52 protein-coding genes, 1 tRNA gene and 1 pseudogene (1 of these 54 only partly in view) are annotated in these 55,461 nt (G+C 70.1%); 27 read left to right on the plus strand and 27 right to left on the minus strand.

Features of this window, described 5'->3' with window-relative positions; all coding sequences use genetic code 11:
- Nucleotides 1-418 (minus strand): hypothetical protein (locus tag TSO221_RS03530; RefSeq protein ID WP_109117099.1); only part of this gene is annotated, 418 nt, incomplete at its 3' end.
- 273 nt (nt 419-691) lie between these two features.
- Here TSO221_RS03530 and TSO221_RS03535 point away from each other — a divergent pair.
- Nucleotides 692-1,426 carry an SPOR domain-containing protein gene (locus TSO221_RS03535; protein ID WP_109117100.1) on the plus strand — a complete coding sequence of 245 codons (735 nt, stop codon included), beginning with the start codon at nt 692-694 and terminating at the stop codon, nt 1,424-1,426.
- A gap of 25 nt (nt 1,427-1,451) precedes the next feature.
- Here TSO221_RS03535 and TSO221_RS03540 read toward each other — a convergent pair whose 3' ends face one another.
- The 7 genes from TSO221_RS03540 to TSO221_RS03575 form a co-directional block, all read right to left on the minus strand.
- Nucleotides 1,452-1,904, minus strand: a complete 453-nt coding sequence (locus TSO221_RS03540) for a hypothetical protein (RefSeq protein ID WP_109117101.1) — start codon at nt 1,902-1,904, stop codon at nt 1,452-1,454.
- A 32-nt stretch (nt 1,905-1,936) separates the two neighbouring features.
- On the minus strand, nt 1,937-2,290 hold the full coding sequence (locus TSO221_RS03545) for a hypothetical protein (RefSeq protein ID WP_146208696.1): 354 nt from the start codon (nt 2,288-2,290) through the stop codon (nt 1,937-1,939).
- Nucleotides 2,291-2,424: 134 nt separating this feature from the next.
- Entirely contained in the window at nt 2,425-2,958 is a 534-nt protein-coding gene (locus TSO221_RS03550; protein WP_109117103.1) for a DUF4402 domain-containing protein, read from the minus strand.
- A 269-nt stretch (nt 2,959-3,227) separates the two neighbouring features.
- Nucleotides 3,228-6,728, minus strand: a complete 3,501-nt coding sequence (locus tag TSO221_RS03555) for a tetratricopeptide repeat protein (RefSeq protein WP_109117104.1) — start codon at nt 6,726-6,728, stop codon at nt 3,228-3,230.
- The gene (locus TSO221_RS03560; protein WP_146208697.1) at nt 6,725-10,120 is read right to left on the minus strand and encodes a hypothetical protein; all 3,396 of its coding nucleotides are present in this window, start codon (nt 10,118-10,120) and stop codon (nt 6,725-6,727) included. Before TSO221_RS03560 ends, TSO221_RS03555 begins: the two co-directional genes overlap by 4 nt.
- A gap of 477 nt (nt 10,121-10,597) precedes the next feature.
- Complete coding sequence (locus TSO221_RS03570) at nt 10,598-11,203, minus strand: hypothetical protein (protein ID WP_109117107.1); 606 nt, start codon at nt 11,201-11,203, stop codon at nt 10,598-10,600.
- A gap of 205 nt (nt 11,204-11,408) precedes the next feature.
- Nucleotides 11,409-11,501: transfer RNA gene (locus TSO221_RS03575), tRNA-Ser, on the minus strand.
- 253 nt (nt 11,502-11,754) lie between these two features.
- On the opposite strand from TSO221_RS03575, the gene TSO221_RS03580 reads away from it, so the two are divergent.
- Nucleotides 11,755-11,991 carry a hypothetical protein gene (locus TSO221_RS03580; protein ID WP_109117108.1) on the plus strand — a complete coding sequence of 79 codons (237 nt, stop codon included), beginning with the start codon at nt 11,755-11,757 and terminating at the stop codon, nt 11,989-11,991.
- Nucleotides 11,992-12,240: 249 nt separating this feature from the next.
- On the opposite strand, the gene TSO221_RS34840 is transcribed toward TSO221_RS03580, so the two are convergent.
- Entirely contained in the window at nt 12,241-12,525 is a 285-nt protein-coding gene (locus TSO221_RS34840; RefSeq protein ID WP_146208698.1) for a hypothetical protein, read from the minus strand.
- Nucleotides 12,526-12,562: 37 nt separating this feature from the next.
- On the opposite strand from TSO221_RS34840, the gene TSO221_RS03585 reads away from it, so the two are divergent.
- Entirely contained in the window at nt 12,563-13,219 is a 657-nt protein-coding gene (locus tag TSO221_RS03585; RefSeq protein ID WP_146208699.1) for a hypothetical protein, read from the plus strand.
- A gap of 14 nt (nt 13,220-13,233) precedes the next feature.
- Here the strand turns inward: TSO221_RS03585 and TSO221_RS03590 are convergent, their stop codons facing one another.
- From TSO221_RS03590 to gatC, 4 genes are all read right to left on the minus strand, one after another.
- Nucleotides 13,234-15,321: a PAS domain S-box protein gene (locus TSO221_RS03590; RefSeq protein WP_247877900.1), complete on the minus strand. Its 2,088-nt coding sequence runs from the start codon at nt 15,319-15,321 to the stop codon at nt 13,234-13,236.
- A gap of 199 nt (nt 15,322-15,520) precedes the next feature.
- Entirely contained in the window at nt 15,521-16,975 is a 1,455-nt protein-coding gene (gene gatB, locus TSO221_RS03595) for an Asp-tRNA(Asn)/Glu-tRNA(Gln) amidotransferase subunit GatB (RefSeq protein ID WP_109117110.1), read from the minus strand.
- 20 nt (nt 16,976-16,995) lie between these two features.
- Nucleotides 16,996-18,477: an Asp-tRNA(Asn)/Glu-tRNA(Gln) amidotransferase subunit GatA gene (gene gatA, locus TSO221_RS03600; protein WP_109117111.1), complete on the minus strand. Its 1,482-nt coding sequence runs from the start codon at nt 18,475-18,477 to the stop codon at nt 16,996-16,998.
- 1 nt (nt 18,478) lies between these two features.
- Complete coding sequence (gatC, locus tag TSO221_RS03605) at nt 18,479-18,766, minus strand: Asp-tRNA(Asn)/Glu-tRNA(Gln) amidotransferase subunit GatC (protein ID WP_109117112.1); 288 nt, start codon at nt 18,764-18,766, stop codon at nt 18,479-18,481.
- A gap of 261 nt (nt 18,767-19,027) precedes the next feature.
- On the opposite strand from gatC, the gene TSO221_RS03610 reads away from it, so the two are divergent.
- Together TSO221_RS03610 and TSO221_RS03615 are read left to right on the plus strand one after the other, a co-directional pair.
- Nucleotides 19,028-19,804 (plus strand): hypothetical protein, encoded by a 777-nt coding sequence (locus tag TSO221_RS03610; RefSeq protein WP_146208700.1) that lies wholly within the window; start codon nt 19,028-19,030, stop codon nt 19,802-19,804.
- A gap of 11 nt (nt 19,805-19,815) precedes the next feature.
- Nucleotides 19,816-20,409, plus strand: coding sequence for a hypothetical protein (locus tag TSO221_RS03615; RefSeq protein WP_146208701.1), 594 nt, complete (start codon nt 19,816-19,818; stop codon nt 20,407-20,409).
- Nucleotides 20,410-20,415: 6 nt separating this feature from the next.
- On the opposite strand, the gene TSO221_RS03620 is transcribed toward TSO221_RS03615, so the two are convergent.
- Nucleotides 20,416-21,003 (minus strand): hypothetical protein, encoded by a 588-nt coding sequence (locus TSO221_RS03620; RefSeq protein WP_109117115.1) that lies wholly within the window; start codon nt 21,001-21,003, stop codon nt 20,416-20,418.
- 147 nt (nt 21,004-21,150) lie between these two features.
- On the opposite strand from TSO221_RS03620, the gene ruvX reads away from it, so the two are divergent.
- Both ruvX and TSO221_RS03630 read left to right on the plus strand, forming a co-directional pair.
- The gene (gene ruvX / locus TSO221_RS03625) at nt 21,151-21,696 is read left to right on the plus strand and encodes a Holliday junction resolvase RuvX (RefSeq protein WP_109117116.1); all 546 of its coding nucleotides are present in this window, start codon (nt 21,151-21,153) and stop codon (nt 21,694-21,696) included.
- A gap of 6 nt (nt 21,697-21,702) precedes the next feature.
- Nucleotides 21,703-22,620 (plus strand): AEC family transporter, encoded by a 918-nt coding sequence (locus tag TSO221_RS03630; protein WP_109117117.1) that lies wholly within the window; start codon nt 21,703-21,705, stop codon nt 22,618-22,620.
- Between the two features lie 8 nt (nt 22,621-22,628).
- Here TSO221_RS03630 and TSO221_RS03635 read toward each other — a convergent pair whose 3' ends face one another.
- Entirely contained in the window at nt 22,629-23,063 is a 435-nt protein-coding gene (locus TSO221_RS03635) for a GFA family protein (RefSeq protein WP_109117118.1), read from the minus strand.
- Nucleotides 23,064-23,068: 5 nt separating this feature from the next.
- Nucleotides 23,069-23,302, minus strand: a complete 234-nt coding sequence (locus TSO221_RS03640; protein WP_109117119.1) for a DUF1127 domain-containing protein — start codon at nt 23,300-23,302, stop codon at nt 23,069-23,071.
- A 133-nt stretch (nt 23,303-23,435) separates the two neighbouring features.
- Between TSO221_RS03640 and TSO221_RS03645 the strand changes: the two genes are divergently transcribed.
- A complete protein-coding gene (locus tag TSO221_RS03645) occupies nt 23,436-24,344 on the plus strand; it encodes a transcriptional regulator GcvA (protein ID WP_109117120.1) in 909 nt (302 codons plus the stop codon).
- Nucleotides 24,345-24,356: 12 nt separating this feature from the next.
- Here TSO221_RS03645 and TSO221_RS03650 read toward each other — a convergent pair whose 3' ends face one another.
- Nucleotides 24,357-24,779: a hypothetical protein gene (locus tag TSO221_RS03650; protein ID WP_109117121.1), complete on the minus strand. Its 423-nt coding sequence runs from the start codon at nt 24,777-24,779 to the stop codon at nt 24,357-24,359.
- Between the two features lie 157 nt (nt 24,780-24,936).
- Between TSO221_RS03650 and TSO221_RS03655 the strand changes: the two genes are divergently transcribed.
- The 6 genes and pseudogenes from TSO221_RS03655 (at nt 24,937) to TSO221_RS03675 (ending at nt 29,287) form a co-directional block, all read left to right on the plus strand.
- Nucleotides 24,937-25,890: an aspartate carbamoyltransferase catalytic subunit gene (locus TSO221_RS03655; RefSeq protein ID WP_109117122.1), complete on the plus strand. Its 954-nt coding sequence runs from the start codon at nt 24,937-24,939 to the stop codon at nt 25,888-25,890.
- 1 nt (nt 25,891) lies between these two features.
- Nucleotides 25,892-27,184: a dihydroorotase gene (gene pyrC / locus TSO221_RS03660; RefSeq protein ID WP_109117123.1), complete on the plus strand. Its 1,293-nt coding sequence runs from the start codon at nt 25,892-25,894 to the stop codon at nt 27,182-27,184.
- Nucleotides 27,185-27,188: 4 nt separating this feature from the next.
- Nucleotides 27,189-27,785: a glycerol-3-phosphate 1-O-acyltransferase PlsY gene (gene plsY, locus TSO221_RS03665; RefSeq protein WP_109117124.1), complete on the plus strand. Its 597-nt coding sequence runs from the start codon at nt 27,189-27,191 to the stop codon at nt 27,783-27,785.
- A gap of 29 nt (nt 27,786-27,814) precedes the next feature.
- A pseudogene (locus TSO221_RS36950) lies at nt 27,815-27,892 on the plus strand (ParB N-terminal domain-containing protein); the annotation flags it as partial.
- A gap of 198 nt (nt 27,893-28,090) precedes the next feature.
- Nucleotides 28,091-28,219 (plus strand): hypothetical protein, encoded by a 129-nt coding sequence (locus TSO221_RS36765; protein ID WP_282187706.1) that lies wholly within the window; start codon nt 28,091-28,093, stop codon nt 28,217-28,219.
- A gap of 210 nt (nt 28,220-28,429) precedes the next feature.
- Nucleotides 28,430-29,287 carry a TIR domain-containing protein gene (locus TSO221_RS03675; RefSeq protein WP_109117125.1) on the plus strand — a complete coding sequence of 286 codons (858 nt, stop codon included), beginning with the start codon at nt 28,430-28,432 and terminating at the stop codon, nt 29,285-29,287.
- A 6-nt stretch (nt 29,288-29,293) separates the two neighbouring features.
- On the opposite strand, the gene TSO221_RS03680 is transcribed toward TSO221_RS03675, so the two are convergent.
- Complete coding sequence (locus tag TSO221_RS03680) at nt 29,294-30,787, minus strand: pentapeptide repeat-containing protein (RefSeq protein ID WP_109117126.1); 1,494 nt, start codon at nt 30,785-30,787, stop codon at nt 29,294-29,296.
- A gap of 198 nt (nt 30,788-30,985) precedes the next feature.
- On the opposite strand from TSO221_RS03680, the gene TSO221_RS03685 reads away from it, so the two are divergent.
- Both TSO221_RS03685 and TSO221_RS03690 read left to right on the plus strand, forming a co-directional pair.
- Nucleotides 30,986-32,536 (plus strand): hypothetical protein, encoded by a 1,551-nt coding sequence (locus tag TSO221_RS03685; protein ID WP_109117127.1) that lies wholly within the window; start codon nt 30,986-30,988, stop codon nt 32,534-32,536.
- A 21-nt stretch (nt 32,537-32,557) separates the two neighbouring features.
- Complete coding sequence (locus tag TSO221_RS03690) at nt 32,558-34,225, plus strand: bacteriohemerythrin (RefSeq protein ID WP_109117128.1); 1,668 nt, start codon at nt 32,558-32,560, stop codon at nt 34,223-34,225.
- A gap of 163 nt (nt 34,226-34,388) precedes the next feature.
- On the opposite strand, the gene TSO221_RS03695 is transcribed toward TSO221_RS03690, so the two are convergent.
- From TSO221_RS03695 to tpiA, 3 genes are all read right to left on the minus strand, one after another.
- Nucleotides 34,389-36,017: a CTP synthase gene (locus TSO221_RS03695; protein ID WP_109117129.1), complete on the minus strand. Its 1,629-nt coding sequence runs from the start codon at nt 36,015-36,017 to the stop codon at nt 34,389-34,391.
- Between the two features lie 127 nt (nt 36,018-36,144).
- Entirely contained in the window at nt 36,145-36,468 is a 324-nt protein-coding gene (gene secG / locus TSO221_RS03700) for a preprotein translocase subunit SecG (protein WP_109117130.1), read from the minus strand.
- A 117-nt stretch (nt 36,469-36,585) separates the two neighbouring features.
- Nucleotides 36,586-37,341: a triose-phosphate isomerase gene (gene tpiA / locus TSO221_RS03705; protein WP_109117131.1), complete on the minus strand. Its 756-nt coding sequence runs from the start codon at nt 37,339-37,341 to the stop codon at nt 36,586-36,588.
- Between the two features lie 179 nt (nt 37,342-37,520).
- Here tpiA and TSO221_RS03710 point away from each other — a divergent pair, with 179 nt between their 5' ends.
- Genes TSO221_RS03710 through TSO221_RS03720 form a run of 3 tightly spaced genes read left to right on the plus strand, consistent with a single transcriptional unit; the run spans nt 37,521 to nt 41,731 of the window.
- Nucleotides 37,521-39,404, plus strand: a complete 1,884-nt coding sequence (locus TSO221_RS03710) for a peptidylprolyl isomerase (protein ID WP_109117132.1) — start codon at nt 37,521-37,523, stop codon at nt 39,402-39,404.
- 27 nt (nt 39,405-39,431) lie between these two features.
- On the plus strand, nt 39,432-40,940 hold the full coding sequence (gene trpE / locus TSO221_RS03715) for an anthranilate synthase component I (RefSeq protein ID WP_109117133.1): 1,509 nt from the start codon (nt 39,432-39,434) through the stop codon (nt 40,938-40,940).
- The gene (locus TSO221_RS03720) at nt 40,937-41,731 is read left to right on the plus strand and encodes a hypothetical protein (RefSeq protein ID WP_109117134.1); all 795 of its coding nucleotides are present in this window, start codon (nt 40,937-40,939) and stop codon (nt 41,729-41,731) included. Before trpE ends, TSO221_RS03720 begins: the two co-directional genes overlap by 4 nt.
- Here the strand turns inward: TSO221_RS03720 and TSO221_RS03725 are convergent.
- The 3 genes from TSO221_RS03725 to TSO221_RS03735 all read right to left on the minus strand — a co-directional run bounded on the left by TSO221_RS03725 (nt 41,713) and on the right by TSO221_RS03735 (nt 43,668).
- The gene (locus TSO221_RS03725; protein ID WP_109117135.1) at nt 41,713-42,174 is read right to left on the minus strand and encodes a ferritin family protein; all 462 of its coding nucleotides are present in this window, start codon (nt 42,172-42,174) and stop codon (nt 41,713-41,715) included. The two genes, TSO221_RS03720 and TSO221_RS03725, sit on opposite strands and share 19 nt — an antisense overlap.
- 258 nt (nt 42,175-42,432) lie before the next feature.
- The gene (locus tag TSO221_RS03730; protein WP_109117136.1) at nt 42,433-42,636 is read right to left on the minus strand and encodes a heavy-metal-associated domain-containing protein; all 204 of its coding nucleotides are present in this window, start codon (nt 42,634-42,636) and stop codon (nt 42,433-42,435) included.
- Between the two features lie 21 nt (nt 42,637-42,657).
- A complete protein-coding gene (locus TSO221_RS03735) occupies nt 42,658-43,668 on the minus strand; it encodes a divergent polysaccharide deacetylase family protein (protein WP_109117137.1) in 1,011 nt (336 codons plus the stop codon).
- A gap of 140 nt (nt 43,669-43,808) precedes the next feature.
- On the opposite strand from TSO221_RS03735, the gene TSO221_RS03740 reads away from it, so the two are divergent.
- The 6 genes from TSO221_RS03740 to lexA all read left to right on the plus strand — a co-directional run bounded on the left by TSO221_RS03740 (nt 43,809) and on the right by lexA (nt 48,769).
- Nucleotides 43,809-44,399, plus strand: coding sequence for an aminodeoxychorismate/anthranilate synthase component II (locus tag TSO221_RS03740; RefSeq protein ID WP_109117138.1), 591 nt, complete (start codon nt 43,809-43,811; stop codon nt 44,397-44,399).
- Complete coding sequence (gene trpD, locus TSO221_RS03745; protein ID WP_109117139.1) at nt 44,396-45,439, plus strand: anthranilate phosphoribosyltransferase; 1,044 nt, start codon at nt 44,396-44,398, stop codon at nt 45,437-45,439. Before TSO221_RS03740 ends, trpD begins: the two co-directional genes overlap by 4 nt.
- The gene (trpC, locus tag TSO221_RS03750; RefSeq protein ID WP_109117140.1) at nt 45,436-46,242 is read left to right on the plus strand and encodes an indole-3-glycerol phosphate synthase TrpC; all 807 of its coding nucleotides are present in this window, start codon (nt 45,436-45,438) and stop codon (nt 46,240-46,242) included. Before trpD ends, trpC begins: the two co-directional genes overlap by 4 nt.
- A gap of 12 nt (nt 46,243-46,254) precedes the next feature.
- Entirely contained in the window at nt 46,255-46,737 is a 483-nt protein-coding gene (gene moaC, locus TSO221_RS03755; protein ID WP_109117141.1) for a cyclic pyranopterin monophosphate synthase MoaC, read from the plus strand.
- Nucleotides 46,734-47,951 carry a gephyrin-like molybdotransferase Glp gene (gene glp, locus TSO221_RS03760; RefSeq protein ID WP_109117142.1) on the plus strand — a complete coding sequence of 406 codons (1,218 nt, stop codon included), beginning with the start codon at nt 46,734-46,736 and terminating at the stop codon, nt 47,949-47,951. Before moaC ends, glp begins: the two co-directional genes overlap by 4 nt.
- A gap of 107 nt (nt 47,952-48,058) precedes the next feature.
- Entirely contained in the window at nt 48,059-48,769 is a 711-nt protein-coding gene (gene lexA, locus TSO221_RS03765; protein WP_109117143.1) for a transcriptional repressor LexA, read from the plus strand.
- Here the strand turns inward: lexA and TSO221_RS03770 are convergent.
- Nucleotides 48,766-50,904 carry a ComEC/Rec2 family competence protein gene (locus tag TSO221_RS03770; protein WP_146208702.1) on the minus strand — a complete coding sequence of 713 codons (2,139 nt, stop codon included), beginning with the start codon at nt 50,902-50,904 and terminating at the stop codon, nt 48,766-48,768. The two genes, lexA and TSO221_RS03770, sit on opposite strands and share 4 nt — an antisense overlap.
- 105 nt (nt 50,905-51,009) lie before the next feature.
- Between TSO221_RS03770 and gltX the strand changes: the two genes are divergently transcribed.
- Both gltX and gltA read left to right on the plus strand, forming a co-directional pair.
- Nucleotides 51,010-52,422, plus strand: coding sequence for a glutamate--tRNA ligase (gltX, locus tag TSO221_RS03775; protein WP_109117145.1), 1,413 nt, complete (start codon nt 51,010-51,012; stop codon nt 52,420-52,422).
- 93 nt (nt 52,423-52,515) lie between these two features.
- Nucleotides 52,516-53,820: a citrate synthase gene (gene gltA / locus TSO221_RS03780; RefSeq protein WP_109117146.1), complete on the plus strand. Its 1,305-nt coding sequence runs from the start codon at nt 52,516-52,518 to the stop codon at nt 53,818-53,820.
- A 216-nt stretch (nt 53,821-54,036) separates the two neighbouring features.
- Here the strand turns inward: gltA and TSO221_RS03785 are convergent, their stop codons facing one another.
- Both TSO221_RS03785 and TSO221_RS03790 read right to left on the minus strand, forming a co-directional pair.
- Nucleotides 54,037-54,645, minus strand: coding sequence for a glutathione S-transferase family protein (locus tag TSO221_RS03785; protein ID WP_109117147.1), 609 nt, complete (start codon nt 54,643-54,645; stop codon nt 54,037-54,039).
- A 75-nt stretch (nt 54,646-54,720) separates the two neighbouring features.
- Nucleotides 54,721-55,461, minus strand: the 3' portion of a protein-coding gene (locus TSO221_RS03790; protein ID WP_158283983.1) for a LysR substrate-binding domain-containing protein. It continues 162 nt past the right edge of the window; the window shows 741 of its 903 coding nt (coding positions 163-903); its start codon lies beyond the right edge, outside the window; the stop codon is at nt 54,721-54,723.

The following is a 55,461-nucleotide window of genomic DNA, read 5'->3' on the forward strand; positions in this document are numbered from 1 at the left end:
CGAAGTTGCCGATGCCGGCGGAGAGGTTCTGCACGTTGGCGAGGTTCGGGCCACCGAAGGGCGTGCGGCCACCCGAGCGCTGGAGCACCGTCGCGCCCTGCGCCGCCGTGTTGCCGATGCCCGCCGCGGTGTTGGAGACGTTCGCCATCGAGCCGCCGGGGAACAGTCCGCCGGAGCGCTGGCCGACGAACACGCCCTGGCTGGCGCTGTTGCCGATCCCGGCCGCGGTGTTCGCCACGTTGGCAACATTCGGGCCGCCGAACAGGCCGCCGCCACGCTGCATGGTGGTGACGTTCTGGGTGGCGACGTTGCCGATGCCGGCGGCGGTGTTCGACACGTTCGACACGTTCTGCGCCATGGCCGGCGCCGACAGCAGGGCGAGGGTGGCGAAGCCGGCGAGCAGGGAGGAGCGGATCATGGTGCGGTCTCCTGGATGGGGCCGGCGCTGCGGGGCCGGCGCGTTGTCTCGATGACCGGACCCTACCGAACCCCGCCCCGGCCCGATGTGAGCCGAGCCACACAGCGATGCACTTCCCCGCACGCCTTTCGACCGTCACGGCATGCGCGATTCGCCGCACCACGGCCGCCGTGATCTGCACAGGACGCCTCGGGAACGTGGATTGCCTGCGGCCGCGATGCCCATTAATCTCCCAGGGCAATGCCCCCTCCCGCAGCCCACCGGCGCCATCCCATGGCCAGCTTCCTCCTTCGATCAGGCCTGCTTCTGGCGCTGGTGCCAACGGCGCTGGCCGGTTGCCAGACGACGTCGCAGCAATCGGCGGCGTCCGGCGACGTGAACGCACGCATCGCCGCGCTGGAAAGCGAGCTGGCCGCCCTGCGCAAGGAGTTCGCAGACAGCAAGCCGGCCATCGACCGCCTCGTGCAGGTCGAGGGCGACATGCGCATCCTGGTGGACCGGCTGTCGCAGATGGCGGAGGTTGATTTGTCGGCCAAGCCGGCCGAGCCTGCCCCCCGCCCGGCCGCTGCGCCGGTCCAGGCACCGGCGCCGGTTGCCGCTCCAGCCGGCGAGCCGGCCCCGGCCGCCCCCGCGCCGCCGAAGCACACGCCGACCGCCGGCCCGCAGGTGGCGGCGACGCCGAAGGGCGGCGCGGACGGTGGCGACGGCTTCGGAGTGCACCTCGCCTCGTACCGCAGCGTTTCGGCGACGCAGCAGGGCTGGAACGACCTGCGGCGCCGGCATCCGCAGGATCTGCAGGACCTGCTGCCGGCGGTCTATGAACTCGACCTCGGGGTGCGCGGACGGTTCTACCGGCTGCTCGCCGGGCCGTTGCCGACGGCGCAGGCGGCGAAGGACATCTGCGCCCAGCTGCGCAGGCACGGCGCGGAGTGCGGCGTGACCGCCTACAACGGCCAGCCCGGCGAACTGGCCTGGGCGCGAGGCAAGCAGACGACGGCGGGGTTCTGAATCCCTGGTCCCTGGTCCCGAGTCCCTATTGCTTCTTCACGATGATCGGCAGTTGGTGGTTCACCAGCACGTCGATGCGGAAGCCCGCGGGCGGGGGCTCGGGTGGCAGTTCGGTGACCCGCAGGTGGCTGCGGTACTCGCCCGTCGGCAGGTTGGCGGGCAGGCGCAGCGAGATGCGCACGCTCTGCGTCTCGCCGGGCTGGATGGTCACTTGGCGCGGCGCGAAGCGGACGTAGTCCTTGACGAACCGGTCGCCCGGCTGCGGCGGACCGGCGTCCACCCACTGCCCCTTGGCGTCCTTGCGCAGGTTGACCACGTCGATGCGGTAGGACATCGCCGCAGCGCCGTTGTTGTTGATCCGCACCGCGGCGTCGCGGGTCCGGTCGTCGAAGGTGATGACCGGGTCCATGATGAAGGTGGCGGCGGCGGGCGCCGGCGACAGCGCCAGGAACGCCGCGGCCAGCAAGGCTTTGCGCATGGGAAACACTCTCCGCACCGGGAGCCCTCGGGTCAGAAGAAATCGACTTGTATGGTAAAGGTCGGCGTGGCGCAACTGCCGGAGGGCACCGACACCGGCACCGTCACGGTGACGCCCACATAGATCACGCAGGCCGTGGCGGACGGCGTGGCGCAGGCCGAATCGTTGGTGATCACCGTCATCTGCACCGGCGTGCTGCCGCAGTAGACCGTCTGCGTGCCGCCCAGCACGGTGGCCTGGGCGACCACCGCCGAGGTGCGCGTCACCTGCAGGATGCCGCGCCGCGGCGATCCCATGGAGGTGACGAGCCCGGTCCCCGTCGGCGTGTCGCTGGTGGTCGGCAGTGTGAAGGTGCCGCCGAAGGTCGCCACGGTGCCCAGACTCATGCTCTGCATCGTGCTGACCGAATGCGCGGACGCCGCCATCCCCCAGCCAAGAACGGCCGCGAATGCCAGCGCCGGCACGGCGACTCGGGCTCGGTGCGCGCACATGACTGGAAGGCCCCGGCGGACGGCGGCCCTTACGGGCCGTACGTCAGCGACACCGTCGTGGTGGTGGCGGTGCAGGCGCCGGTGGGGATGGTGGCGCTCGGGAAGTCGGCGCTGGCGCCGATGCCCCACCCGCAGGTGGTGGCGGCCGACGTGCTGCAGTTGGCGCCCGAGGTGACCGACGTCCAGTTGTTGATGGTGATGGTCGCGGTGCCGCAGGCCATGGTCACCGCCGCGGAGGGCAGCGACAGCGTCGCGGTCATGGTGACGCTGCGCGCCACGGAGACGGCCCCCGCGGTGCCGGTGGGGGCGCCCATGAAGCCCGAGCCGGTCAGCGAGCCGCCGGCCGCCGGCAGGGTCGCCGTGCCGCCGGCCACCGGGGCCAGGCTGCCGAAGTTCATGCCGGTGGTGCTGACGGTCGCCGCGCTGGCGATGGTCATGTTGATGGACATGGAGGCGGTCACCGCCTGGGCGTGCGCGGTCCCCGGAGCGGAGAGCGTGGTGGTGGCGGCGGTGACGGCGATGGCGCCGGCGAGCGCGAGCGGCTTGGGAGAGGGCTTCTTCATGGGATGAACCTTCCGAAACGTTTTGTTTTCAGTGGTTGCTCTCAGCGCAGTCGTTCGCAACGCCGGTTCCTGCGGCCGGAAGGCCGCACGACGGACGGAACCATAGCAGGCGCAAGTTGAACTGTCATCCGCCCACGTCCGCCGGAGTCGTCGCAAAGCGCAATTGCCGCGCTTTACCTAGGACCTGGCCACAGTGCTTAACAACCCGTAAATACACCGTGGCCGGGACTCGTGCGCCGAGGCTGTCAGGCGTCGAATATTTCGCCTTTTCAGGCGCGCGCGCGGCGCGCCCGGGCGAAGCCGCGGCACTGTGCCAGCTCCGTCGGATGGTCGGTCAGCGGCCACGCCTCGACCTCGCCGAAGCCGGCGGACTGCAGCATGTTGGCGAGGCAGTCAAGCGTCGGCGCCCACCAGTTCGCCGGGTTGTAGCCGTACTGTGCCGTCGGGTAGAACTCGGCGATCATGTGGCCGCCGTCGTAGCCCTGCCCGACGCCGCCGCAGTAAGGGCTGTAGCGGTCGAGGATGCCGGCCTCCACCAGGATCTGGCCGGTGCACACGGTCGCCAGCGTGTCCAGCGCCAGCAGCGGGTGGCGGCACTGGTTGAGCGTGCCGAACAGCAGCACGAGATCGAAGGTGCCGACCACCGCGGGATCCAGGCTGTAGACGCTGGCCTGCAGGCGCCGGCAGCGGTCCTCGCCGTAGCCGAGGGCCGCGCGGCACAGGTCGAAGCCTTGCCAGCTCCGCTCCGTCTCCTGGCCGGGCAGGCCCAAGCGGTCGGACAGGTCGTCGATGGCGACCACCTCTGCGGCACCACGCCGCAGGGCCTCGAACGCCCAGTAGCCGTCCCAGGTGCCGACGTCGAGCACCCGCAACCCGTCCAGCCGCTCCGGCAGGCGGTGGGCGGCGGGAGCGAGCGGCGCGAATCCGGGCGTCGTCACCCCGTGCGGCAGAGCGACGCGGTGGTACCAGAACGGCACGGCGGCCACTGCCGCCTCCAGGCGGCTGCGTTCGTCGGTCGGGGCGGCGGAGGCGGTCGGCGTGGGGCTCATGGCGGGTGTCTCGGCGGGGGCGGTCGGGATGGCGGCGAGCCGTTCGGCCCGCAGGGTGGCGACGCCGTCGAACAGCGCCGCCTCGAAGCGGCGGGCGAAACCCGGCCCGTCGGTGAGCGTCGAGTGGCACAGCCGGCGGCGCAGCGTGCGGCGCAGCTCGGACAGGCGCTCCGGCGCGCGGGCCAGCGCCACCGCGCGCTCGACGTAGTCGGCCGCATCGGCGGCCACCATCTCGCCCAGGCCGAGCGGTTCGAGGATGCTCAGGCCGACGCGCGCGGCGTGCCGGTCGCCGGCCAGCGTCACCACCGGCACGCCCATCCACAGCGCCTCGAACGTCGTGGTCGTGCCGTTGTAGGGGAACGAGTCGAGCGCCACGTCGACGTCCCGGTAGACGGCCAGATGCTCCGCCTCGCCGTCGCGCCAGCGCTGCAGGTCGACGCGCGCCGTGTCGATGCCGGCGCGCGCCAGCCGGGCCAGCACGTGCTCCCGCGTGCGGGCGCAGCGCAGGCCGAGGTGCTTGAGCACGAGGCGGGCATCCGGCACCCGGCGCAGGATCTCGCCCCAGGCCGCCAGCGCCGCGTCGCTCATCTTGGCGAGGTTGTTGAAGGAGCCGAAGGTCGGGTGCCCGGCGTCCAGACGCGGCGGCTCGCCCTCGTCCGGTGCGGCGGCCGGGGGCTGGTAGCACAGGAAGCCGCCGTCGATGCGCACCAGCCGCTCAGCATGCAGCGCGTCCGCCGCGCCCGGCGGGTCCGTCAGCGCGTCGGTGAAGCGCAGGTCCATGGCCGGCAGGCCGGAGCTGTTGGGGTAGCCCAGCCACGTCGCCTGCACCGGCGCCGCCCGCCCGGCGAAGATCCCCAGCCGCTGCCCGCCGGTGTGGCCGGACAGGTCGATCAGCGCGTCGATGCCGTCGGCGCGCACCATGTCCGCCGCCTCGGCGTCGCTGCGCCCGACGATGTTGCGCCAGTGGTCGGCGAGGCCCTGGAGGCGCGCGGTCAGGCCGTCCGGCCGGGTCACGTTGGCGTAGCAGAACACCTCGACCCGGCCACGGTCGTGGTTGAGCAGCAGCGGCTCCAGGAAGCGCGCGACCGAATGGCTGCGGAAATCAGCAGAGACGTAGCCGACGCGCAGCCGCCGCCCCGTCGCGTCCGCCGGCACCGGTGCCGGGCCGGCGGCGCGGCCGTGGCGGCGGCCGTACTCGCGGTGCTCCTCCGCCAGTTCCTCCGGCGTCACCGCGGCGGAGTAGTTGAGCGACAGCAGCAGGTTGGAGCGGGTGTCCTCGCGGTCCGGGTCCAGCGTCAAGCCGAGGCGCAGGAACGCGATGGCCTCGTCGATGCGACCCTGGAGCTGCAGCGTCACGCCCAGGTTGTTGGCGGCGTCGCTGAGGTCCGGCACGGCGACCAGCGCGCGGCGGTAGGAGGCGCAGGCGTCCTCGTAGCGGTCGAGGTCCTTCAGCGCGTTGCCGCGGTTGCTGAACGCCGCGCCCAGCGCCGGGTCGATGGCCAGCGCGCTGGCGAAGGCCGCCGCCGCCTGCTCCCACCGCGCAAGGTCGAGCAGCACGGCGCCCAGGTTGTTGTAGGCCGCGGCGTGCTCGGTGCCGTTGCGCGCGGCGCGCGCCAGCGCCTCCAGCGCGCCCTCCAGGTCGCCCTTGCGCTGCAGCGCGATGCCCAGGTTGTTGAAGGCGTCGGCGTAGTCCGCCTTGCGCGCCACCGCCTGGCGCAGATGGGCGATGCCGGCGTCGAGGTCGCCGCGCTCCACCAGCAGCATGCCCAGGTTGCACAGCGCCTCCGGCGAGCCCGGTGCATGCCCCAGCGCCGCGCGCTGGCAGCGCTCCGCCTCGTCCGGGCGGCCCTGCGACTGCTCGGCCGCGCCCAGGTTGATCCAGGCCGGCGCATAGCCCGGCGCCACCGCCAGCACGCGGCGGTAGTGCGCCGCCGCCTCGGCGAAACGGTCCTCCCCCTGCGCCAGCATGCCCAAACCATTCATCGCCTCGGCGTCGGCGGGATCCAGCGCCAGGGCGCGGTGGTAGGCGTCCCGCGCCGCGCCGATGCGGCACAGAAGGCACAGCGCGTCGCCGCGGTTGCGGTGCGCCACCCCGAGGGTCGGCGCCCGCGCCAGCGCGTCGTCCAGCGCGGCCAGCGCCGCCTCCCCGCGCTGCAGGATGACCAGGGCGAGGCCCATGTTGTTGGCGGCGTCGGCGCGGGCCGGGTCGAGGGCGCGCACCCGCGCGTAGGCGGCGACCGCCGCTTCCGATCGGCCGGTCGATTGCAGGGCGAGGCCGAGGTCGTACCACGCCGCGGCGTGCGCCGGCGCCAGCGACACGGCCAGCCGGTACAGCGCCGCCGCCTCGGCCGGAGCGCCCTCCTGCTGACGCAGGGAGGCCAGCTCGAAAGCGGCGGCCGCGTCGTCCGGCGCCAGCCGGCGCGCGCGCGGCAGCAGCACCGCGGCGGCCCGGTCGCCGGCGGCCCGGCGCAGGGCGGCGAGCTTCACCAGCGTCTCCGCCCGGCCGGGGTCGAGCGCCGCCGCCCCCTCCACCAAGCGGCGCGCCGCGTCCGGGTCGCCGGCCTGGAAGCGCAGCACGCCCAGCACGACGCGCGCCCCGGCGTGGTCCGGCCGGGCGGCGATCAGGGCGCCGGCCTGCGCTGCCGCCTCGGCCGGACGCCCGGCCTGCGCCGCCTCCAGGATCGTGCGAAGCGTCGCCGCCGCGGCGTCGGTCGTGGTCATACGGCGTTCTCCTGGATCCGGCACGGCCGGTCACCCTGCATGATCTGCCGACAGGCGTCCACGGCGGCCTCGGGGTCGGGGCCCAGTTCGATGACCAGGGCGAAGCGGCCGCTGGCCGGGTCGGGCGCCACCTGCGGCTTGCCGGCGGCGCCGGCCAGCAGCGCCGGGAACTTGCGGCGCAGCACCACCACGTCGGCCACCGCGCCGAGCTGCGAGCCGTAGCTGCCCACCACGATGCTGCGCACCCGCTTCGCCGGCGCCGCAGCAATCTGGGGGGCGGCCGGGGATGCTGCCGGGAGCGCCGCCGCGGACGGCGCCGCCGGCTGGGCGGCGAGCATGGCGGGCGCCGCGCCACGACCGAGCGCCACCTCGCCCAGGTCGACCGGCCCGCCCTCCGGCGCGACGGCGACGGTGCGCCGGAAGCCGCCGGGCAGGCCACGGCGCTCGGCCACCTGCGGGTCGATGTCCACCGTGTAGGTGCCCGGCGGCACGTTGTCGAAGGTGTAGAGGCCGTCGTACGCGGTGCGGCTGGTCGCCAGCACGCTGCCGTCCGGCTTCAGCAGCCGGACCGGCAATCCGCGCTGCGGCATCAGGGCGCCGGCCTCGTCCGGCGCGACGATGCGCCCCTCCAGCGAGCCGACCTGCGTCACCGCCACGTCCATCCTCTGGATCACGCCGGGGCGCGGCACCACCGAGTGGCCCTCGACCACCGGCATCAGGTAAGGGTCGGGCAGCGAGCCGGGCTCGACCGCCACGTCGGTCGCCTTGTGCACCGGCAGGCCGGTGATGACCGCCACGCCGTTCTCGTCGGTGACCGCCTGCATGCTGGCCTGGCGGGCGACCACGGTGGCGCCCTTGACCGGCCGGCCGGCCGAGCCGGCCAGCGGGTCGTCCTGGAACACCCGAACCGACACGCCGCCCAGGTCGTTCTGCGGCGTGCCGGCCAGCATGAAGCCGCCGCCGCGCGGTTCGCGCAGGATCGATGTGGTCAGTTCCAGCATCGCCTCGGCGTGGCCGTTGCTGGACACGCTGAAGCGCGGGCCGATGGTGGCGCGGCCGAGGTCCCAGGCCATGCGGGCGGTGCCGGTGCTGACCCCGTCGTGCAGCGAGCGGCCGGCCTCCACCTCGCCCCACACGCCGCGGCCCAGTGAGGTGCCGATGTTGGCGAAGTAGGTGCTGACCTCCGGCCTCGGCCGCCCCTGCATCTGCGCCGAGCCGGCGATGCGTATGCCTTCGATCACCGTGTAGGCGGTGACGCTGCCGGTGCCGCGGGTGTCCACCGTGCCGTCGGAGGCGCGCAGGCGGTCCGCCCCGGCCGAGACCGCCAGGTTGGTCGCACGGTAGCCGACCGACAGCCGGCCGCTGAGCGAGGTGGTGCTCTGCGAGTCCGGCCCCCAGCTCTGGTTGCCCGACACGCCGTAACCGAAGCGCAGCCCGGCGGGGTCGCTGATCGTGTTGTAGATCGACAGCCCGGTGCGCATGCGCCGGCCGCGCTGAACGCCGGGCTCGGTCAGGTCGTCCAGGTAGCGCTGCGACAGGCGCACGCTGTGGCCCAGCACGTCGGTCTGCACCACCGCGTCGATACCCCGGCCGCCGCGGCTGTCGACGATGGCGTTGACCTGCCCCAACACGCCCAGCGCCTGGGCGGTGACGCCCGCCAGCGCGTAGGAGACGCGGCCGTCCACCAGCTCGACGCTGCTGACGCCGCCGCCCACCGACAGGTTCTCGTTCAGGCCGTAGTTGAAGTAGGCGTTGATGCGCCCCGAGCCCATGGTGGGTTCGCGCAGGAAGCCGCGTCGGTAGAAGGGCGTGTCCTTCTGGCTGAGCGACATCTCGTAGAACAGCTTGCCCGGCGTGGCGAGGCCGAGGCCGACGGGGATCGAACGCGCCTCCTCCCGCCGCTGCCCCTGCGGGCCGAGGAACACCAGCTTGAAGTCGTTGCGGCCGAGGAAGAGGTCGATGTTGGTGAAGCTATAGCGCCCGTTGACGCCGACCCGCTGGGTGGCGATCAGCGAGTCGTTGCGGTACAGCTCGACGTCCCAGTCGATGGGCGCGTCGCCGACGATGTCGGTGCTGTCGAACACCGTGGAATAGCCGAGCGGCTGGTTGGTCACGCGCACGCCGCGCTCGAACTGGGCACCGCCGATCACCGGCAGCATGGCGGTGCGCACCTCGCCGGCCTCGAGCGCGGTGGCGCCCATGGGGCCCAGCATGCCGCCGTCCGGGTCGAAGCGGCGCAGCGTCACGCGCGCCTGGTCGACCAGCGCGCCGTTGGCGGTGCTGGTGTCGCCCGACACGAAAAAGGCGGCGTTGGCGTAGGCGAGGTCGCCGGTACCGACCGCCGAATAGCGCACCCCGGCGCTGGAGGTGCCGTTGTTGCCACGCAGCCAGCGCGGACCGCCGGTGGCATCGATGGTCGGCCAGGTCAGCGGCTCGTACTGCGCCTCCAGGCGTGGCAGCCGGGCCAACTCGTTGGCGCGGCCCAGCACCGGGCGGACCAGCCCCTGCTGGCGGGCCAGCCTCTCCTGGATGGGCAGCGGGCTCTTCGGCGACAGCCGCAGCGCCAGCTCGCGCATGTCGATGGCGAAGCCCATCTCGAACCACTTCGACAGCCGGCCCAGCGGCACGAACAGGTCGCCGCCGTCGCGCACCACGTCGTCCGGCGACAGCGATTCGTGCCGGCCGGCGACGTCCACGGTGCCGCGCGCGGCGTCCAGTTCGAACCGGCGGTCCTCGCGGATGAACCAGCCGCTGGCGGTGCCGCGGCGGCCGTCCACGTCGATGGCGAAGTCGAGCGCAGCGGCCAGTTCGCCCAGCGCCACGTAGATCTCGGACCCGCGCTTGACCCCCGACAGGCTCTGCGCCAGCCGCAAGCTGTCGATCCGCACCTCGAGCAGCAGCGGGTCGCCGTCCGCCATTGCGCCGAGCATGGCGCCCGGATCGGGCCGCGGGGGAGCGGGGACCGGCGGCGCGGAGACGGGCGCGGCGGCGGGGGCCGGCGGTGGAGATGCCGGCGGTGGGCCGGTTTCGCCGGCCGGGCGCACCTTGGTGACGGTCGCCTGCGGCGGGAGTGCTGTCGTGGGGGCGAAGGCTGGGCCAATGCGTGCGGCAAACTCGCGCAGCAGGCTCTGGCGCTGCTGTGCCGCGTCCGGTGGTGGTGGCGCAGGGGGCGGCGCGGGGGAAACGGCGGCCAGCGTGTCGTCGGGCGGGAGCGAGGCGACCTGGATGACCGGGACGATGACGGCCGGCTGCACGCGGGACGCCCCCACGCTCGCCAGCACGTCGGCAAGGTCGCGCGTCGAAGCGGCGGCACCGAGCAGGGCGGTGCCGGAAGCGGCTACGCTGACCAGCGCCAGCGTGGCAATCCCCACTGCGTAACGTCGCTCGCCCATTCCTGTCTTCCGCGCGCGGCGTGCCGCCCAGGGTTGAACATCGCGGGCGCTCGTAAAGAAAGTCATAATACGGAGGGCGGGGACGACGATGGCGCGAAATTCGTCTCGCGGATGGAGTCTGCCTTGGGCAACGTCCGCCCGCGGATGGAGCACACGCAAGACGGGCGCCGCTCCGATGGGGGCGGCGGGCCAACCCACCGCCCTTGTTCCAGCATCGCTCAAACCGCCCGCCGGGGTGCTGGCGCTGATGAAGGCGCTGAGCCGGGGCGCACCGGGGTTCGCACCGACCTGGACAGGCCGTGGGCGTCGGTGGGGTGAGCCAAGCCTAACGCAGAAAGGCCGCTTCACCCAGAGGGCGAAGTGGCCTGTGATCTGAAGGAGCTTCAGCGCCTTTTGCGCCTTGCTGATGCCGACCATCGCCGAAATAGCCGTCCGACACAGTGACGGCCGTCACAGACGGCGACGCATCAGCTCACCTCACCTGTCGGACACCGCGAGCACGGCATTCGCCAATGCTTGGATTGCGGGCTCCCGTGCGCCGAGCAGCAGCGCCCGCGTTGCACGGATCGCGTCCACCGCCGGCAGTTCACCGTTTCCGCTGACGCTTGCGTCCACCAACGCGGCCATCGCCGCGACCAGATCCATCATCGCCTTGGCCGAGGGATCACCGCCCTCCGCAAGGCTCGCCAGTTCGTTCAGACCGCCCAGCGGTGCGGCGGAGCCGTCGAGCAGCCTCGGCCCGGTGATGTCGTCCCTCGCCGAGGTGGAGGCTTCAGCAGGCTGCGTGGACAGCTTCGCCGCGGTGTTCATCAGCGCCGAGCGCACACCGTCACCGATCTCATCCACCCTGCCCTCGCGCCACGCTCCCAAGATGGAGGCTACGAGAGCAAGGGCCGGCTGGTAGCGGTCGTGGCCACGGACCCCGAAACATGCTTCGATGCCGGTCGAGTACTGCGAGGGTGCCTCGTGCACCCGGGCGGCGTAGGTCCCGCGCTGCTCGGAGCCGCCGAACTTGCCGATCAGCACCTCCGCAATCGGTTCCGCCTCGGTGAACGTCTCCCTGGTCACGGTCACGCGCAGCACTGGCAGCCTCCCCATGGCGGATCGAGGTGGCAAGCGTAGCGGCGACGCCTGTAACGCTCAAGCGGCGGCAGAGTTTAGGCAGCGCGGATCTGGCTGGTGAGGGTGCAAATTCGTCGCGGTTCGCGGCTAGCCGCGTTCAAGTGTGGGACGCTGGCTGAGGTCGTCCCGCTCCAGCGCTGCCGATCAATGGCTTGGCTGGAGGAGGTGGCGGAGCGGGGGGGATTCGAACCCCCGGTACGAGTAATCCCCGTACGACAGTTTAGCAAACTGCTGGTTTCAGCCACTCACCCACCGCTCCCCGGTGGACACCCCCGTTCGGGGGGCGCCGTGGTGGAAGCCGTTCTAGCGGCCTCAGGTGCCGCTTGTCAACGCCTTGCGGGGGAAATATTCCGGATCGCGTCAGCCGGAGCGAACGCAGGTCCCCATGCGACACCCTGCCCTACCCTATCGCAGCCATTCGTGACAAATTCAGATAAAATTTTATAGACATTGCGTTCATCGCCGGGTAGCATCGTCCCATACAGAGGAAACCACGGGTTCGGGAGGGCGTCATGAGCCTGTCCAAGCGTTGCGTCGAAACCCTGCTGGATCTGGCCGAGATCAAGCTGAGCTGCCTGGAGATCACCGACCGCGAGGACGCGCGCGAGAAGGAGCTGCTGGAGCGCTGCATCCAGGAGCTGCGCGCCGAGGCCACGGGCCAGGACGGCCGGACGCTCTCCTTCCAGGCCCCGAAGCGCCGCGGCCGACGCCCGAAGCACCTGCAGTACCACGAGTTGCACGCGGCCTGACGGCAGGCAGGTCCGAAGGAGGCGGCCCGCCCATCCGGCGGATGTGGCGAGGCGACGTTGCCCGACCGTACCTGCGCGCGAAACCGTCCGGTGGACACACCAACAACGCTGGACGAATTCCACCGACGCGTGTCAAGCTCCGGAGGCTCCACCTTCGCCCTGATCGGGAGGCCGGCGCATGACGAACCGCACTCACCCGCGCCCACCCGGGCCGCCGAAGCCCGCGCATGCGGCGGCCGCGCCGACGGTTCAGGCAAAGCCCGCGAGGGTGGCCGTTCCTCCGCCAGCAACACGCTTCGGGCCGGCCGCTTCGGCCCAGGCAAAGGGTGCGACGCCGGCGCCGCCCGGTTCGGCCAGAATCGGCGCCGCCCCGCCTCCCCCACCGACATGCTTCGGCACCGCGCGCCCGATCCAGCCGAAGGCGGCGACGACGACCGCAGCCTCGACGGTTCCACCGCCGCCGACGCGCTTCGGCCCCGGCCGCCCGGCGCAGACGAAGGCAGGCGGTGCCAAAGCGGCGCCCGCGTCGGCCATGTCACGCCTTCCCGCCGGCCCCGGCGTGGTTCAAGCCATGCAGCAGCTCAAGCTCACTCTGCCCACCGTGGACGAGGAGCTTGAGATGGACTTCGGAAATTCGGCCTTCCAGAGGCCGGACTTCATAAAATCCGTAAAGGTGCAGGTTCGGGACGACGTCAACGCCACCCTCGGCACCCTCGGATACAAGCCTGTCGACCCGGCGGACTTCGACATAGCGCACAAGGTCCCGATCGACGTCATCAAACAGGTGGTGATGCACTATGTTCGTGAAAACGGGGAAATCGGCTGGGACGACCTCGTGGCGAAATCCGACTCCCTGTACTCGAGCGACGCAAGCCGATACCCGATCATGACATCTCTTCGGACCGAACTCCGGACGCTCGTCGCGAAAAAGAAGCACACGGTCGATGACGCGACGCTTGAGGTGATCGACAAAGCGAACGACCTCATCCATGAACTCAACAGCGCCCCCGACAATCTCGGCCTGGGCTTTCCTTCGGAGAACCGCTCCATCGGCGCACAGTTCGACCTCGTCATAAGAGGCGGCCAACTGACGCCACGATCGAGGTCCATATACGACGCGTTCAATCAGCACGTCGACTTCGCGTACTCAGGCGCCAGAAAACCCGCGAACGTCCGGTCGTCGCAGGTCACGTCCCAGATGAACTTCGGCTACCTTACGAAAAAGTAGAAGCGGCGCGCCGGTCACGCCATCATCGGCTCGTCGGCGCGCTGCGGCACCGTGCGCGGCAGCACCAGGGTGAAGCGGGTCCCCTGGCCGACCTGCGAATCGACCGAGACCCGCCCCCCCAGCACCTGGGTGACGGTGTTGAAGACGATGTGCAGCCCCAGGCCGCTGCCGCCTTCCGAGCGCTTGGTGGTGAAGAACGGGTCGAAGATTCGCGGCAGCACCTCGGCCGGAATGCCCTTGCCGTCGTCGGAGAACACCAGTTCCACCTCGTCGGTACCGTGCGGCTCGACGATGATTCGGATGGTGCCGGACTGCCCCTCGGCGTAGGCGTGCACGATGGCGTTGATGGTCAGGTTGGTCAGCACCTGGCTGAGCGCGCCAGGGAAGCTGTCCATGGCGAGGCCCTCCGGGCACTCCACCTCCACCGCCAGACGCGTGCGCTTCAGGCGCGGGCGCAGGCTGAACAGCACCTCGCCGATGTAGGTCTTGAGATCGAAGGCGCGCCGCCCGCCGGAGGACTGGTCGACCGCCACCTGTTTGAAGCTCTGGATCAGTTCCGCCGCCCGGTTCATGTTGGCGACCAGCAGCTTCGCCCCCTCGCCCACCGTGCCGAGATAGTCGATGAAATCGCTGCGGCGGATGATGCCGCCTTCGAACCGCTCGCGCACGCGCCCGGTGGTCTCGGCGACGTGGGTCGCGGCGGTCAGGCCGATGCCGATGGGGGTGTTGATCTCGTGCGCCACCCCGGCGACCAGTTGGCCCAGCGAGGCCATGGTCTCCGCCTGGATCAGGCTCTCCTGCGCGGCGCGCAGGTCGGAGAGCGCGCGCTCGGCGGCTTCCTTGGCGGTCTGAAGCTCGGCCTCGGCGGCCTTGCGGTCGGTAATGTCGTAGAGCCAGGTGAGGTAGGCGCTCTCGCCGTCGAACTCGATGGAATCCCACGAGGCCAGCGCCCACACCACGCTGCCGTCGGGGCGGTGGAACGCCACTTCGGCGTCGCGGAAGGCGCCCTCGGTCTCCAGCCGGGCGCTCAGCCGCTCGCGCACCTTAGGGTCGACGTAGAGGTCGGGAATCGAGGTGCGCTCGATCTGGGCGCGGGTCAGGTCGAAGATGCGCGCGGTCTGCGGATTCGAGAACAGCCAGCGCCCGTCCTTGCTGGAGATGTTCACCGAGATCGGCGACGCCTCGAGGATGGCCAGCAGCCGCTCCTCGCTCGCACGCAGCAGTTCCTCCTGGCGGCGGCGGGCGGAGATGTCGGTCATGATGCCGGTGTAGCGCACCACCCGTCCGCTCTCGTCAAGCACCGCGCGGCCCTTGGCCTCCACCCACATCCAGGTGCCGTCCTCGCGGTGCAGGCGGTAGACGTACTCGTACGCCGCGCTCTCGCCGCGCAGATGGGCGTCGATGTGCGCCAGCACGCGGGTGCGGTCCTCCGGGTGCAGGCGGCGTTCCCAGAAGTCGGGCGGCATGGCGGGAAGCGTCCGGAAGCCCAGCATGCGCGGGAAGGTGTCCGACCACCAGCAGGTGCCGGCCACCACGTCGGCGTCCCACACCGCGGCGTTGGTGGCCTCCAGCGCCATGGCGAGGCGCACCGCCATGTCGCGCTTCTCCGCGTTCGCCTGGACCTGCTGGCTGATGTCGTAGAACCACGTGATGTGGCACCGCCGCCCGGCGTATTCGGTGAGCGCCGAGGTCATGGTGCCGACGTAGATCTCGCCCGAGCCGCGGCGCAGCAGCACCTCGTCCATCGTCGCGACGCCGGCGCGGTACAGCCGCTCCATGTACTCTTCGCGCTGTCCTGGCCGGGCGTAGAGCGAAGGGACGCCGTCGGCCGCGAACTCCTCCGCCGTCTGGCCGAAGACCTCCAGCGCGCGGGCGTTGCGGTAGAGGATCTCGCCGTCGCGGGTGTTGACGATGACGCCGACCGGCGCCGTGTCGAGCAGCGCGCGCAGCCGCGAATCGCCGTAGCCATTCACCGGCGCGACAACCGGCGGGTGCGGCGCGTCGTCCGGGCGTTCGGCCCGGCGCCCCATCGCAAAGCCGATCCACCCCGCCAGCACCGCCAGCGCGACGATCACCGTGACTGGCAGACCCAATGGATCCATCGAACCTCCCCGAGAAGGACAATGGAAACTCGCATTCGAGGAAATGCAATCCCTTTGTCGTCACAGGGTCAAAGGTACGGGAGCATGCGGCGGCGCGGGCGCCAGTTGTCGTTGCGCGCCGCAAAATTTCCCGCATACATGGAAAGACGCCGCGGAGCAGGCCCCGCGGCGTCCTTGATGCACAACCGTACCGCGCGACTTACCCGTTCAGCTTCTTCTGAAGGATTTCATTGACCAGCGCCGGGTTGGCCTTGCCCTGGGTGGCCTTCATTGCCTGACCGACGAAGAAGCCGAAGAGCTTGTCCTTGCCGGACCTGTACTCCTCGACCTTGTCGGCGTTGGCGGCCAGGATCTGGTCGATGGCGCCCTCGATGGCGCCGGTGTCGGTCACCTGCTTCAGGCCCTTCTCCGCGACGATGTCCGCCGGCGTCTTGCCCGGAGTCTCGAACATGATCGCGAAGACGTCCTTGGCGATGCGGCCGGAGATGGTGTTGTCGGCGATCAGGTCGATCAGGCCGCCGAGGTCCCCGGCCTTGACCGGGCTCTGCTCGATCTCCAGGCCGGCCTTGTTGAGCGCGCCGAACAGGTCGCCGGTCACCCAGTTGGCGGCCAGCTTCGGGTCACGCCCCTTGGCGACGGTCTCGAAGTAGTCGGCCTTGGCCTTCTCGTTGACCAGCACGTTGGCGTCGTAGGCGGACAGCTTGAAGTCCGTCATGAAGCGGGCCTTCTTCTCGTCCGGCAACTCGGGCAGGGTGCGCTTGATCTCCTCCACCCACTCCGGGTCCAGCTCCAGCGGCAGCAGGTCGGGGTCGGGGAAGTAGCGGTAGTCGTGCGCCTCCTCCTTCGAGCGCATGGAGCGGGTCACCAGCTTGGTGGTGTCCCACAGCCGCGTCTCCTGGACGATGGTGCCGCCCTCCTCCAGCACTTCGACCTGGCGCCGCGCCTCGTACTCGATGGCGGCCATCACGAAGCGGATGGAGTTGACGTTCTTGATCTCGCAGCGCGTGCCGAACGGCTGCCCCGGCTTGCGCACCGAGACGTTGCAGTCGCAGCGCATGGAGCCTTCCTCCATGTTGCCGTCGCAGGTGCCCAGGTAGCGCAGGATCGAGCGCAGCTTGCGCACGTACGCCCCCGCCTCCTCGGCCGAGCGCAGATCCGGCTCCGACACGATCTCCATCAGCGCCACGCCCGACCGGTTCAGGTCGATGTAGGTCTTCGACGGGTGCTGGTCGTGCAGCGACTTGCCGGCGTCCTGCTCCATGTGCAGGCGCGTGATGCCGACCGTGCGGGTCGAGCCGTCCGGCAGATCGAGCACCAGTTCGCCCTTGCCGACGATCGGCTGCAGGTACTGGCTGATCTGGTAGCCCTGCGGCAGGTCGGCGTAGAAGTAGTTCTTGCGGTCGAACACCGAGTAATTGTTGATCTGCGCCTTCAGGCCCAGGCCGGTGCGCACCGCCTGCTCGACGCAGAACGCGTTGATGACGGGCAGCATGCCCGGGAACGCCGCGTCCACAAAGCTGACCTGGCTGTTCGGCGCGGTGCCGAACGCGGTGGCGGAGCCGGAGAACAGCTTGGCGTTGGAAACGATCTGGGCGTGGACCTCCAGCCCGATCACGACTTCCCAATCGCCCGTTTCACCCTGGATGTAGGTCATGGTCTAACTCTCCGTCCCGCTCAGGCCACGAACGGCGGGGTGGCGGTGAACTGCGCGGCGTCCTCGATCACGCCGCCGACGCGGAACAGCGTCTCCTCGTCGAACGGCTTGCCGATCAGCTGCAGGCCCAGCGGCAGCCCGTCGGCGCCCAGGCCGGCGGGGATGCTCATGCCCGGCAGGCCGGCGAGGTTGACCGGCACCGTGAACACGTCGTTCAGGTACATCTGGATCGGGTCGTCCATCTTCTCGCCGATGGCGAAGGCGCCCGACGGCGCGGTCGGCGTCAGGATGACGTCGCACTGTTCGAACGCCTGGTCGAAGTCCCACTTGATGCGGGTCCGCACCTTCTGCGCCTGCAGGTAGTAGGCGTCGTAGTAGCCGGCCGACAGCACGTAGGTGCCGATCAGGATGCGGCGGCGGACCTCCTTGCCGAAGCCGGCGCCGCGGGTGTTCTCGTACATCTCGTTGAGGCTGTTGCCCTCGACCCGCAGGCCGTAGCGCACGCCGTCGTAGCGGGCGAGGTTGGACGAGCACTCGGCCGGCGCCACGATGTAGTAGGCGGCCAGCGCGTACTTGGTGTGCGGCAGGCTGATGTCGACCGGGGTGGCGCCGGCGGCCTTCAGCCACTCGATGCCCTTGCGCCACATCTCCTCGATCTCGGCGGGCATGCCGTCGACGCGGTACTCCTTGGGAATGCCGACGCGCAGGCCGCGGATGTCACCGGTGATCGCCTTCTCGAAGTCCGGCACCGGCATGTCCACCGAAGTGGAGTCCTTCGGATCGAAGCCGCACATGGAGCGCAGCATGATCGCGCTGTCGCGCACCGTGCGGGTCATCGGGCCGGCCTGGTCGAGCGACGAGGCGAAAGCGACCACGCCCCAGCGCGAGCAGCGGCCGTAGGTCGGCTTGATGCCGACGATGCCGGTGAAGGCGGCGGGCTGGCGGATCGAGCCGCCGGTGTCGGTGCCGGTCGCCCCCAGCGCCACGCGCGCCGCCACCGCGGCGGCCGAGCCGCCCGACGAGCCGCCGGGCACCAGCTTGCGCGGCCAGTTGCCGGGCTCGCCCGGGCTCCACGGGTTGATCACGTCGCCGTAGTAGGAGGTGATGTTGGCCGAGCCCATGGCGAACTCGTCCAGGTTCACCTTGCCCAGCATGACGGCGCCGTCGCGCCACAGGTTGGACGTGACGGTGGACTCGTAGCCGGGCTGGAAGCCGTCGAGGATGTGGCTGGCGGCCGTGGTCAGCACGTCCTTGGTGCAGAACAGGTCCTTCACCGCGATGGGCAGGCCGTCCATCGGTCCGGCCTCGCCCTTCGCCCGGCGGGCGTCGGAGGCCTTGGCCATCTCCAGCGCCTTGTCCGGCGTCTCGGTGATGAAGGCGTTGAGGGGGCGGGCCTTCTCAACGGCGCGGACGTGCGCCTCGGTCAGCTCGACCGCGGTGAACTGCTTCTCGGCGAGGCCCTTGAGGGCGTCGGCCATGGTGAGGTGGGTGAGCTGGGTCATGTTATTCGACCACCTTCGGCACGGCGAAATAGCCCTCGGCCGCTTCCGGGGCGTTCCTGACGATGTCCTGCGGGTACCCGCCGTCGGTGACTTGATCCTGGCGGCGGCGCAGCTTCTGCGCGGCGACCGAGGTCATCGGCGGGACGTTGCCGGTGTCCACCTCGTTCAACTGCTCCACGAAGCTGAGGATGTTGTTCAGCTCGCCCGCGAGATGGCCGAGCTCTTCCTCCGGCACCTTGATGCGGGCCAGATGCGCGATCTTGGCCACGGTGGCCTTGTCGAGCGACATGCCTGGTACTCTCTTCCGCCGTATCGGGAAAAACGGCTCGGACGCTAGCACCGGACGCGCGGGATCGCAACGCCAGAGGGGAGTGGCCGAGCCGCGCCTCGCAGGCGCACGGCGCGCACGGCTGACACCACCCCCTCCCGCACGGCGGGATTAAACCATCGGCGACGCCCGATACCGTGGACGCTCATTACATAAAAACCCTCAACGGTGGTATCGTTCGGCGATTCGTGCGCGTTTCCCGACAGATGCGGAGCCGCTGCCATGCCGCTCGATCCCCCACCCCACGGCGCGAGGCCCGTCGAACCATTCAAAGCGCTCCTCGGCGCGGGGGCGGTGGTCGTCGCCGTCCTTGCGGCCGGCGGCTTCTCGCTGCGCTGGAGCTATTACTACAATTTCGGCCTGCACACCCTCGTGCTGCAAGCACCGCTCAACACGCTGCCGGTCTACGCTGTCGAGATCGTGCGCGACTCTGAGAATTTTCTGACGCTCCTCAACTTGACGCTGCGCTACGTCGCCCCCCTTCAGGCCATCCTCATCCTGGTGAGATGCGCGCGCACCTGCCGATGGCGGCGCGTCGGACGGCTGGTCCGCTTCATCGAACGGTTTGCCGGCCTCGACTCCCCGATCGTCGTCGAAGCCCTGCGCGCCGGGGCGTTCATCTGCGTCGCCTTCGCGGCGGGGAGCGAGGCGGGCACCCGCAACTACTGGCACAACGCCGTCGAGGCGACGTCCGGGTTGCCCCGGGTCACCCTGGTCCAGCTTTCGGACAAGTCCGAGACCGGGCTCCCCGTCCAATGCGACCAGCGGCCGCTCGCACAGCGCTCGTCCCCGGCGGTGTTCTTCATCGGCGATCAGAACGCGCTGCGCGCTTTGAACGGTGGCCGGGCCTGCAGCGCGGGACCCAAGGATGGCAGTTGGCGCCTTCTGCATCGGGACGAGAAATACGTCTACATCTTCTACACGGTGCAGCAGCGCAGCGACCGTCCATACACCCTCGCGCTCGCGCAAAACGACAAGTTCATCCTGATCCTGAGGTGAGGAGCCCCACGATGCCCAATGCTGGCCACGTCGCATGCCTGCTCGGCGTAACGGTGACGGCGCTTTGCCTCGCCGCCGTACCGGCGGAGGCGCAACCCTCGTCCGCCGAGGCCCCGCCCCCGTGCATTCGCACGGGCCTTTCCGGCGGCCCGGGCAACTCGCTCGAACAGTTGATGATCCTTCGACCGGTCGGCGGTGCCGACCTGCCCGCGGTGTCGGCGATCCTGCACAAACTCGAGGCAAAAACGGGCGAGGTGACCCTCACCCCCTCGGGCGCCAGCAAAGAAAGCCTCACTGTGCAGCAGATCACCCTGACCTATACCAAACCGAGCCCCGCGGCCCAGTTCCCGATACCCGTGCTTGCCGGCGAAACGCCATACGAGGCCGAGTACCCGGCGGACACCGTCCACGCGGACAACGGAACCATTCATTTCGGCAACTGTGCCCTCCCGCCCTACGACAAGAATGGCTGGCGCGTGGACCACGCCGTGTTCGAAGGCATCCTGAAGATCGAAGGCGGGAAGCTCAAGATCCGTGGAATCTTCGCCGAGTATCGGTGGCCGACCGGCGGCGGGAGTCCTTCGGGCATCAACAAGCCCGGATGACGTCCGTCAGATCCGTTTCCCGCCCAGCGCCATCGCCTCCGGCTCGCGCGGGGACGGGGCGACGCGCAGCCGCGCCAGCGCCGCCGCCACGTCGGCTTCGGGGGGCACCGCGGGATCGGCGCGGCACTGGTTGATCAGCACGAGGTCGCCCGAGGTCACCGATGTCGCGACGAAGCAGCCGTAGACGTTGCCGGACAGCGTCATCTCATAGCGCTCGAACGCGTAGACCCGGCCGGCCCCCACCGTCGCCCCGCCGCCGAACGAGCGGCCGGAGCCGCCGGGCGGGATGAAGCGCTCACGCACCTCGGCCGGTTCGGTGCGCTTGGAGATGAACTCGCCGTCGCCAGCCCGACTGTAGAGGACGATGGTCTGCCCCTCCTCGCGCAGCCAGCGGGCGGTGAAGGTGCTCATGCCGCCGCGCTCCAGCCGGCGCAACTCGTTCGGGCGCGGGCCGCCGTAGACCGGGTCGCCGAAGGCGATGGGCGAGGTGCGCGGATCGACCACCTCGCTGACCGGCGGGTTGCCGGCGGCGGACTGGGCGAGCGCCGCCCCGCATCCAAGCCCCACCACCAGCGCCGCAGCGACCCTCAGCATGGCGTCCTCCGGAAAGCGTTCCTGAAGGCAAGGTGGAGCGCGGCCACGCAAAGAAAACGGAACTGTTCGTCATAAGTCTTTTTCGGCCGTCGTTTTCGGCATCTCGGGCGCTTGCCGGAGCGAAGGCAGGCGCCTAAGGTTCGGTTTATGATCCGCACCCTGCCCGACCTCGCCGCGGCGCTGCCCAAGGGGGCACGCCTGCTCGGCCTCGACCTCGGAACCAAGACCATCGGGCTCGCCGTGTGCGACCCGGGTTTGGCCGTCGCCTCGCCGATCCAGACCATCCGCCGCTCCAAGTTCACCGAGGAGGCGAAGGAACTGGCGCGCATCGTGCGCGACTACGGCGTCGGCGGCTTCGTGCTGGGGCTGCCGCTCAACATGGACGGCTCGCAGGGCGAGCGGGCGCAGGCCACCAACGCCTTCGCGGCGACTCTGGTGCAGCGTGCCGACCTGTTCGGCGGCTGGGAGCCGGAGATCGCTTTCTGGGACGAGCGGCTGTCCACCGTGGCGGTGCAGCGTTTCATGACCGACGAGGCCGACATGACCCGCAAGCGCCGCGGCGAGGTCGTGGACAAGATGGCCGCCGCCTACATCCTGCAGGGCGCCATCGACTCGCTGGCCTACGCCCGCCGGCAGGCCGAGGCCGCCGCCCGCGAGGATGAGGACGACCTGGACGACGAGCGCGACGACTGAGCGGCGATGGGCACCGTCGCCGGCGCGCTGGCGCCCATCTTCCTGCTGATCCTGATCGGCCACGCCCTGCGGCGGTTCGAACTGGTGCCGGCGGCGTTCTGGCTGCCGGCCGAGCGCGTCACCTACGTGCTGTTCTTCCCCTGCCTGATCGTCGATGAGCTGGCGCGCGCCAACCTCGCGGCGTTCGACGTGCTGCCGATGGCGGCGGCGCTGGTGGTGGCGACGCTCGCCGCGGCGGCGCTGCTGCTGGCGGGGCGCCGCGCCGTCGGCCTCGACGGACCGGCCTTCACCTCGGTGTTCCAGGGCGGCATCCGCTTCAACACCTACGTCGGCCTCGCCGCCGCGCGGGCGCTGTTCGGCGCGCCGGGGCTGACGCTGACGGCGGTGGGGATCGCGCTGCTGATCCCGCTGGTCAACGTGCTGAGCATCGCCGTGCTGTCCGGCCACGGCCAGGACGCCAAGGGGACGAACGCCAGGGCGATCCTCGGCGGGCTGGTGCGCAACCCGCTGATCGTCGCCGCGGTCGTCGGCGCCGTGCTGACGCTGAGCGGCGCCGGCAAGCCGCCGCTGATCGGCGATGTGGTGGAGATCCTGGCGCGCGCCGCGCTGCCGCTCGGCCTGCTGTCGGTGGGCGCCGGGCTGGACCTCGGCGCCGCCCGCTCGGCCGGGCGCGGCGTGCTGGTGTCGAGCGTGGTGAAGCTGCTGTTGCTGCCGGCGCTGACGGCGGCCGCATGCGTAGCGTTTGGGGTGGAGGGGCTGGCGTTCACCGTGGCGGTGCTGTTCAACGCCCTGCCCTGCGCGCCGAGTGCCTACATCCTGGCCCGCCAGATGGGCGGCGACCACACGCTGATGGCGACCGTCATCACCGTGCAGACCCTGCTGGCGGCGCTGAGCCTGCCGCTGGTCCTGGTGGTGCTGGGATAGGCCGCGCCTTACGACACCAGCGTCGAACTGCCATCCGGATCGGTGCTCCTTTTCTGCGCCAAACCGTCGTCGCCGATCTCGTAATAGTCGCCCTTGAAGTCCACCCAGATGTGCTTGTCGGCATGCAGCCCGGTCGGTTCGTCGAGGGTTCCGGCCGCCACGTCGATGCGCGGCAGGCCGATGCCCTCCCAGATCACGCCGGAACCGCAGCGGGAGCAGAACCCCCGCCGCGCGTTCTCCGACGACCGGTACCAGGTCAGCGTCTCGTCCTTCACGAGGCGCAGCCCCTCGCGCGGGAAGGTGGTGTAGGCGCCGACGTGGCTGTGCTGCCTGCGACACTGGCCGCAGTGGCAGAACGAGACCGGGCCGGGCTGCACGGTGATCTCGTAGCGGACGCCGCCGCAGGCGCAGCCGCCGGTCCAGACGCGGCGCTCGCCGGTCATGGCTCTCAGCCCTGCCAGAACGGCTTGTCGGCCTCGCTGCCGGCGTCGGCGCGCGAGATGCCGATGTCGTGCAGCAGGTGGTCGGGCAGCGCCTCCAGCGCCCGGCGCTGGCGCCGCCGCTCCTGCCAGGTGGCCAGCGTGTCGGTGGCGCTGACCACCGCGCGGCCGACCGTCTGCAACAGGCCGTTCGCCGGCCGCGAGGTCGTGCGGGTGAAGACGGTGTTGGTGCTCTGGCTCATGGCTTCGTCTCCCTCTCTGACTGCGTGGCGATGAGTGTGTTTCCGGGAATGAGAATGGCCCACCCGCTTCTTGCGGACAAACGACGCTTTCTCATAGGATCGATTAGGAAACCTAATCCGATCGGAGCGCCCCGTGAGCCGCCGCCTGCCCCCGCTCAACGCCTTGCGCACCTTCGAGGCGGCGGCCCGTCTGCTGTCCTTCACCAAGGCCGCGGATGAACTGCATGTTACCCAAGCTGCGGTAAGCCATCAGATCAAGGGGCTGGAGGAATGGCTGGGGGTGCCGCTGTTCCGCCGGTTGAACCGCGGGCTGGTGCTGACCGACGCCGGGCAGACCTACCTGCCGCCGCTGCGCGAGGCGCTCGACCTGATGGCCAGCGCCACCGAGCGGGTGATCCGCCGCGACGCCACCGGCACGCTGACCATCTCCACCATGCCGAGCTTCGCGGCGAAGTGGCTGGTGCTGCGGCTCGGGCGGTTCCAGGTGGCGCACCCGGAGTTGGACGTGCGGCTGCACACCACCTCGCAGATGGTGGACTTCAACCAGCAGGACGTGGACGTGGCGATCCGCTTCGGCAGCGGCAACTGGCCCGACCTGCGGGTCGAGCGCCTGCTGAACGAGGACATCTTCCCGGTCTGCTGCCCCAGCCTGCTGCCGACGCTGACGACGCCCGCCGACCTGAAGAAGCATACGCTGCTGCACGACGACTACATCGTCACCTGGGGCGACTGGCTGGCGCTGGCCGGCGTGGAGGGTCTCGACGCCACGCGCGGCCTGCACTTCACCGACTCGTCGCACACCATCCAGGCGGCGATGGAGGGGCACGGCGTGGCGCTCGCCCGGCAGGTGCTGGCCGCCGACGATCTCGCCGCCGGGCGGCTGGCCCGGCCGTTCGACGTGGCGCTGACCGGGCTGTACGCCTACTACTTCGTCGCCCCGGCGCACTATTTCCAGCGCCCCAAGGTCAAGGCGTTCCGCGAGTGGCTGTTCGCCGAGGTCGAGGAGTACGCGGCGCGCATGGGCCTGCCGGAAAGGGCGTGAGGCCACGCCCGGTCAGCGCACGGGCTCGACGGTGCCGCTCGGCCCTCCCCCCGGGCTGCGAACGGTCATGCGTTTGGAGCCCCGGCTTTCCCGCTCGATGATCGTCGTCGTCTCGCCTTTCTGGTTGCGCACCACATACCCATCCCGATCCGGCTCAAGCGATCCCGTCACGTTGCCCTTCGAGTCGCGGACGTTGAAGCTGTCGCTGCTCAAGCTTTTCCGCTCGAGGATCGTCTCGTTGCCGCGATCGTCGGTGAACACGAAGGTGTCGTTGAAGCCCATGTGCTTCTGCCTGATGCTCCCGATCTGCGATCCGAACTCGTTCCGCATCACCCATTCACCGTTCCCGCCCCAGGGATCGCTCGCCGCCGCGCTGCCGATCATGAGGGAGAGGGACGCAAACATCACGGTGAGACACGGCGCAAGACGCAACATGATGTTCTCCTCATCTGGATGCACGACGTGTGCGTGCAGGTGGGTAAACACCGATCCGAAAGATTTTCATCCACGCCAGACCATCGCCCGTGTCGTGCGGGCGGCATCGCTCCCGCCGTCTTGCAGCGCCCCCGCCACGCTCCTATAGTCGCGCCCCATGACCGGACCAGCCGCAACGCGATTCCCGCACCGTCACCTGCTCGGCATCGAGGGTTTGACGGCGGGTGAGATTTCCCTCGTCCTCGACCTCGCCGACGGCTACGTCGAGCACAACCGGAAGCCCGTGGTGAAGGAGTCGCTCCTGCACGGGCGGACGGTGATGAACCTGTTCTTCGAGAACTCCACCCGCACCCGCACCTCGTTCGAGCTGGCCGGCAAGCGGCTGGGCGCCGACGTCATCAACATGTCGGTGGACGCCTCCTCGGTGAAGAAGGGCGAGACGCTGATCGACACCGCGGCGACGCTGAACGCCATGCACGTCGATGCGCTGGTGGTCCGGCACTCCGAATCGGGGGCGGTCAAGCTGCTGTCCGACAAGGTCAACTGCTCGGTCATCAACGCCGGCGACGGCAACCACGAGCACCCGACGCAGGCCTTGCTCGACGCGCTGGCGATCCGCCGCCGCCTCGGCCGGCTGGAGGGGCTGATCGTGGCGATCTGCGGCGACATCCTGCACAGCCGCGTCGCCCGCTCGAACATCCACCTGCTGAACGCCATGGGGGCGCGGGTGCGCGTCGTCGGCCCGCCGACTCTGGTGCCGAGCGCCATCGAGCGGCTGGGCTGCGAGGTGCACCACACCATGCTCTCGGGCCTCAAGGACGCCGACGTGGTGATGATGCTGCGCCTGCAGAACGAGCGGATGAGCGGCCAGTACGTGCCCTCGACGCGCGAGTACTTCTACTTCTACGGCCTGGAGTACGAGAAGCTGGAGGTCGCCAAGCCGGACGCGGTGATCATGCATCCCGGCCCGATGAACCGCGGCGTCGAGATCGACTCCGAGGTGGCCGACGACCTCAAGCGCTCGATGATCCTCGACCAGGTGGAACTCGGCGTCGCCGTGCGCATGGCCGTCCTCGACATCCTGACCCGCGACCGCCGGGGAGCCAACTGAGATGACCCGCGTCGCCTACACCAACGCCCGCCTGCTCGACCCCGCCACCGGCCTGGACGCGCCGGGCGCGCTGCTGACCGACGGCACGAGGATCGCCGACCTCGGCCCCGGCCTGTTCCAGGACGGCGTGCCGGAGGGGATCGAGGTGGTCGACCTCGGCGGCCAGTGCCTCGCCCCCGGCCTCGTCGACATGCGCGTCATGGTCGCCGAGCCGGGCAACGAGCAGAAGGAGACGATCAAGAGCGTGTCGCGCGCCGCGGCGGCCGGCGGCGTCACCTCCATCGTCTGCCTGCCCAACACCACCCCGGTGCGCGACGACGTCTCGGGCCTGGAGTTCCTCGCCCGCCGGGCGCGCGAGGTGAAGCTGGTCAAGGTCTACGCCTACGCCTCGGCGACGCGCGGCGCCCAGGGCTCGGAAATCACCGAGATGGGCCTGCTGTCGCGGGCCGGCGCGGTGGCCTTCACCGACGGCACCCGGGCCATCGAGAGCGCCAAGGTGATGCGCCGCGCGCTCAGCTACGCCAAGGGCTTCGGCAAGCTGATCATCCAGCACCCGGAGGAGCCGAGCCTGGCCTCCGGCGGCATGATGAACGCCGGCGAGATCGCCACCCGCTTGGGGCTGACCGGCATCCCGCGCGAGGCCGAGATCATCATGATCGAGCGCGACCTGCGCCTCGTCGAGCTGAGCGGCGGCCGATTGCACTTCGCGCACGTCACCACGTCGGAGTCGGTGGAGATCATCCGCCGCGCCAAGGCGCGCGGCCTCGCGGTCACCTGCGACACCGCCCCGCACTACGTGGCGCTGACCGAGACCGACGTCGGCGAGTACCGCACCTTCGCCAAGGTCTCCCCGCCGCTGCGCGGCGAGATGGACCGCCGCGCGGTGGTCGAGGGGCTGGCCGACGGCACCATCGACGCCATCGCGTCCGACCACATCCCGCAGGACCAGGACCACAAGCGCGTGCCCTTCGGCCAGGCCGAGTTCGGCGTGATCGGGCTGGAGACGCTGCTGCCGCTGACGCTGGAACTGGCGCACAAGCGGAAGCTGTCGCTGCTCCAAGCGCTGGCCTGCGTGACGTGCAAGCCGGCGGACATCCTGGAACTGCCGGCCGGGCGCCTGGCCAAGGGGGCTTCGGCCGACCTCCTGGTGTTCGACCCGGAGGTGCCGTGGACGGTGGACCCGGCCGCCTTCAAGTCGAAGTCCAAGAACTCCCCCTTCGAGGACCGCCCGGTGCAGGGCCGGCCGCTGCGCACCGTGGTGGACGGGCGCACGGTGTGGCAGGCGGAAGGCTGACCCGGTGCTGACTCTCGCGGCAAGCGCCCTGCTGGGCTACCTGCTGGGCTCGATCCCGTTCGGGCTGGTGCTGACGCGGCTGGCCGGCTACGGCGACATCCGCAAGATCGGCTCCGGCAACATCGGCGCCACCAACGTGCTGCGCACCGGCAACAAGCCGCTGGCGCTCGCCACGCTGCTGCTCGACAGCGGCAAGGGCGCCATCGCCACGCTGCTGGCGCTGTGGATGGCCGGGCATGATGCCGCGCTGTTCGCCGCCGCCGGCTCGCTGCTCGGGCACAGCTTCCCGGTGTGGCTGGGCTTCAAGGGCGGCAAGGGCGTGGCGACGACGCTCGGCGTGCTGCTGGCGGTGGCGTGGCCGGTGGGCGTGGCCGCCTGCCTGACCTGGCTGGTGGTGGCGGCGCTGTTCCGCATCTCGTCGCTCTCCGCACTGGTAGCCGTGGGGCTGAGCCCGGTCACCGCGTGGTCCCTCGCCGGGCCGGATGTAGCGGTGCTGTGCCTGCTGATCGCGGTGCTGGTCTTCGTCCGGCACGAGGCGAACATCCGCCGCCTGCTGAAGGGCGAGGAGCCGAGGATCGGCGCCAAGAAGAAGGCGGCGTAGGCCGCCACTCTTGACAATAGCAGGGCCTGCTGCAGCCGATCCTGGTCCGCCGCACCGGCCACAACCGCTTCGAGCTACTGGCCGGCGAGCGCCGCCTGCTGGCGCACCGCAGCCTTGGCCGCGCTGGAACTCGGAGGTCCGCCGCACGGTGTCGCGCTCGCTGCTGGTGGAGATCGCGTGGGTGTGCGAGCCCGAGCGTCAACAGGGGCCTGTGGGAGGAGGCGAAGGCCGGCGCGCTGACCGTCCGCGCCGCCCAGCAGAAGCGCCGCGAGACCGTTCCGCCTCTGCCCCGCCCGCTGCGGACGGTGCAGCGCTGCACGAAGCAGCTCGGCGCGCTGGATGCGGCACTCGACGAGGCCGGCCGCGACGCGCTGGCCGCGCTGCAGGCGCGGATCGATGCGCTTCTCGCTTTTAAGGACAGCCCTGTGCGTTAACCATACTTTTTACATGTTGGAACTCCCACGCCTCAACGTCAAATCCCAATTTCCATCTGATGCAAATGCTATGCTTTGCTCTACTTGATTTATCAATGGGTAGATGGAACGCGAAAAAACCACCAAAGATTTAGTTGGCGATACATAAACTTCCCGATTTTTGGGAATATGATATGGTGATGCCTGTGTTCGGAGATAGGAAGCGCCGCGATGACGCACCCAAAGTATGAAGTAGCGCTATCGTTTGCAGGGGAGCAGCGCCACTACGCTGACAGGCTGGCACGTTCCCTTCAGGCTCGAGGCGTGTCTGTGTTCTACGATGGATTCGAGCGGGCAAGGCTATGGGGGCGTGATCTTGCGGAAGAATTTCATGGAATATATTCCGAACGGGCAAAGCGCGTAGTAATGCTCGTTTCCGAGCAGTACATCACTAAAATGTGGTGCAATCACGAACGGCGATCAGCAACAAGCAAATATCTACAAAGCAGTGATAGCTACATACTGCCCGTACGATTTGATAACGCTTGGCCTCCAGGTCTACCTTCCACATTAGCGTGGGAAGATGCCCAGCGCATCACACCGGAGCAATTGGCCACATTAATCTATGAGCACTTAGGCATTGATGTACTTGCTAGCAAGGCGTCTAACGTTCCACCGCCACACATGTCCTCGACACTCGGAGTGGTTGCTTTTGATTATCATAGCCACAATGGCTGTTATGTGATAGGGCAAGAGCAGATCGAATTCGAAACTAAGTGGAGCACAGCAGGCGCGGATTCAATCCACGTTTACAACGACCCGCCATCGATTAATGGCGTCGCCATTGCCCTTGGGTTTGACGACATTGGAAACATTGCCGATGCCTCTGTTTTTGATTTCACATCCAGAGCTCGCACGCCACGAATAGATGAGATAGTGATTTTGCGAAATCGCCATGGATTCTACGCTGCACTAAAAATTTTGGAAATCAAGCTTCGAAGCAGCAAAGAGCCAGCACTTCTGCGCTTTAGCTATATAATTCTTGATGATGGCTCAGCAACTTTTACTTCCTGGGCATTTCTTGATTGATTAACCTCAGCCGCCCAGCCGCAGATTCTCCTGGAAGGCGAACTTCAGGAACGCCTTGAGGTCGTCGCCGTAGCGCTCGAAGCGCACCGACACCTGCCCCTTCTGCGGGCTGACCGAGAGCACGATGAACTCGGCCTGGGCGGAGATGTCCATGCGGTCGGCCATCGACAGCGTGGCCTTCACCACCTCGCCGCGGCGGAACACCGCCTCCTGGTCGTAGATGCGGAAGCACATGCCGCCCAGCGACCAGTTGCGGGTGTGGTGCACGCCGCGCTCGGTCTGCACCATCACCACCGGGCGGACGTAGCGCTTGTGCTTGCGCTGCTCGGTCGGCGTCGTCGGGCGCGGCGGCGGCACGGAGTCGGGGGACGGCAGGGCGATGCCGCTGCCCTCCAGCTTGGCGCCGTCCAGCTTGGCGTTCAGCAGGATGGCGGCGCCGAAGTCGGCGCTGCGCAGGTCGGCGAAGGACAGGTCGGCGCCGTCCAGGTTGGTCGGCCACGGCTTGCCGCCGGCCAGCAGCAGCGGCTTGGCGTTCGCCCCCGCCAGCTTGGCGGCGCCCAGGTGCGCGCGGCGCAGCGTGGTGCCGCGCAGGTCGGCCTCGGACAGGTCGGCCCCCTCCAGGTCGCAGTAGGAAAGGTCGGCCATCTCCAGCCCGACCTTGCGCCACTTCGCCCTGGGAAAGTGGCAGCGGCGGGCACGCGCCGCCGACAGGATGCGGCCGGACAGGTCGGTGTCCGGTACCGTGACGAGGTCGAGGTCGAGGCGGTGCCCCTCCCGCCCCTCGCTGTCCACCCAGCGCTCGTGCGCCGCCACCGCCTCCATGAAGGCGTCCCTGTTCATGGGGGCATAGGAGGGCTGCGCGATGGCGTCGGCCGGCAGGGCGAAGGGGATGTAGGTGCGGCTCAGCGTCGCCGGATCGATCACCGTGCCGTTGAAGGCGGCGCCGTCCAGCGTGGCGCCGCTGAGGTCGGTGCCGACCAGCACCGCGCCGGTCAGCTCCGCGCCCGACAGGTCGGCGTCGGCGAGGTCGGCGCCCGACAGGTCGCAGCCGGCGAAGTTCGCCCCGGCCAGGATGGAGCGGTCCATCTGCGCCTCGGTCAGGCGCGCCGCCCCGCCCTGCGTCTTGCCCGCCCCGCCGTCCGCCATGACGGCGCCGGCGCGCAGGTCGGCGCCGCGCAGGATGGCGTCCGTCAGCGCCGCCTTGTGCAGGTTGGCGCCGCGCAGGTCGGCGGCCGAGAGGTTGGCGCCGGTGAGGTTCGCCCCCTCCATGTCGGCGCCGAACAGGTCGCATTGCGACAGGTTGGCGCCCATCAGCTTGGCGCCGCACAGGCTGGCGCCCGACAGCTTGGCGCCGGTCAGGTCGATCTTCGGAAGGTTGAGGCCGGTCAGGTCGCGGAAGCTGAGGTCGGCGCGCTTGCCGCCCTTGCGCTTCAGCCAGTTCTGGTGGGCGATGATGATGCCCTTGATGTTCTCGATCTCGGCCTGCGTCCGTTCCGCCATAGGCTTGCTCGACCTGTCCAGAGGGGTGGGCCGGATTGTCCGGGCGGCGGCATGATACACACAGCCGCAGGCTTTCCTCACCACCAAAGCGCGCATCGCCATGCGTCCGTTTGGCGCTTCGAACATGCAGACAATTTTAACCAATTGGAAGCTATATCGTGGAGTCTGGATTCATCTCTTGGGCCGGCGGGGAAGCCGATGACCGATGCGAAGCCATCGCTGAAGGCGCGCCTGGAAAAGGTCAAGCAGACGCTGCTGCCGCTGAACCGCGGCGTGAAGGCCCAGCTGTTCGACTATCTGGTCGATAAGCAGCTGACCAGCGACCCCGTGGGCGCCCACATCGCCGCGGCGCTGCTGGAGGTGCTGAACGGCAACCGGACGGAGCACGCGCGCCGGCTGTGGACCGGCTGGCTGGAGCCGGTGATCGTCCGTGAGGACGAACTGCTGTACGCCGAGCGCCGCCTGCCCGGCTGCCTGCACATCGCCGACGCCGGCGGCTGGTGGAAGGCGCTGTCGCCGCGCCTCGCCCACGTCGCCGTGGCGATCCAGGGCACCATCGAGGAGCGCAGCCGGACCATGCCGCTCGACGGCATCTTCGCGTCCGAATCCGCGCGCCAATGGGCGGACATGCTGCGCCTGGAAAGCCTCGCCAAGCTGTCGACCCTGCGCGCCGTGCCGCAGGCCCGCACCAAATTCCTCGCCGCCGCCAACGCCGAACGGCTGAAGCTGCTGGCCACCGCCGACCGGGGCGCGCCGGTGCCGCTGGATGCCGGCGACTTCGACACGCTGTTCACCGTGCTGGAGGCCGCCCCCGCCTGGACCGACGTGCCGCGCCCGGCGCACCAGGCCGAGGCCGGCGAGATCGTCGCGCTGGTCGAAGGATTGCTGGAGCGCTCGGCCCGGCGGCCGGAGGCGGCGGCGCTGTACGCCACGGCGCACCTGCATGGCCGCGCCGAGCCCGCCACCGCCGTCGTGCTGCACCACGAGTTCGCGCTGCCGCTGGTCGATTCGGCCATCGTCGCGCACCTGCGTTTCGCCGGGCAGCGGCTGCGCGAGGCGATGCGCCAGGGTCTCAGCGCCCGCGGCAGCGGCAGCGTGCGTGCGCAGCGCACCGCCAATCCGGACACGCTGCTCGACCGCTACTTCGGCTGGTACGACGCCGCGCACGCCGCCCACCTCGACCAGGTTCAGCGCCCGGAAGCCGAGATCCGCGCCTCCATCGGCGAACTGCTGACCCTCCTGGAGGAGGAGCTGATCCCGGCGCTGACCCGCCGCATCCTGGAGCTGAACGAGCACGTGCCGCCGGCCGCCGCGCTGTCCGGCGTGCGGTTCGTGCGGCAGTTCAAGGACCGGCTGTGGCGGCGCGGGCTGGTCGCCTCGCCCAACCCGTGGCCGTCCTCGGTGGGCGAGCACCTGACCGGCCTGTTCCGGCAGATCGTCGCCTCACCGCGCGAGGACCGGCTGACCACCCTGGCGCACCTGACGGAGATCGCCGACCTCGTCGGCTATCCGGTGGAGATCACCGCGCTGGACGAGGGGCTGCTGACCGTGGTGCGCGAAGCGCTGCCGAACCGCGACCGCTGTGGCCCGGCCGAGTTGCGGCTGATCGAACGCGTCCTGGCGGTGGCGGTGAGCGAACGGCGCAAGTCGCGCTGGTGGATCTCGGAAGAGATGCGTACCCTGTTGGCGGAGACCGAACGCCTCGACCCTGAGCTGCTGCGCGCGGCGGCCGCGGCGTCCACCTCGTGAGGACCCGATAGGCGCCCCCCCATGCCTGACGTACGAATCCGCTGGAGCGAGGCGCTGGCCGTCGGCGCCGCCGCGCTCGACACCGACCACCAGCACCTCTTCGCGCTGACCAACGAGGTGCTGGCGGCGATGCTGGACGGCCGCGGCCCCAGCGTCGTCAAGGCCGCGCTGGCCGAACTGGAGACCTACACCCGCCAGCACTTCAGCCGCGAGGAGGCGCTGCTCTTCGAGACCGGCTATCCCGAGGCGGAGGCGCACCGCGCCTCGCACGCGCACCTGCTGGCGCAGATGGAGAAGATCCGCGCCATGGCCGGCGCGGGCCAGCCGGAGCGCGTCGCCCGCTTCCTGCAGTCCTGGATCCTCGACCACATCCTGGTCTCGGACATGGACTACGCCCGCTTCCTGCGCAAGCGCGCGCGCAGCGAGGCGCCGGCCGATGTGGCGCAGAAGATCCTGGTGGTCGAAAGCTCGCGCTTCTTCGCCGCCGTACTGCAGGAGGAGATCCAGGCCGCCACCGGCCTGACCGTCGAGACCTGCGGCACCTTCGCCGAGGCGCGGCTGGCGCTGCGCACGCACGGGCGGGAATACCTGGTGGCGGTGCTCAACGTCATCCTGCCGGACGCCGCCGACGGCGCCGTCGCCTCGCTGTGCCGCGAGACCGGCGTGCCGACGGTGGTGTTCTCCGGTACCTATTCCGAGGACCTGCGCGAGCGCCTGACCGCCGAGGGCGTCATCGACTACATCGTCAAGGACACGCCGGCCAGCATCGGCCAGCTGGTCTCGGTGATCCGCCGGCTGGTGCGCAACCGGCACGCCAAGGCGCTGGTGGTGGACGATTCGGTCACCTCGCGCTCCTACATCGGCGACCTGCTGCGGCAGTACAATTTCCGCGTCCTGCTCGCCACCAACGGCCAGGAGGCGCTGGAGCAGCTGGCCGAGCACCCGGACGTCAGCCTCGTCATCAGCGACTTCCACATGCCGCGCATGGACGGCATCGAGATGGTGAAGCGCATGCGCGCCACCCACTCCAAGGAACGGCTGTGCATCATCGGCCTGTCGTCGGGCGGCGGCACGGCGATGTCGGCGCGCTTCCTGAAGGCCGGCGCCAACGATTTCCTGCCCAAGCCGTTCCTGCGCGAGGAGTTCTACTGCCGCGTCGCGCAGAACATGGAGCTCCTGGAACTGATCACGTCGCTGCGCGAGGTGTCGACGACCGACTACCTGACCGGGCTGTACAACCGCCGCCACTTCTACGACGTCGGTGAGACGCTGTTCGCCAGCATGCAGCGCGGCACCATCGCGCTGACCGCGGCGATCATCGACATCGACCACTTCAAGCGGATCAACGACACGCTGGGCCACGACGCCGGCGACCACGTGCTGACGGCGGTGGCCCGCAACCTGCGCGCCATCACCCGCGAGGCCGAGATCATCGCCCGCATCGGCGGCGAGGAGTTCGCCGTGCTCGCCATCAACCTGGCGCCGGATGCCGTGCACGGCTTCTTCGAGCGGCTGCGCGCGGCGATCTCCGGCATCGAGGTGAGCATCGACGGCAAAGTGGTCCCGGTGACCGCCAGCATCGGCGTGTGCACCGGCGCCGCCGGCAGCCTGGACGCCATGATGAGCAAGGCGGACGAGATGCTGTATCTGGCGAAGCGGTCGGGACGGAATCGGGTGGAGGTGGGGTAAATCCCGCCCCCCGGCCATAACGTTCAATAAACGTACAGCCCCGTCATACGGCCGGCCGCATGGATGCTTCCGTGATCGGCCGTATCACCCTCGCTCAACGCGTTGCATTGAGCTGCCAAGTTTGAACAAGGCGCTCGATGGAAGCCATCGAGCGCCGTGGATATCACACCAGCCGGCTCTGCTCGATCGCCGCCTTGATGAAGGAGGTGAACAGCGGGTGCGGGTCGAAGGGCTTCGACTTCAGCTCCGGATGAAACTGCACGCCGATGAACCAGGGGTGCTCGGGGATCTCGACGATCTCCGGCAGTTCGCCGTCCGGCGACAGGCCGGAGAACAGCATGCCGACCTTCTCCAGCCGCTCCTTGTAGTAGACGTTGACCTCGTAGCGGTGGCGGTGCCGCTCGGAGATCTCGGTGGTGCCGTAGACCTCCGCCACCTTCGAGCCCTCCAGCAGCTTCGCCGCGTAGGCGCCGAGGCGCATGGTGCCGCCGAGGTCAGTGCCCTCCGAGCGCTTCTCCAGCTGGTTGCCGCGCATCCACTCGGTCATCAGGCCGACCACCGGGTTGCCGGGCTTGCCCAGCTCGGTCGAGCCGGCGTCGACGATGCCGGCCATGTTGCGGGCCGCCTCGATCACCGCCATCTGCATGCCGAAGCAGATGCCGAAGTAGGGCACCTTGCGCTCGCGGGCGAACTTGGCCGCCTGGATCTTGCCCTCGGTGCCGCGCATGCCGAAGCCGCCGGGCACCAGGATGCCGTGCACGTGCTCCAGCTGCTGGACGGCGCCGTCGGTCTCGAAGATCTCCGAATCGATCCAGTCCAGCTTGACCTTGACGTTGTTGGCGATGCCGCCGTGGGTCAGCGCCTCGGCCAGCGACTTGTAGCTGTCGAGCAGGCTGGTGTACTTGCCGACCACGGCGATGGTCACCTCGCCCTGCGGCTTGCGCACGCGCTCGGCGATCTTCGTCCAGCGCGACAGGTCCGGTTCGCCCTTGTTCGGCAGGCCGAAGTAGCTCAGCACCTGATCGTCGAAGCCTTCCTCGTGGTAGCTGATCGGCACCTGGTAGATGTTGTCCACGTCCAGGGCGGCGATCACGCGCTCCGGCCGGATGTTGCAGAACAGCGCGATCTTCTTGCGCTCGTTCTCCGGAATCGGGCGGTCGGCGCGGCACAGCAGGATGTTGGCCTGGATGCCGACGCCCAGCAGCTCCTTCACCGAGTGCTGGGTCGGCTTGGTCTTCAGCTCGCCGGCGGTCGGGATGTAGGGCAGCAGGGTGAGGTGCACGAACAGCGCGCGCTCCGGCCCGACCTCGTTGCCGAACTGGCGGATCGCCTCCAGGAAGGGCAGCGATTCGATGTCGCCCACCGTGCCGCCGATCTCGCAGAGGATGAAGTCCTCGTCGGTCACGTCGGCGCGGATGAACTCCTTGATCTGGTCAGTGACGTGCGGGATGACCTGCACGGTGGCGCCCAGGTAATCGCCGCGCCGCTCCTTGGCGATGACGTTGGAGTAGATGCGGCCGGTGGTGATGTTATCGCTCTTGCGCGCCGCCACGCCGGTGAAGCGCTCGTAGTGGCCGAGATCGAGATCGGTCTCGGCGCCGTCGTCGGTGACGTAGACCTCACCGTGCTGGTACGGGCTCATGGTGCCCGGATCGACGTTGAGATAGGGGTCGAGCTTGCGCAGGCGGACCTTGTAGCCGCGCGCCTGCAGGCAGGCTCCCAGCGCCGCGGAGGCCAGGCCCTTGCCCAGCGAGGAAACGACGCCACCGGTGATGAAGATGTACCGAGTCATGATCGTCCGAAGACCCCAAGCCTGAAACCGTTCCCCGAGGGACGGAGGGCGAATCCACCCTCCAAAGGAAAGAGGCGGCTTCGGGGGGGCCGCCTCTTTCGTGTACCGCGCTGCTGGCCGCTCCCGTTTACCGGGCGACGGGCGGGGCCGGCGCCGCCGGGACGGCGGGGGCCTGCTGCGCCGGAGCCGGCGCCGGCAGCGTGTCGATGATGGAGGTCGGCTGCGACGGGCGGCCGGCCATGATCGCCAGGATGATGCTGGTGGACATGAACACCGCGGCGAGAATCGCGGTGGTGCGCGTCAGCAGGTTGGCCGCACCCCGCGCGGTCGTCATGCCGCCCATGGTGCCGCCGCCGATGCCCAGCCCGCCGCCTTCCGAGCGCTGGATGAGGATGACGCCGACCAGCGCGATGGCGATCATAAGGTGGACGACCAGAATCACCGCATGCATGAACGTGTGGCCCCCAAAAGCAAAAACCGTGTGCCCAAACCGAGAGCGCGCCGCGGGTCCATGTCAGCGGACCCCGGCGCGCAGCCCCGTCGTTTTAGCGCGCATCCGGAGCGGATGCTAGCGGCAACTGGTGCCGATGGCCCAGAAATCGTCCGCCTTCAGCGAGGCGCCGCCGACCAGCGCGCCATCGACGTTGTCGGTCGCCAGCAGCTCGACCGCGTTGTCCGGCTTCACCGAGCCGCCGTACAAGATGCGCACGGAATCGGCGTCGGACAAGCGGGCCTGCAGCTCCTTCCGGATGAAGGCGTGCATGTCCTTGACGTCCTGCGGCGTCGCCACCTTGCCGGTGCCGATGGCCCAGACCGGCTCGTAGGCGACGACGGTGTTGGCGGCGGTGGCGCCCGCCGGCAGCGAGCCGGCAACCTGCCGGCCGACCACCTCCTGCGCCTTGCCCGCCTCGCGCTCGGCCCAGGTCTCGCCGACGCAGACGATGGCGACGAGTCCCTCCTCGTGCGCCGCGGCGGCCTTGGCCGCGACGATCGCGTCGGTCTCGCCGTGGTCCTGCCGGCGCTCCGAGTGGCCGACGATGGCGTAGGCGCAGCCGGCGTCCTTCAGCATGGCCGGGCTGGTGTCGCCGGTGTGCGCACCCTTCTGCTTCGGCGCGCAGTCCTGGCCGCCCAGGGCCAGCGGCGAGCCCTTGATCGCCTCGCCCACCGGGAACAGCAGCGGGAACGGCGGGCAGACCAGCATGTCGAAGGGAACGGCCCCGGCGCCCTGCAGGCGCCCGGCGAGGTCGGAGGCGAGCTGCAGCCCCTCCGCCTTCAGCCCGTTCATCTTCCAGTTACCGGCGATCAGCTTGCGGCGTGCGGCCATGGCGTGTTCCCGTCCAGGAGTTATTGTGGTTGCCCCGTGTCTAGCAAGCGCACCCTGCCCTTTCAACCCGCCCGACCGGGCGATCTGCACAGGAAATCACCGGTTGCCGCGCCCCTGCGCGCTTCCTATGATGCGCGTCCCGGCCGAACGGGCCGAATTTCCGCGCTTTATCGGGCACCATGCTTCAGTCCATCCGCAACACCGCCGGCTCCTGGATCGTCAAGATCCTCTTCGTCATCCTGATCGCCAGCTTCGGCGTGTGGGGCATCGGCGACGTCGTGCGCCGTTCCACGGCGCCCAGCAACGTGGTGGCCGAGGTCGGCCCGACCGAGATCACCCGCGGTGACCTCGATACGGAGTTCCGCCGCCAGATCGACCGCCTGCGCCCGATGTTCGGCGGCGAGCTGACGGTCGAGCAGGCCCGCCAGTTCGGCCTGCTGGACCAGTCGGTGAACACGCTGGTGCAGCGCGCGCTGTACGACCTCGCCGCCAAGCGCGCCGGCATCACCGTGGGCGACGACACCGTCCGCCAGCGCATCGCCGACGAGCCCGCCTTCCGTGCCCCGAACGGCCAGTTCGACCGCTCGCAGTTCGCCACGCTGCTGCGCCAGAACAACCTGACGGAGCAGGGCTACACCGCGCTGATGCGCAAGGAGATCGCGCGCGGCGTCATCGCCTCGGCGATCGGCGCCGGCACCGTCGCGCCGAAGCCGCTGGTCGAGGACCTGTACCGCTATCGCGAGGAGAAGCGCGTCGCCGAGGTGATCACCATCCCGCACGCCGCGGTGAAGGACGTCGGCACCCCGGACGAGGCGGCGCAGCTGCGCTACTACGAGGACCATCAGGTCCGCTTCACCGCGCCGGAGTACCGCGCGCTGACCGTGGTCGAGCTGACCGCCGACGCCATCGCCAAGGACATCCAGCTGACCGACGAGCAGGTGCGCGCCGCCTACGACGAGCGCGCCGGCGACTATCTGGTGCCCGAGCGCCGCAGCGTCGCCATGGCCGTCTTCGACGACGAGACCAAGGCGAAGGCCGCCGCCGAGGCCGCCAAGGCCGGCTCGCTGGCCGACGCCGCCAAGGCCAACGGCTCGGAGGCCGTCACCCTCGACAACGTCCGCAAGGACGAGCTGCCGGAGATCGGCGACGCCGCCTTCGCGCTGAAGCAGGGCGAGGTGAGCGCGCCGCTGAAGAGCGCCTTGGGCTGGCACGTGGTGACCGTCACCGCCATCCAGCCGCCGAGCGAGCGCAGCTTCGACGAGGTGAAGGAGTCCCTGCGCGCCGAGCTGCGCAAGGAGCGCGCGATCGAGCAGCTCTATCAGGCCTCGAACAAGCTGGACGACCGCCTCGCCGGCGGCGCCACGCTGGAGGAGCTGGCGCAGGGCCAGGGCCTGCCGCTGGCCAAGATCGCCGCGGCCGACAGCATCGGCAAGGCGCCGGACGGCGCCGCGGTGTCCGGCCCGGCCGACCTGCCGCAGATCCTGCAGACGGCGTTCGGCCTGCGCCAGGGCGCCAACAGCAACCTGACCGAGGGCAAGTCCGGCGCCTATCACGCCGTGCGCGTCGATTCCATCACGCCGGCCGCCGTGAAGCCGCTGGCCGAGGTGCGCGACGCGGTGATCGCCGGCTGGCAGGCCGACGAGCGCACCCGCAAGGCCGCCGAACTGGCCAAGCAGGCCGCCGAGAAGCTGAAGTCCGCCAAGGACCTCGCCGCCCAGGACGTGGCGGTGTCGGTGGGCGGCAGCGCCGCCATGACCGAGCCGTTCACCCGCGGCGCCCAGAACGCCACCGGCCTGACGCCGGAGCTGATCGGCCGCCTGTTCGAGGTGAAGCCGGACGACGTGGTCTCCGGCGCCTCCGGCGAGGCGCAGTTGGTCGCCCGCCTGCGCGAGGTCATCGCCGCCGATCCGGCGGCCAAGGACGCCAACCTGTCCCAGGTGCAGGCGACCGTGCTGCGCGGCGTCGAGGGCGACCTGATGGGCGAGTTCGCCCAGGCGCTCCAGAAGGAGTTCCCGGTCATCGTGCACCGCGACCGCATCACCCAGATGTACGCCACCCCGTAAGCCTCATTCTCCAGCGGAGTTCGTCCCGTGAAGGTCCAGCCCGATTTCACCGCCTTCGACCTCGCCTACGTTGCCGGGCGGCCGCAGGTGGTGTGGACCACGCTGGTCAGCGACCTGGAGACGCCGGTCTCCGCCTACCTCAAGCTGGCGGACGGCCGGCCCTTCGGGTTCCTGCTGGAGTCGGCCGAGCGCGGCCACGGCTCGCGCCGCGACCGGTATTCGGTGATCGGCTTCAAGCCGGACGTGGTGTGGCGCTGCCGGCGCGAGGGCGCCGAGGTCAACCGCCGCGCGCTCTTCGACGCCAACGCCTACGAGCCGCTGCCGGGCAAGCCGCTGGACACGCTGCGCGCGCTCATCAACGAGAGCCGCATCGACCTGCCGGCGGAGCTGCCGCCGATGGCGGCGGGCCTGTTCGGCTACCTGACCTACGACATGGTGCGCCTGATGGAGCGGCTGCCGGACGACAATCCGGACGAGCTGAACATCCCCGACGCCATCATGACGCGGCCCAGCATCGTCGCCATCTTCGACAGCCACACGGATTCGGTGACGCTGGTCACCCCGGTGTGGCCGGAGGCCGGCGTGGATTCGCGCGCCGCCTTCGCGCGGGCGTCCGAGCGCCTCGCCGACGCGGTGGCCGACCTCGGCCGGCCGCTGCCCTACCGGCGCGAGCCGCGGGTCGAGGGCGGGCTGCCGCTCGCCCCCGCCAGCAACACCACGCGCGAGGACTTCCACGCCATCGTCGAGAAGGCGAAGGAGTACATCCGCGCCGGCGACATCTTCCAGGTCGTGCCGTCGCAACGCCTGCGCGTGCCGTTCAAGCTGTCGCCGCTGGCGCTGTACCGCGCTCTGCGCCGCCTGAACCCGTCGCCCTTCCTGTTCCACCTGGACTTCGGCGAGCTGGCCATCGTCGGCTCCAGCCCGGAGATCCTGGTGCGCCTGCGCGACGGCAAGATCACCATCCGCCCGCTGGCCGGCACCCGCAAGCGCGGGGCGACGCCGGAGGAGGACGAGGCGCTGGCCGCCGACCTGCTGGCCGATCCGAAGGAGCTGGCCGAGCACCTGATGCTGCTCGACCTCGGGCGCAACGACGTCGGCCGCATGGCGAAGATCGGCACCGTCAAGGTGACGCAGAAGATGACCGTGGAGTACTACAGCCACGTCATGCACATCGTCTCCAACGTTGAGGGCGAGTTGGACCCGCGGCACGACGCGCTCGACGCGCTGGTCGCCGGCTTCCCGGCCGGTACGGTGTCCGGCGCGCCGAAGGTGCGCGCCATGGAGATCATTGACGAGCTGGAGAAGGCCCGGCGCGGCGTCTACGCCGGCTGCGTCGGCTATTTTGGTGCCAACGGGGCGATGGACACCTGCATCGCGCTGCGCACCTCGGTGATCAAGGACGGCATGCTGTACGTCCAGGCCGGCGCCGGCATCGTCGCCGACAGCGACCCCGAATCCGAGTACCAGGAGACGGTGAACAAGGCGATGGCGCTGATCCGCGCCGCCGAAGAGGCGGTGAACGCGTCCCGCCGATGATCGACGCCGACTGGCTGCCGCTGCTGATCCGGGCGGCGGCGGCATCGGGCGTGGTGGTGCTGGCCTCGTTGGTGGCGGAGCGGGTCGGGCCGTTCTTCGGCGGCCTGATCGCCACCCTGCCCGTCTCGACCGGCCCGGCCTACGTGCTGCTCGCCATCGACCACGACGACGCCTTCATCGCCGGCGCCGCGCTGTCCAGCGTGGTCACCAACGTCAGCATGATCGCGTTCCTGGTGGCGCTGGTCCTCGCCTCGCCGCGCTGCCGCATGCCGGTCAGCCTGGGCGGGTCCATCGCGCTGTGGATCGGGCTGGCGGCAGCGCTGAAGCTTCTCCCATGGAGCGTCGCGGGCGCTCTGGCCGCCAACGCCGCGGCCTACGCCCTCGCCTTCCTGCTGGTGCGACGCAGCCCACCCGCGCCGGTGACCCGCAGGGCGGTGCCGCGCTGGTACGACGTGCCGTTGCGCGCCGTGCTGGTCGGCCTGCTGGTGGTGGGCGTCACCACGGCCAGCTCGTGGATCGGCCCGGCGGCGACGGGCATCGGCGCCATCTTCCCGATCGCGCTGTCCAGCCTGACCGCCGTGGTGCACCAGCGCCTGGGCGGCGCCGCGGCGTCGGCGACCATGCGCGGTGCGGTGATCGCCAACCCCGGCTTCCTGCTGTCGGTGCTGACCGTGCACTTGCTGGCCGTCCCGGCCGGGCGCTGGGGAGCGCTGGCGGCCGGACTGGCGGTGTCGCTGGGCTGGTCGGCGGGGCTGCTGGTGTGGAAGCGCCGTCAGGCGGCGGCCGGGTAGCGGCTGCGCCAGCGCTCCAACTCGACCACGTGCTCGGCCTCCTCCTCGGCGAAGCTCTGCGCCATGCTGCGGATCTCCGGGTCGGAGGTCGAGGCCGCCACCCCGCTGTAGAACGCCAGCCCGGCCCGTTCGCTCTCCAGCGCTGCGTCCAGCGCCTGCTCGACGGTGGTGAGGTAGTGCGACGCCGCCATGCTCGCCGCCTCCGGGCTCTCGTCGCCCGCCCAGGCGCTCTTGGCCTCGTCGAGCTTCGGCACGTCGCGGAAACCGCAGCGCGCCCGCGCCTCGGCCAGGTGCAGGCGCGAAAACTCCGCCATCTTGGCGAAGAAGGCGGCCACTTCGGTGTTGCCGTAGATACGCATGGTCTCGGCAAGGTCGCTGAAGCGAAGCGCAGCGTCCTCCTCCAGCTTCACCGCGTGCGCCAGGAAATCTTCAATGCTGTCCATCGGTCCACCACAAGAAAACGGGGCGAGCGCACCGTAGCCGGCGCGCTGCGTTGCCCCATTCTTCCAGAAAACCAAGGGCATGGCAGCAAGACTGCGCCACATTGCCGCACAGCACAACCGCACTACAGCGAAGCAATGTCGCACCGAATGCACACGCATTCAGCAGGATAAAGCCAATTCAGCACATCCATTGCGCACAATGACTTGTTGATGAGCGGAATACCGCGAATTCCGCCGCATCCTTGTTCACAAATATTTTTAGCCGGCCTTGCCACCGAAATCGAAGCCGGCCCCCTCCACCGCGTTCTTGACCGTGTCGGCGTCCGCCCCATCCACGGTGACGATGCCGGTCGGCAGGTCGACCGCCACCGTGGCGTTCGGCGCCAGCTTGGTGATCGCGTTGGTGACCGACCGCACGCAGCCGCCGCAGGTCATGCCGTCAACCTTGTACGTCTCGCTCATACAGGACCTCCTCTCAAAAAATCAGCCGCAGGCGCAACGCGCGCGCACCACGGCGCTGACGGGAACCAGGACGAATCCGCGCTTCCTCACCTCGGGCAGCCAGGCGGCCAGCGCCTCGACGGTGGCGTCGTGCGGGTGCCCGATGGCGATGGCCGAACCGTGCTGACGGGCCACCGCCTCGGTCTTGGCCAGTTGGGCGCGCACCGCCGACACCGTCTCGACATTGTCGAGGAAGACGTCGCGCCCGGCAAACGGCAGCTTCAGCTCGCCCGCCAGCGTCGCCGCCACGGTGGAGGGCGAGGTCCGACTGTCCAGCCAGAGCAGGCCGCGCCGCTGCACCTCGGCCAGCACCGGCGCCATGGCGGCGCGATCGGCGGTGAAGCGGCTGCCCATGTGGTTGTTGACGCCGACGTACCCGTCGAAGCTGGCGAGCGCGTTGGCGAAGCGCCGCACGATCTCGTCGCGCGACAGCCGCACCAGCAGCGCCTCGGGGCCGGGGTCGGCCTGCACGCTGGGCTCCATCGGGATGTGCAGCATCAGCTCGTGCCCGGCGGCGTGCGCCGCCTTGGTCTGCTCGCGCAGGTCCTGGGCGTAGGGCAGCCACGCCAGCGTCAGCGGCGCCGGCAGCTTCACCGTGCGGGCCGAGCGCTTGCGGTCCAGCCCGAGGTCGTCGATGACGACGGCGATCACCGGCCGCCCGGCGCTCGGCGGAGCCGGCACGGCGTTCCTCAACCACGGCGCCTGCGTCCCCGACGGCGGCGGGGGCGGCGGCAACACGGCGACCTGCGGCGGCGGTTCGGCGGCCGGGGGATCCGGCTCCTCGTAGGGCAGGGCCGGCTCGGATTCGGTGACCGCCACCGGGGCGGGCGCAGACTCGGCCACCGGCGCCCGCGCCGTCACCGCCGGCTTCGGCTTCTCCGTCAGCAGCGACACCGCCAGCCCGGCGCCGAACACCGCCGCCACCGCGGCCAGCGCCAGCAGGAAGGGCCGGGCGGCGCTCCCCTTACGGACGGTCCTGCGCTTGCCCGCCATGCGGCGTGCTCCTCCGAGCGGTGGGTGGGCGCCCAAGGTGGCATCGGCGCGGGGCGCGGCGCAACGCTGGAAATCTCCCCCACGGCCCGCTAGGGTACCCGTCCGGGAACGAGCCCGGAACGCACCGTCGGACCATCGCCATGCTGCTCCTGATCGATAATTACGACAGCTTCACGTACAACCTCGTCCATTACCTGGGCGAGCTGGGCGCCGACGTGCGGGTGTGGCGCAACGATGCGCTGAGCGTGCAGGACGCGCTGGACCTCCGGCCCGAGGGCATCGTGCTCTCCCCCGGCCCGTGCGACCCGGACAAGGCCGGCATCTGCCTGCCGCTGATCGACGCCGCGGCCAAGGCCCGCATCCCGCTGATGGGCGTCTGCCTCGGCCACCAGGCCATCGGGCAGGCGTTCGGCGGCAAGGTGGTGCGCGCGCCGGTGCCGATGCACGGCAAGGTCGACAGCATCGCGCACGACGGCCGCGGCGTGCTGCGCGGCCTGCCTTCGCCGTTCCGGGCCACCCGCTACCACTCGCTGGTGGTCGAGCGCGAGACGCTGCCGTCCTGCCTGGAGATCGTCGGCGAGAGCGGCGACGGCCTGATCATGGCGCTCCGGCATCGCGAGCTGCCGATCCACGGCGTGCAGTTCCACCCGGAGAGCATCGAGAGCGAGCACGGCCACAGGATCCTCGACAACTTCCTGGCCACCACCCGCCGCCTGGAGACCGCCGCATGAGCACCTCCGGCGACATCACCGACATGAAGGCGATCATCGCCAAAGTGGCGACCGGCACCAGCCTGTCCGAATCCGAGGCCGAGCTGGCCTTCGACACCATCATGTCCGGCAACGCCACGCCCTCGCAGATGGGCGGCTTCCTGATGGCGCTGCGGGTGCGCGGCGAGACGGTGGAGGAGATCACCGGCGCCGCGCGCATCATGCGCTCCAAGGCCATCCACATCGAGCCGCCGCCCGGCACCGTGGACACCTGCGGCACCGGCGGCGACGGGGCCGGCACCTACAACATCTCCACCGCCGCGGCCATCGTGGTGGCGGCCTGCGGCGTGCCGGTGGCCAAGCACGGCAACCGCGCGCTGTCCTCGAAATCCGGCGCCGCCGACGTGCTGGCCGCTCTGGGCGTCAACCTCGACTGCGACATGGCCCTGGTGAAGAAGGCGCTGTGGGAGGCCAACATCGGCTTCCTGATGGCGCCGCGCCACCACCTCGCCATGCGCAACGTCGGCCCGACGCGGGTGGAGCTGGGCACCCGCACCGTGTTCAACCTGCTGGGGCCGCTGTCCAACCCGGCCGGCGCCAGGCGCCAGCTGCTCGGCGTGTTCGCGCCGCAGTGGGTGGAACCGCTGGCGCACGTGCTGAAGCGCCTGGGCTCGGACGCCGCCTGGGTGGTGCACGGCCAGGGCCTGGACGAGGTCACCACCACCGGCTCCACCACCGTGGCACAGTTGAAGGACGGCGACGTCACGGTGTTCGAGGTGACGCCGCAGGACGCCGGCCTGTCCCCCGCCAACCCGACCGACCTCAAGGGCGGCGACGCCCAGGTCAACGCCGAGGCGATGCGCGCGCTGTTCGACGGCGCGCCGGGCGCCTACCGCGACATCGTGCTGCTGAACGCCGCCGCCGCGCTGATCGTCGGCGGCAAGGCCGACGACCTCAAGGCCGGCGTGCGCCTCGCTCGCCATGCCATCGATTCGGGAGGGGCGCGGACCACACTGCAACGCCTCGTCGCGATCACCAACGAGACGGTTCCGGCAGAATGAGCCCCGTTAAAACCAACGACGTTCTCACCCGCATCTGCGACGACAAGCGCGCCCACGTCGCCGCCTGCAAAGCGGAGCGTCCGCTCTCCGTGGTCGAGGCCGAGGCGCGCGCAGCCACCCCGCCGCGCGGCTTCGTGGCGGCCTTGCGCCGCACCGTGGAGTCCGGCCGCTACGGCCTGATCGCCGAGATCAAGAAGGCCAGCCCCTCCAAGGGTCTGATCCGCGCCGACTTCGACCCGCCATCGCTGGCCCGCGCCTACAAGGCGGGCGGCGCCACCTGCCTGTCGGTGCTGACCGACGAGCCCTACTTCCAGGGCCGCGACGAGTACTTGGTGGCGGCCCGCGCGGCGGTGGATTTGCCGGTCCTGCGCAAGGACTTCATGCTTGATCCTTACCAGGTGGTCGAGGCCCGCGCGCTGGGCGCCGACTGCATCCTGCTGATCATGGCGGCGCTCGACGACGCCCAGGCGGCCGAGCTGGAGGACGCCGCCGTCGCCTGGGGCCTCGACGTGCTGGTCGAGGTGCACAACCGCGAGGAACTCGACCGGGCGCTGCTGCTGAAGACACCGCTGGTCGGCGTGAACAACCGCAATCTCAAGACCTTGTCGATCGATCTTGCGACGACGGAGGAGTTGGCCCCGCACGTCCCGCCCGGCCGCATGCTGGTCGCCGAGAGCGGCCTGTACGGCCCGGCCGACCTGACGCGCATGGCCGGGGTCGGCGCGCGCTGCTTCCTGGTCGGCGAATCGCTGATGCGGCAGGACGACGTCACCGCCGCCACCCAGGCGCTTCTGGCGCAATAAGGGGATCCGCCCATGTCCGGCTTCACCCACTTCGACTCCGAAGGCCGCGCCGTGATGGTCGACGTCTCCGACAAGGCGGAGACCGAGCGCACGGCCACCGCCTGCGGCTCGGTGTTCATGCAGCCGGAGACGCTCAGGCTGATCATGGAGGGGGGCGTCAAGAAGGGCGACGTGCTCTCCGTGGCGCGGCTGGCCGGCATCATGGGCGCCAAACGCACGCCGGACCTGATCCCGCTCTGCCACCCGCTGATGCTGACGTCGGTGAAGGTGGACCTGACCGTCGATCCGGCGCGCAACGCCGTCGACATCACCGCCACCTGCAAACTGAAGGGGCAGACCGGCGTGGAGATGGAGGCGCTGACCGCCGTCTCCGTCGCCGCGCTCACCGTCTACGACATGTGCAAGGCGGTGGACCGCGGCATGACGATCACCGGCGTCGGCCTCGTCCACAAGGCCGGCGGCAAGAGCGGCGAGTGGGGGACCACTCCAGCATGATCCCGGTCGCCGAGGCCCGCGCGCGCATCCTCGCCGCCTGCCGGCCGTTGCCGGCGGAAACGGTGGCGCTGACCGACGCGCTCGGCCGCGTGCTGGCCGAACCGGTGACCGCCCGCCTGACGCAGCCGCCGTTCGCCGCCGCGATGATGGACGGCTGGGCGGTGCGCTCCGCCGACCTCGCCAGCGCCACGCCCGCGTCGCCGGTCGCCCTTGCCCGCGCCGGCGAAGCCTCGGCCGGGCATGGCTTCGGCGGCACCCTCGCGCCCGGCCACGCCGTCCGCATCTTCACCGGCGCGCCGCTGCCCGACGGCGCCGACGCCGTGGTGATGCAGGAGGACTGCACCGCCGACGCGACCACCGTCCGTGTCCCGGTCTCCCCGCGCCCCGGCAAGTTCGTCCGCCCGGCCGGCCTGGACTTCCAGGAGGGCGAAGCGGTCCTGCCCGCCGGCCGCCGGCTGACCAGCCGCGACGTGGCGCTCACCGCCGCCGCCAACGTGCCCTGGCTGAGGGTACACCGCCGGCCGCGTGTCGCCGTGCTCGCCACCGGCGACGAGGTGCGGCTGCCCGGCGAGCCGCTCGGCCCCGGCCAGATCGTCAGTTCCAACGCCTTCGGCCTGTGCGCGCTGGTGGCCACGCAGGGCGGCATCGCCAGCAACCTCGGAGTCGCCCGCGACACCGCGGAGTCGCTGGCCGGTCTGGCCGCCGCGGCGGAGGGGTTCGACCTGCTGGCGACCGCCGGCGGCGCCTCCAAAGGCGATTACGACCATGTCCGCACCGTGCTCGGCGGCGGCGCGCTGGACTTCGACGGGGTCGCCATGAAGCCCGGCAAGGCGGTGCTGTTCGGCCGCTTCGGCACCGGCCGCCTGCTCGGCCTGCCCGGCAACCCGGTGTCCGGCGCGGTGTGCGCCGTGCTGTTTCTCAAGCCGGCGCTCCAGGCGCTCCAGGGCATGGCACCGGACACCCGCCGGCATGTCGCCCGCCTCGCCGCTCCACTGCCCGCCTGCGACTCCCGCGCCGATTTCGTCCGGGCGACGCTGGCCCACACCGACGCCGGCGAACCGGTCGTCACGCCGTTCCCCAAGCAGGACACGGCCATGACCTCGCGCCTCGCCCGCGCCGACGCGCTGATCGTCCGCGAACCGAGATCGCCGCCGGCCGAGCCCGGCGACCGGGTGGACATCATCCCCCTCGCCGAAGGCTGCCTGAACCTGTAAAAAGGGGTGTGCAGGCCCTTGACGCCGACACGGAACCAAACTAGAACATCTGGTGGATGTTTTGCTTTTGTTCCGAAATCCAGCGCGGCGCTCGCCGGGAGGCACACATGCTCACTCGTAAGCAGCACGAGTTGCTGCTCTTCATCAACGAGCGACTGAGCCAGGGCGGCGTCTCGCCCTCGTTCGACGAGATGAAGGACGCGCTGAACCTCAAGTCGAAGTCGGGCATCCACCGCCTGATCACCGGCCTGGAGGAGCGTGGCTTCATCCGCCGCCTGCCCCACCGTGCCCGCGCGCTGGAGGTGCTGAAGCTGCCCGAGGGCGTGGAGGCCCGCGGCTCCGCCCGGCCGCCGCGCGCCAAGTTCCAGCCCAACGTCATCAAGGGCGACTTCTCCGGCGCCCTGCCCGGCCGCGACGTGGCCGTCGCGGCGGCGGAGACGGTGCAGCTCCCCCTCTACGGCCGCATCGCCGCCGGCACGCCGATCGAGGCGCTGCGCGACAACTCCAACACCGTGGACGTCCCCGCCACCATGCTGGCCTCCGGCGAGCACTACGCGCTGGAGGTGGCCGGCGACTCGATGGTCGAGGCGGGCATCCTCGATGGCGACACCGTGGTGATCCAACGCTGCGACACCGCGGAGAACGGCGCCATCGTCGTGGCCCTGGTGGACGACGGCGAGGTGACGCTGAAGCGCCTGCGCCGCAAGGGCAACACCATCGCCCTGGAGCCCGCCAACGCCGCCTACGAGACGCGCATCTTCGGTGCCGACCGGGTGCGGGTGCAGGGCAAGCTGGTGGGGCTGTTCCGCAAGTACTAGGGCACGGTCCACGGCCGCTGCCCGCGCCGGTCATGCACGCTCTCCACCCGCACGCCGCCCGGCGTCAGGTACAGTGCGTGGGTTCCGCCGCGCCGCAGAGCCCACAGGTCGACCACCACCGGCGCCCGGCAGTGCCGGGCCGGTTCCAGGCTGATCACCGCGTCGGCCAGCACGCAGTCCTCCGCCTGCGCCTCGGCGTTGCGGGACAGGGCGACCATCCGGCCGTCCTTGCGGTAGATGCACCCCAGCGCGTCGCAGGCCAGCCGCCCGTCCGCGTTGCGCCCCGGCTTCGGCCACGGCGCCGCCGCCGTGTCCAGGCCGTCGCGCCGCAGCCACGCGGTGGCGGTGAAACGCGCCGCGGTGTCGGTGGACAGGCTGAGCCGCCCGTCCGCCGTCCGCACCGCCAGCAGCTTGCCGTCACCCGCCACCAGCACGTCCGGCCGCACCGTCAACGCCGGCGACGCCAGCCCGGCCAGCACCGGCAGCAACCCCCACAGACGCCAGCGCCCGCTCCACAGCGCCAGCCACAGCCCGCCAAGCACAATGGCGACCAGCCCCGCCTGCGGCATCGCCGGCACCAGCAGCGAGGCGCCGGGCAGCGACGCGGTGGCGTGCGCGGTCCAGATCACCACGCTCACCCCCCAACCCATGGCGACCAGCGCCGGCTGCTCCCAGCCCAGCGGCAGCAGGATGTAGGTCAGGATGCCCCAGGGCATCACCCAGAACGAGGTCACCGGCACCGCCAACATGTTCGACAGCACGCCGTACAGCGCCACCTGCTGGAAGTGGAACAGCGAGAACGGCGTCGTCGCCAGCGTGGCGATCACCGAGGACAGCGCGATGCCGAGGAAATACAACACCGCCTTGCCGAACCACCCCGCCCCCTGTCGCCACGCCGCCAGCCGCGGCGTGATCGCCTCGTACGCCGCGATCAGCGCCAGCACCGCGCCGAACGACATCTGGAAGCTCGGCCCCAGCACGCCCTCGGGCAGCACCAGCAGCACCGCCATGCCGGCGAACGCGATGACGCGCATGCTCATGGTGGTGCGGTCGACCAGGATGGCGACCATCACCATGGCCGTCATCAGCACCGAGCGCAGCATCGGCACCTGCGGCCCGACCACCAGCAGGTACCCCGCCGCCGCCAGGATGCCGCCGACCGCGGCGATCTTCTTGATCGGCCAGCGCAGCGCCAGCGGCTCGATCAGCGCCAGGATCGCACGCAACGCCCCGAACACCAGCCCGGCGACCAGCGCCACGTGCAGCCCGGACACCGACAGCAGGTGCGCCAGCCCGCTCATCCGCATGTCGTCCATCACCGGCTTCGGGATGCCGGTCTGCTCGCCGTTCAGCAGCGCCGCGGCGATGGTCGCCTCGGCGGTGGGCAGCGCCTGGCGGCAGGCGTCGAAGATCCGCTCGCGCACGCGCTCGACCGCGGTCATCAGCCGCCGCCACGCGCCGGGCGGCGGCGCCTCCACGGCCTCCGGGCCGCTCAGGGCGAACCCGGTGGCGCCGATGCCGTCGAAGAAGGCGTTGCGCTGGAAATCGAAGGCGCCCGGCGCCGGTGGGGCCGGCGGCGGGTTGAGCATGGCGCGCAGCCGCACCACGCCTCCCGCCTCCGGCACCGCCAGCCGGCCCGACAACCGCACCCGCACGCGCCCCGGCGTGGCGGCCGGCGCCAGACGCTCGACGCTCACCTCGCGCAGGACCAGCCGGGCGCCGTCCGGCAGGCGCTCGATGATCTCGACGCGGCCGGTCACCAGCACCGGCCCGACCGGCTTGCGCAGCATCGGTTCCGCCACCAGCGCGGTGCGCAGCTGCGCCGCCCCGAACCCGACCGCCACCGCCAGCAGGGCCAGCGCCGCCGCCAGCCCGACCGGCCGCCGCCACGCCAGCCACGTGAGCGCAACAGCCACGGCGACCGCCGCCGCCCCCACCCACGCGGGCGGCTCCAGCGGCAACGCGAAGTACGCCGCGACGCCGCAACCGGTGCCGACCGGGGTCCACAGGAACCAGCGGTCGCGCTCCTCGCCCAACCGCCCACCCAGCCACGCCAGCGCGCGGCCGAGCGCCCCCCGCTCGGCCGGTGGCGCCGCGTCGAGGGGGGAGTCGTCGTCGAACAGGCCGTCGGTCACCGCGCCGCACACCACGGCTGCATGGAAGGCCCCTCCACGAAGCCGCCGAATGTGTTAAACCACCGCACCAGTGTACACGCGCCACACAGAAGAATTGAGTCACCGATGAGCGTCGTCACCCGCTTCGCGCCCTCCCCCACCGGCTTCCTCCACATCGGCGGTGCCCGCACGGCGCTGTTCAACTGGCTGTTCGCCAAGCACCACGGCGGCACCTTCCTGCTGCGCATCGAGGACACCGACCGCGCGCGCTCCACCCAGGCCGCGGTAGAGGCCATTCTGGACGGCCTGACCTGGCTGGGCCTGGACTGGGATGGCGACGCCGTCTCGCAGTTCGACCGCAAGGACCGCCACGCCGAGGTGGCGAAGCGGATGCTGGCCGAGGGCAAGGCCTATCACTGCTACTGCAGCCCCGAGGAGCTGGAGGAGATGCGGGCGGCGCAGAAGGCGGCCGGGCAGCCGATGCGCTACGACGGCCGATGGCGCGACCGCGATCCGTCCGAGGCGCCGGCCGGCGTCGCCCCGGTGATTCGCCTGAAGGCGCCGCAGACCGGCGAGACGGTGCTGAACGACCACGTGCAGGGCGAGGTGCGGGTGCAGAACCAGCAGCTCGACGACCTGATCCTGCTGCGCGCCGACGGCACGCCGACCTACCTGCTGGCCGTGGTGGTGGACGACCACGACATGGACGTCACCCACGTGGTGCGTGGCGACGACCACCTGACCAACACCTTCCGGCAGATCCAGATCTACAAGGCCATGGGCTGGGACCTGCCGGAGTTCGCGCACATCCCCCTCATCCATGGGCCGGACGGCGCCAAGCTGTCGAAGCGGCACGGCGCGCTGGGGGTCGATGCCTACCGCGACATGGGCTATCTGCCCGAGGCGATCCGCAACTATCTGCTGCGCCTGGGCTGGGCACACGGCGACGACGAGATCATCTCCACCGAGCAGGCCATCGACTGGTTCACGCTGGAAGGCATCGGCCGCTCTGCCTCGCGCTTCGACTTCGCCAAGCTGGAGAGCCTGAACGCCCACTACCTGCGCCAGGCCGACGACGCCCGGCTGGTCGCTCTGGTTGCCCCGCGCCTGGAGGCGGAGCTGGGCGTCGCGCTCACCGACGCGCAGTGCGCCCTGCTGACCCGCGCCATGAACGGCCTGAAGCAACGCGCCCGCACGCTGGTCGACCTCGCCCAGAGCGCCAGGTTCTACGTCACGCCGCGCCCGCTGCCGGTGGACGAGAAGGCCGCCGCCCTGCTGGACGTCGCCGCCGGCGCCCTGCTGGCTGAGCTGTCCTCCCTGTTCGGCGCCGAGCCTGAATGGACCGCCGCCGCGCTCGAGGCGCGGGTGCGCGCGTTCGCCGAGGAAAAGGGTGAAAAACTGGGCAAGGTGGCGCAACCTCTGCGCGCTGCGCTGACTGGGTCGACGGTGTCGCCGCCGGTCTTCGAGGTCGCCGAACTGCTCGGCCGCGAGGAAACGCTGGCCCGGCTGACGGAATCTTCGCAGCGCACAAAAAGCTAATTTCCATGCGTTGATATCCGGCGCACGCGGAACTATGCTGCGCCGATTCGAACGGGCAGGAAACGCCCCCACTCATAATAAGGACGTGCCGAGATGACTCAGACCGCGGACACCGTCACTTTGACCGACAACCGCACGGGCAAGCAGGTCACCCTGCCCGTGCTGCACGGCGCCATCGGGCCGAGCGTGATCGACATCCGTAAGCTGTACGCCGAGACCGGCTACTTCACCTACGACCCGGGCTTCACCTCCACCGGCAGCTGTGAATCCTCGCTCACCTACATCGACGGCGACGAAGGCGTTCTCCTGCACCGCGGTTATGCCATCGACGAGCTGGCCGAGAACTCCACCTTCCCCGAGGTCTGCTACCTCCTCCTCAACGGCCACCTGCCGAACGTGAAGGAGAAGGAGGACTTCGAGAGCATCCTGCGCCGTCACTCGATGGTGCACGAGCAGCTGACCCGCTTCTACAGCGGCTTCCGCCGCGACGCGCACCCGATGGCGGTGCTGTGCGGCGTGACCGGCGCGCTCTCGGCCTTCTACCATGACTCGATCGACATCGACGATCCGTACCACCGGATGATCTCGTCGCACCGCCTGATCGCCAAGATCCCGACGATCGCGGCGATGGCGTACAAGTACTCGACCGGCCAACCCTTCATGTACCCGCGCAACGACCTGTCGTACGCGGAAAACTTCCTGTACATGACCTTCGGCACGCCGTGCGAGCCGTTCAAGGTCAACCCGATTCTGTCCAAGGCGATGGACAAGATCTTCATCCTGCACGCCGACCACGAGCAGAACGCGTCGACCTCGACCGTCCGCCTCGCCGGGTCGTCGGGCGCCAACCCGTTCGCCTGCATCGCCGCCGGCATCGCCTCGCTGTGGGGCCCGGCGCACGGCGGCGCCAACGAGGCGGTGCTGAAGATGCTGGAGGAGATCGGCTCGGTCAGCCGCATCCCCGAGATCGTCCGCCGCGCCAAGGACAAGAACGACAACTTCCGCCTGATGGGCTTCGGCCACCGCGTCTACAAGAACTACGACCCGCGCGCCCAGGTCATGCGCCAGACCTGCCACGAGGTGCTCGGCGAGCTGGGCATCAAGAACGAGCCGCTGCTCGACATCGCCATGGAGCTGGAGAAGATCGCGCTCGAGGATCCGTACTTCGTCGAGAAGAAGCTGTACCCGAACGTCGATTTCTATTCGGGCATCATCCTGAAGGCGATGGGCTTCCCGACCAGCATGTTCACCGTGCTGTTCGCGGTGGCGCGCACCGTCGGCTGGATCTCGCAGTGGAAGGAGATGATCGAGGACCCGCAGCAGAAGATCGGCCGCCCGCGTCAGCTCTACCAGGGCCAGACCAAGCGCCCGTTCATCCCGCTGGCGCAGCGTGGCTAACCGGCCGACAGCCCGGTTCGGATCGGGTGGCGCCCACGGCGCCACCCCGTCTCCGGCCGCGTTCATCGTCCCGGTGCGGCGAGCCCGTCTGGTGCACCCCGTCGCCAACGACAACACGCCGCCGCTTTCGCGGCGGCTGTTGCGTTATGGGCTGTTCGCGCTGATCGCGGTCGCGGTGGGCTTCCTCGCCCTGATCTGACCCGTCCCCCCGGCTTTTCAGCCCTGGGTGATGGGGATGTGCGGCGTATCGGCCGCCACGCGCTCCAGCCATGCCTGTACGTTTCGGAAATGCGAAAGATCAAACCCGCCCTCGTGCGCCACGTGGGTGTACGCGTACAGCGCGACGTCGGCGACGCCAAAGCGACTCCCGACGAAGAAGTCCCGCCCTTCCAGGTGTCCCTCCATCACCCGCAGCGCGTCGTAGCCCAGCTTCCGCTTGGTCGGCAGCGCCAGCGTACGCTCCTGCGTCATCTCGACCTTGTGGGTGATCCAGTAGCGTACGGTCGCCACGTTCGGCTCGTGGCTGTACTGCTCGAAGAACATCCATTGCAGCGCCTGCGCCCGGCCCAGCCGGTCGTCGGGCAGGAAACGCGACCCCTCCGCCAGGTACCAGATGATGGCGTTGGATTCCGGCAGGATGGTGCCGTCCTCCAGTTCCAACGCGGGAATGCGGCCGTTGGGGTTCTTGGCGAGGAACTCCGGCGTGCGCGTCTCGGCGCGGTCGATGTCCAGGTCCACCCGCTCGTACGGGATGCCCAGCTTGTGCAGCAGCAGCCGGCACTTGTAGCCGTTGCCGGAGGACAGGTTGTCGTAAAGGCGCAGCATGCCGCCTGATCTCCCCCTCTATTCATCCGATATCGGATGAGAGCACGATTGCCGCGCCCGCGCCAGGGGGCGCGTTCAGCCCGCGACGTCAAGCCGCTCGAAGCGCGTCAGGGACGCGGCGCTCTCGTCGATCAGCCAGGAGCGGAAGGCGCGGAGCACCCGCCGCCCCTGCCCGTCGGCGGGCGCGGTCAGCACATAGCGGTCGCCGATGGAGACCACGGGCCCGAACGGGCAGACCAGCCGGCCGGACTCCAGCGCGTCCAGCACCAGCGTCGGCCGCCCCAGCGCCACCCCGGTTCCCGCCATGGCGGCCTGCATCACCATCACGGAATCCGAGAAGCTGAGCCCCTGCGCGGTGTCGATGCCCGCGGTCCCCGTCGCCGCGCGCCACAGGCTCCAATCCGGTGAATCGCGGAAGTGCAGCAGCGTGTGCCGCGCCAGATCGGCCGGTCCCCGGAGCGCGTCGCGCAGCGACGGCGCGCAGACCGGGAACAGCGGCTCCTCCGACAGGGTGGTGCCCTCGGGCATGCCGTCGCCGCCGCGCACATAGCGGATCACCGCCCAGCCGGCTTCCGCCTCGGCCGGGCGGTCGAGGTTGCCGGCCTCGATGTCCAGCCGCAGGCCCGGCCAGCCGGCGAGGAAGCGTCCCAGCCGCGGCACCAGCCACAAGGCGGACCACGCGGCCGGCGCGGCGATGCGCAGCCTTTGCGGGCCGCCGCTGGCGACGCGCTCCCAGCTTTCGTTGACCCGCCCGAAGCCGGCCGTGCAGGCGCGCGCCAGATCGCGCCCTGCCCCGGTCAAAACCAGCCCCTTCGG

The organism is Azospirillum sp. TSO22-1, from assembly GCF_003116015.1.
Lineage (GTDB): Bacteria > Pseudomonadota > Alphaproteobacteria > Azospirillales > Azospirillaceae > Azospirillum.

Bases quoted from the DNA above. Each gene is read 5' to 3' on its own strand.
- TSO221_RS03535 (WP_109117100.1), top strand. From the start codon at position 692: ATGGCCAGCTTCCTCCTTCGATCAGGCCTGCTTCTGGCGCTGGTGCCA.
- TSO221_RS03540 (WP_109117101.1), bottom strand. From the start codon at position 1,904: ATGCGCAAAGCCTTGCTGGCCGCGGCGTTCCTGGCGCTGTCGCCGGCG.
- TSO221_RS03545 (WP_146208696.1), bottom strand. From the start codon at position 2,290: ATGAGTCTGGGCACCGTGGCGACCTTCGGCGGCACCTTCACACTGCCG.
- TSO221_RS03550 (WP_109117103.1), bottom strand. From the start codon at position 2,958: ATGAAGAAGCCCTCTCCCAAGCCGCTCGCGCTCGCCGGCGCCATCGCC.
- TSO221_RS03555 (WP_109117104.1), bottom strand. From the start codon at position 6,728: ATGACCACGACCGACGCCGCGGCGGCGACGCTTCGCACGATCCTGGAG.
- TSO221_RS03560 (WP_146208697.1), bottom strand. From the start codon at position 10,120: ATGGGCGAGCGACGTTACGCAGTGGGGATTGCCACGCTGGCGCTGGTC.
- TSO221_RS03580 (WP_109117108.1), top strand. From the start codon at position 11,755: ATGAGCCTGTCCAAGCGTTGCGTCGAAACCCTGCTGGATCTGGCCGAG.
- TSO221_RS34840 (WP_146208698.1), bottom strand. From the start codon at position 12,525: ATGGCCGACGCGGGCGCCGCTTTGGCACCGCCTGCCTTCGTCTGCGCC.
- TSO221_RS03585 (WP_146208699.1), top strand. From the start codon at position 12,563: ATGCAGCAGCTCAAGCTCACTCTGCCCACCGTGGACGAGGAGCTTGAG.
- TSO221_RS03590 (WP_247877900.1), bottom strand. From the start codon at position 15,321: ATGGATCCATTGGGTCTGCCAGTCACGGTGATCGTCGCGCTGGCGGTG.
- gatB (WP_109117110.1), bottom strand. From the start codon at position 16,975: ATGACCTACATCCAGGGTGAAACGGGCGATTGGGAAGTCGTGATCGGG.
- gatA (WP_109117111.1), bottom strand. From the start codon at position 18,477: ATGACCCAGCTCACCCACCTCACCATGGCCGACGCCCTCAAGGGCCTC.
- gatC (WP_109117112.1), bottom strand. From the start codon at position 18,766: ATGTCGCTCGACAAGGCCACCGTGGCCAAGATCGCGCATCTGGCCCGC.
- TSO221_RS03610 (WP_146208700.1), top strand. From the start codon at position 19,028: ATGCCGCTCGATCCCCCACCCCACGGCGCGAGGCCCGTCGAACCATTC.
- TSO221_RS03615 (WP_146208701.1), top strand. From the start codon at position 19,816: ATGCCCAATGCTGGCCACGTCGCATGCCTGCTCGGCGTAACGGTGACG.
- TSO221_RS03620 (WP_109117115.1), bottom strand. From the start codon at position 21,003: ATGCTGAGGGTCGCTGCGGCGCTGGTGGTGGGGCTTGGATGCGGGGCG.
- ruvX (WP_109117116.1), top strand. From the start codon at position 21,151: ATGATCCGCACCCTGCCCGACCTCGCCGCGGCGCTGCCCAAGGGGGCA.
- TSO221_RS03630 (WP_109117117.1), top strand. From the start codon at position 21,703: ATGGGCACCGTCGCCGGCGCGCTGGCGCCCATCTTCCTGCTGATCCTG.
- TSO221_RS03635 (WP_109117118.1), bottom strand. From the start codon at position 23,063: ATGACCGGCGAGCGCCGCGTCTGGACCGGCGGCTGCGCCTGCGGCGGC.
- TSO221_RS03640 (WP_109117119.1), bottom strand. From the start codon at position 23,302: ATGAGCCAGAGCACCAACACCGTCTTCACCCGCACGACCTCGCGGCCG.
- TSO221_RS03650 (WP_109117121.1), bottom strand. From the start codon at position 24,779: ATGTTGCGTCTTGCGCCGTGTCTCACCGTGATGTTTGCGTCCCTCTCC.
- TSO221_RS03655 (WP_109117122.1), top strand. From the start codon at position 24,937: ATGACCGGACCAGCCGCAACGCGATTCCCGCACCGTCACCTGCTCGGC.
- pyrC (WP_109117123.1), top strand. From the start codon at position 25,892: ATGACCCGCGTCGCCTACACCAACGCCCGCCTGCTCGACCCCGCCACC.
- TSO221_RS03675 (WP_109117125.1), top strand. From the start codon at position 28,430: ATGACGCACCCAAAGTATGAAGTAGCGCTATCGTTTGCAGGGGAGCAG.
- TSO221_RS03680 (WP_109117126.1), bottom strand. From the start codon at position 30,787: ATGGCGGAACGGACGCAGGCCGAGATCGAGAACATCAAGGGCATCATC.
- TSO221_RS03685 (WP_109117127.1), top strand. From the start codon at position 30,986: ATGACCGATGCGAAGCCATCGCTGAAGGCGCGCCTGGAAAAGGTCAAG.
- TSO221_RS03690 (WP_109117128.1), top strand. From the start codon at position 32,558: ATGCCTGACGTACGAATCCGCTGGAGCGAGGCGCTGGCCGTCGGCGCC.
- TSO221_RS03695 (WP_109117129.1), bottom strand. From the start codon at position 36,017: ATGACTCGGTACATCTTCATCACCGGTGGCGTCGTTTCCTCGCTGGGC.
- secG (WP_109117130.1), bottom strand. From the start codon at position 36,468: ATGCATGCGGTGATTCTGGTCGTCCACCTTATGATCGCCATCGCGCTG.
- tpiA (WP_109117131.1), bottom strand. From the start codon at position 37,341: ATGGCCGCACGCCGCAAGCTGATCGCCGGTAACTGGAAGATGAACGGG.
- TSO221_RS03710 (WP_109117132.1), top strand. From the start codon at position 37,521: ATGCTTCAGTCCATCCGCAACACCGCCGGCTCCTGGATCGTCAAGATC.
- TSO221_RS03720 (WP_109117134.1), top strand. From the start codon at position 40,937: ATGATCGACGCCGACTGGCTGCCGCTGCTGATCCGGGCGGCGGCGGCA.
- TSO221_RS03725 (WP_109117135.1), bottom strand. From the start codon at position 42,174: ATGGACAGCATTGAAGATTTCCTGGCGCACGCGGTGAAGCTGGAGGAG.
- TSO221_RS03730 (WP_109117136.1), bottom strand. From the start codon at position 42,636: ATGAGCGAGACGTACAAGGTTGACGGCATGACCTGCGGCGGCTGCGTG.
- TSO221_RS03735 (WP_109117137.1), bottom strand. From the start codon at position 43,668: ATGGCGGGCAAGCGCAGGACCGTCCGTAAGGGGAGCGCCGCCCGGCCC.
- TSO221_RS03740 (WP_109117138.1), top strand. From the start codon at position 43,809: ATGCTGCTCCTGATCGATAATTACGACAGCTTCACGTACAACCTCGTC.
- trpD (WP_109117139.1), top strand. From the start codon at position 44,396: ATGAGCACCTCCGGCGACATCACCGACATGAAGGCGATCATCGCCAAA.
- trpC (WP_109117140.1), top strand. From the start codon at position 45,436: ATGAGCCCCGTTAAAACCAACGACGTTCTCACCCGCATCTGCGACGAC.
- moaC (WP_109117141.1), top strand. From the start codon at position 46,255: ATGTCCGGCTTCACCCACTTCGACTCCGAAGGCCGCGCCGTGATGGTC.
- glp (WP_109117142.1), top strand. From the start codon at position 46,734: ATGATCCCGGTCGCCGAGGCCCGCGCGCGCATCCTCGCCGCCTGCCGG.
- lexA (WP_109117143.1), top strand. From the start codon at position 48,059: ATGCTCACTCGTAAGCAGCACGAGTTGCTGCTCTTCATCAACGAGCGA.
- gltX (WP_109117145.1), top strand. From the start codon at position 51,010: ATGAGCGTCGTCACCCGCTTCGCGCCCTCCCCCACCGGCTTCCTCCAC.
- gltA (WP_109117146.1), top strand. From the start codon at position 52,516: ATGACTCAGACCGCGGACACCGTCACTTTGACCGACAACCGCACGGGC.
- TSO221_RS03785 (WP_109117147.1), bottom strand. From the start codon at position 54,645: ATGCTGCGCCTTTACGACAACCTGTCCTCCGGCAACGGCTACAAGTGC.